This window comes from Flavobacterium sp. (genome assembly GCF_034111225.1).
Lineage (GTDB): Bacteria > Bacteroidota > Bacteroidia > Flavobacteriales > Flavobacteriaceae > Flavobacterium.
The window spans coordinates 114,224-156,545 of record NZ_JAWUXR010000008.1 but is presented as its reverse complement, the minus strand read 5'-3'; the positions used below and the strand labels follow the sequence as shown (position 1 = coordinate 156,545).

At 30.0% G+C, this 42,322-nt stretch carries 48 protein-coding genes, 1 tRNA gene and 1 other RNA gene (1 of these 50 only partly in view); 30 read left to right on the top strand and 20 right to left on the bottom strand.

Annotation, left to right across the window (positions count from 1 at the left end; genetic code table 11):
- Positions 1 to 205: CAP domain-containing protein (locus UXY25_RS04670; protein ID WP_414601366.1), on the top strand; the 205-nt coding region annotated here is incomplete at its 5' end.
- 60 nt (positions 206 to 265) lie between these two features.
- Here UXY25_RS04670 and UXY25_RS04665 read toward each other — a convergent pair.
- The 3 genes from UXY25_RS04665 to UXY25_RS04655 all read right to left on the bottom strand — a co-directional run bounded on the left by UXY25_RS04665 (position 266) and on the right by UXY25_RS04655 (position 2,397).
- The gene (locus UXY25_RS04665; RefSeq protein ID WP_320814841.1) at positions 266 to 772 is read right to left on the bottom strand and encodes a DNA polymerase III subunit gamma/tau; all 507 of its coding nucleotides are present in this window, start codon (positions 770 to 772) and stop codon (positions 266 to 268) included.
- Between the two features lie 128 nt (positions 773 to 900).
- A complete protein-coding gene (gene dnaX / locus UXY25_RS04660; RefSeq protein ID WP_320814840.1) occupies positions 901 to 1,986 on the bottom strand; it encodes a DNA polymerase III subunit gamma/tau in 1,086 nt (361 codons plus the stop codon).
- Between the two features lie 102 nt (positions 1,987 to 2,088).
- Entirely contained in the window at positions 2,089 to 2,397 is a 309-nt protein-coding gene (locus UXY25_RS04655; RefSeq protein WP_320814839.1) for a hypothetical protein, read from the bottom strand.
- A 109-nt stretch (positions 2,398 to 2,506) separates the two neighbouring features.
- Between UXY25_RS04655 and rnpB the strand changes: the two genes are divergently transcribed.
- Both rnpB and UXY25_RS04645 read left to right on the top strand, forming a co-directional pair.
- Positions 2,507 to 2,834, top strand: an RNA gene (gene rnpB / locus UXY25_RS04650) — RNase P RNA component class A.
- 18 nt (positions 2,835 to 2,852) lie between these two features.
- Positions 2,853 to 3,521 (top strand): FAD-binding oxidoreductase, encoded by a 669-nt coding sequence (locus UXY25_RS04645; protein ID WP_320814838.1) that lies wholly within the window; start codon positions 2,853 to 2,855, stop codon positions 3,519 to 3,521.
- On the opposite strand, the gene rsmD is transcribed toward UXY25_RS04645, so the two are convergent.
- The 3 genes from rsmD to UXY25_RS04630 are packed head-to-tail and all read right to left on the bottom strand — an operon-like array spanning position 3,522 to position 5,636.
- The gene (gene rsmD / locus UXY25_RS04640) at positions 3,522 to 4,082 is read right to left on the bottom strand and encodes a 16S rRNA (guanine(966)-N(2))-methyltransferase RsmD (RefSeq protein ID WP_320814837.1); all 561 of its coding nucleotides are present in this window, start codon (positions 4,080 to 4,082) and stop codon (positions 3,522 to 3,524) included.
- Complete coding sequence (locus tag UXY25_RS04635; RefSeq protein WP_320814836.1) at positions 4,079 to 4,891, bottom strand: DUF3822 family protein; 813 nt, start codon at positions 4,889 to 4,891, stop codon at positions 4,079 to 4,081. The genes rsmD and UXY25_RS04635 overlap by 4 nt, the downstream gene beginning before the upstream one ends.
- On the bottom strand, positions 4,875 to 5,636 hold the full coding sequence (locus UXY25_RS04630; RefSeq protein WP_320814835.1) for a hypothetical protein: 762 nt from the start codon (positions 5,634 to 5,636) through the stop codon (positions 4,875 to 4,877). The genes UXY25_RS04635 and UXY25_RS04630 overlap by 17 nt, the downstream gene beginning before the upstream one ends.
- 123 nt (positions 5,637 to 5,759) lie before the next feature.
- Between UXY25_RS04630 and UXY25_RS04625 the strand changes: the two genes are divergently transcribed.
- The 3 genes from UXY25_RS04625 to UXY25_RS04615 are packed head-to-tail and all read left to right on the top strand — an operon-like array spanning position 5,760 to position 8,410.
- The gene (locus UXY25_RS04625) at positions 5,760 to 7,181 is read left to right on the top strand and encodes an ATP-dependent DNA helicase (RefSeq protein WP_320814834.1); all 1,422 of its coding nucleotides are present in this window, start codon (positions 5,760 to 5,762) and stop codon (positions 7,179 to 7,181) included.
- Positions 7,182 to 7,227: 46 nt separating this feature from the next.
- The gene (kdsB, locus tag UXY25_RS04620; RefSeq protein WP_320814833.1) at positions 7,228 to 7,953 is read left to right on the top strand and encodes a 3-deoxy-manno-octulosonate cytidylyltransferase; all 726 of its coding nucleotides are present in this window, start codon (positions 7,228 to 7,230) and stop codon (positions 7,951 to 7,953) included.
- Positions 7,954 to 7,957: 4 nt separating this feature from the next.
- Entirely contained in the window at positions 7,958 to 8,410 is a 453-nt protein-coding gene (locus tag UXY25_RS04615; RefSeq protein WP_320814832.1) for a hypothetical protein, read from the top strand.
- On the opposite strand, the gene UXY25_RS04610 is transcribed toward UXY25_RS04615, so the two are convergent.
- Positions 8,403 to 9,068: a fused MFS/spermidine synthase gene (locus UXY25_RS04610; RefSeq protein ID WP_320814831.1), complete on the bottom strand. Its 666-nt coding sequence runs from the start codon at positions 9,066 to 9,068 to the stop codon at positions 8,403 to 8,405. The two genes, UXY25_RS04615 and UXY25_RS04610, sit on opposite strands and share 8 nt — an antisense overlap.
- Positions 9,069 to 9,123: 55 nt before the next feature.
- Here UXY25_RS04610 and UXY25_RS04605 point away from each other — a divergent pair, with 55 nt between their 5' ends.
- Positions 9,124 to 9,681 carry a 1-acyl-sn-glycerol-3-phosphate acyltransferase gene (locus UXY25_RS04605; RefSeq protein ID WP_320814830.1) on the top strand — a complete coding sequence of 186 codons (558 nt, stop codon included), beginning with the start codon at positions 9,124 to 9,126 and terminating at the stop codon, positions 9,679 to 9,681.
- Here UXY25_RS04605 and UXY25_RS04600 read toward each other — a convergent pair whose 3' ends face one another.
- The gene (locus tag UXY25_RS04600; RefSeq protein ID WP_320814829.1) at positions 9,682 to 10,161 is read right to left on the bottom strand and encodes a helix-turn-helix transcriptional regulator; all 480 of its coding nucleotides are present in this window, start codon (positions 10,159 to 10,161) and stop codon (positions 9,682 to 9,684) included.
- Between the two features lie 302 nt (positions 10,162 to 10,463).
- Here UXY25_RS04600 and UXY25_RS04595 point away from each other — a divergent pair, with 302 nt between their 5' ends.
- From UXY25_RS04595 to UXY25_RS04585, 3 genes are read left to right on the top strand one after another with little or no spacing between them, the layout of a single operon-like run.
- A complete protein-coding gene (locus tag UXY25_RS04595; RefSeq protein ID WP_320814828.1) occupies positions 10,464 to 11,615 on the top strand; it encodes a M14 metallopeptidase family protein in 1,152 nt (383 codons plus the stop codon).
- Positions 11,616 to 11,666: 51 nt separating this feature from the next.
- Complete coding sequence (locus UXY25_RS04590; RefSeq protein WP_320814827.1) at positions 11,667 to 12,146, top strand: Lrp/AsnC family transcriptional regulator; 480 nt, start codon at positions 11,667 to 11,669, stop codon at positions 12,144 to 12,146.
- A 46-nt stretch (positions 12,147 to 12,192) separates the two neighbouring features.
- Complete coding sequence (locus tag UXY25_RS04585; RefSeq protein WP_320814826.1) at positions 12,193 to 12,705, top strand: DinB family protein; 513 nt, start codon at positions 12,193 to 12,195, stop codon at positions 12,703 to 12,705.
- A 33-nt stretch (positions 12,706 to 12,738) separates the two neighbouring features.
- Here UXY25_RS04585 and UXY25_RS04580 read toward each other — a convergent pair whose 3' ends face one another.
- The 4 genes from UXY25_RS04580 to aroB all read right to left on the bottom strand — a co-directional run bounded on the left by UXY25_RS04580 (position 12,739) and on the right by aroB (position 16,920).
- A complete protein-coding gene (locus UXY25_RS04580; protein ID WP_320814825.1) occupies positions 12,739 to 13,053 on the bottom strand; it encodes a hypothetical protein in 315 nt (104 codons plus the stop codon).
- Between the two features lie 86 nt (positions 13,054 to 13,139).
- Complete coding sequence (locus UXY25_RS04575) at positions 13,140 to 14,114, bottom strand: deoxyhypusine synthase family protein (protein WP_320814824.1); 975 nt, start codon at positions 14,112 to 14,114, stop codon at positions 13,140 to 13,142.
- Positions 14,115 to 14,159: 45 nt separating this feature from the next.
- Positions 14,160 to 15,560, bottom strand: a complete 1,401-nt coding sequence (locus tag UXY25_RS04570; protein ID WP_320814823.1) for an arginine decarboxylase — start codon at positions 15,558 to 15,560, stop codon at positions 14,160 to 14,162.
- Positions 15,561 to 15,852: 292 nt separating this feature from the next.
- The gene (gene aroB / locus UXY25_RS04565) at positions 15,853 to 16,920 is read right to left on the bottom strand and encodes a 3-dehydroquinate synthase (protein ID WP_320814822.1); all 1,068 of its coding nucleotides are present in this window, start codon (positions 16,918 to 16,920) and stop codon (positions 15,853 to 15,855) included.
- Between the two features lie 95 nt (positions 16,921 to 17,015).
- Between aroB and UXY25_RS04560 the strand changes: the two genes are divergently transcribed.
- Positions 17,016 to 18,182 (top strand): proline dehydrogenase family protein, encoded by a 1,167-nt coding sequence (locus UXY25_RS04560; protein ID WP_320814821.1) that lies wholly within the window; start codon positions 17,016 to 17,018, stop codon positions 18,180 to 18,182.
- A 28-nt stretch (positions 18,183 to 18,210) separates the two neighbouring features.
- Here the strand turns inward: UXY25_RS04560 and UXY25_RS04555 are convergent, their stop codons facing one another.
- The 7 genes from UXY25_RS04555 to UXY25_RS04525 all read right to left on the bottom strand — a co-directional run bounded on the left by UXY25_RS04555 (position 18,211) and on the right by UXY25_RS04525 (position 22,786).
- Positions 18,211 to 18,402 (bottom strand): hypothetical protein, encoded by a 192-nt coding sequence (locus UXY25_RS04555; RefSeq protein ID WP_320814820.1) that lies wholly within the window; start codon positions 18,400 to 18,402, stop codon positions 18,211 to 18,213.
- Positions 18,403 to 18,407: 5 nt separating this feature from the next.
- The gene (locus UXY25_RS04550; protein WP_320814819.1) at positions 18,408 to 18,773 is read right to left on the bottom strand and encodes a DUF2200 domain-containing protein; all 366 of its coding nucleotides are present in this window, start codon (positions 18,771 to 18,773) and stop codon (positions 18,408 to 18,410) included.
- A gap of 153 nt (positions 18,774 to 18,926) precedes the next feature.
- A tRNA-Val gene (locus UXY25_RS04545) sits at positions 18,927 to 19,001 on the bottom strand.
- Positions 19,002 to 19,084: 83 nt separating this feature from the next.
- Positions 19,085 to 19,471, bottom strand: coding sequence for a DUF4258 domain-containing protein (locus UXY25_RS04540; protein ID WP_320814818.1), 387 nt, complete (start codon positions 19,469 to 19,471; stop codon positions 19,085 to 19,087).
- Between the two features lie 55 nt (positions 19,472 to 19,526).
- Positions 19,527 to 20,723, bottom strand: a complete 1,197-nt coding sequence (locus UXY25_RS04535) for an alanine dehydrogenase (RefSeq protein ID WP_320814817.1) — start codon at positions 20,721 to 20,723, stop codon at positions 19,527 to 19,529.
- Positions 20,724 to 20,811: 88 nt separating this feature from the next.
- A complete protein-coding gene (tsaE, locus tag UXY25_RS04530) occupies positions 20,812 to 21,225 on the bottom strand; it encodes a tRNA (adenosine(37)-N6)-threonylcarbamoyltransferase complex ATPase subunit type 1 TsaE (RefSeq protein ID WP_320814816.1) in 414 nt (137 codons plus the stop codon).
- A 7-nt stretch (positions 21,226 to 21,232) separates the two neighbouring features.
- Positions 21,233 to 22,786, bottom strand: a complete 1,554-nt coding sequence (locus tag UXY25_RS04525) for a PglZ domain-containing protein (protein WP_320814815.1) — start codon at positions 22,784 to 22,786, stop codon at positions 21,233 to 21,235.
- 153 nt (positions 22,787 to 22,939) lie between these two features.
- Between UXY25_RS04525 and UXY25_RS04520 the strand changes: the two genes are divergently transcribed.
- The 8 genes from UXY25_RS04520 to sucD all read left to right on the top strand — a co-directional run bounded on the left by UXY25_RS04520 (position 22,940) and on the right by sucD (position 30,296).
- Complete coding sequence (locus UXY25_RS04520) at positions 22,940 to 24,175, top strand: HD domain-containing protein (protein WP_320814814.1); 1,236 nt, start codon at positions 22,940 to 22,942, stop codon at positions 24,173 to 24,175.
- A 31-nt stretch (positions 24,176 to 24,206) separates the two neighbouring features.
- Positions 24,207 to 25,223 carry a UDP-3-O-(3-hydroxymyristoyl)glucosamine N-acyltransferase gene (lpxD, locus tag UXY25_RS04515; protein ID WP_320814813.1) on the top strand — a complete coding sequence of 339 codons (1,017 nt, stop codon included), beginning with the start codon at positions 24,207 to 24,209 and terminating at the stop codon, positions 25,221 to 25,223.
- A 6-nt stretch (positions 25,224 to 25,229) separates the two neighbouring features.
- Positions 25,230 to 26,618, top strand: a complete 1,389-nt coding sequence (locus tag UXY25_RS04510; RefSeq protein WP_320814812.1) for a bifunctional UDP-3-O-[3-hydroxymyristoyl] N-acetylglucosamine deacetylase/3-hydroxyacyl-ACP dehydratase — start codon at positions 25,230 to 25,232, stop codon at positions 26,616 to 26,618.
- Positions 26,619 to 26,621: 3 nt separating this feature from the next.
- Complete coding sequence (lpxA, locus tag UXY25_RS04505; RefSeq protein WP_320814811.1) at positions 26,622 to 27,407, top strand: acyl-ACP--UDP-N-acetylglucosamine O-acyltransferase; 786 nt, start codon at positions 26,622 to 26,624, stop codon at positions 27,405 to 27,407.
- Between the two features lie 33 nt (positions 27,408 to 27,440).
- The gene (efp, locus tag UXY25_RS04500) at positions 27,441 to 28,007 is read left to right on the top strand and encodes an elongation factor P (protein WP_320814810.1); all 567 of its coding nucleotides are present in this window, start codon (positions 27,441 to 27,443) and stop codon (positions 28,005 to 28,007) included.
- A gap of 37 nt (positions 28,008 to 28,044) precedes the next feature.
- Positions 28,045 to 28,974, top strand: a complete 930-nt coding sequence (locus UXY25_RS04495; RefSeq protein WP_320814809.1) for a UDP-3-O-(3-hydroxymyristoyl)glucosamine N-acyltransferase — start codon at positions 28,045 to 28,047, stop codon at positions 28,972 to 28,974.
- 1 nt (position 28,975) lies between these two features.
- On the top strand, positions 28,976 to 29,338 hold the full coding sequence (locus UXY25_RS04490; RefSeq protein ID WP_320814808.1) for a nuclear transport factor 2 family protein: 363 nt from the start codon (positions 28,976 to 28,978) through the stop codon (positions 29,336 to 29,338).
- Positions 29,339 to 29,423: 85 nt separating this feature from the next.
- Positions 29,424 to 30,296 (top strand): succinate--CoA ligase subunit alpha, encoded by an 873-nt coding sequence (gene sucD, locus UXY25_RS04485; RefSeq protein ID WP_320814807.1) that lies wholly within the window; start codon positions 29,424 to 29,426, stop codon positions 30,294 to 30,296.
- 74 nt (positions 30,297 to 30,370) lie between these two features.
- On the opposite strand, the gene UXY25_RS04480 is transcribed toward sucD, so the two are convergent.
- Positions 30,371 to 31,555 carry a cytochrome-c peroxidase gene (locus UXY25_RS04480; protein ID WP_320814806.1) on the bottom strand — a complete coding sequence of 395 codons (1,185 nt, stop codon included), beginning with the start codon at positions 31,553 to 31,555 and terminating at the stop codon, positions 30,371 to 30,373.
- 138 nt (positions 31,556 to 31,693) lie between these two features.
- Here UXY25_RS04480 and fabG point away from each other — a divergent pair, with 138 nt between their 5' ends.
- From fabG to hisF, 11 genes are all read left to right on the top strand, one after another.
- Positions 31,694 to 32,440 (top strand): 3-oxoacyl-[acyl-carrier-protein] reductase, encoded by a 747-nt coding sequence (gene fabG / locus UXY25_RS04475; RefSeq protein ID WP_320814805.1) that lies wholly within the window; start codon positions 31,694 to 31,696, stop codon positions 32,438 to 32,440.
- A gap of 4 nt (positions 32,441 to 32,444) precedes the next feature.
- Positions 32,445 to 34,472: a hypothetical protein gene (locus UXY25_RS04470; RefSeq protein ID WP_320814804.1), complete on the top strand. Its 2,028-nt coding sequence runs from the start codon at positions 32,445 to 32,447 to the stop codon at positions 34,470 to 34,472.
- Positions 34,473 to 34,537: 65 nt separating this feature from the next.
- Positions 34,538 to 34,765, top strand: coding sequence for a CDGSH iron-sulfur domain-containing protein (locus UXY25_RS04465; RefSeq protein WP_320814803.1), 228 nt, complete (start codon positions 34,538 to 34,540; stop codon positions 34,763 to 34,765).
- A gap of 114 nt (positions 34,766 to 34,879) precedes the next feature.
- Positions 34,880 to 35,587, top strand: coding sequence for a VIT family protein (locus tag UXY25_RS04460; RefSeq protein ID WP_320814802.1), 708 nt, complete (start codon positions 34,880 to 34,882; stop codon positions 35,585 to 35,587).
- A 256-nt stretch (positions 35,588 to 35,843) separates the two neighbouring features.
- On the top strand, positions 35,844 to 36,701 hold the full coding sequence (hisG, locus tag UXY25_RS04455; protein ID WP_320814801.1) for an ATP phosphoribosyltransferase: 858 nt from the start codon (positions 35,844 to 35,846) through the stop codon (positions 36,699 to 36,701).
- A 28-nt stretch (positions 36,702 to 36,729) separates the two neighbouring features.
- A complete protein-coding gene (hisD, locus tag UXY25_RS04450; RefSeq protein ID WP_320814800.1) occupies positions 36,730 to 38,016 on the top strand; it encodes a histidinol dehydrogenase in 1,287 nt (428 codons plus the stop codon).
- Between the two features lie 21 nt (positions 38,017 to 38,037).
- Positions 38,038 to 39,069, top strand: a complete 1,032-nt coding sequence (gene hisC, locus UXY25_RS04445) for a histidinol-phosphate transaminase (RefSeq protein ID WP_320814799.1) — start codon at positions 38,038 to 38,040, stop codon at positions 39,067 to 39,069.
- A gap of 1 nt (position 39,070) precedes the next feature.
- Positions 39,071 to 40,210: a bifunctional histidinol-phosphatase/imidazoleglycerol-phosphate dehydratase HisB gene (hisB, locus tag UXY25_RS04440; protein WP_320814798.1), complete on the top strand. Its 1,140-nt coding sequence runs from the start codon at positions 39,071 to 39,073 to the stop codon at positions 40,208 to 40,210.
- Positions 40,210 to 40,791, top strand: coding sequence for an imidazole glycerol phosphate synthase subunit HisH (gene hisH, locus UXY25_RS04435; protein ID WP_320814797.1), 582 nt, complete (start codon positions 40,210 to 40,212; stop codon positions 40,789 to 40,791). Before hisB ends, hisH begins: the two co-directional genes overlap by 1 nt.
- A 56-nt stretch (positions 40,792 to 40,847) precedes the next feature.
- Complete coding sequence (hisA, locus tag UXY25_RS04430) at positions 40,848 to 41,573, top strand: 1-(5-phosphoribosyl)-5-[(5-phosphoribosylamino)methylideneamino]imidazole-4-carboxamide isomerase (protein ID WP_320814796.1); 726 nt, start codon at positions 40,848 to 40,850, stop codon at positions 41,571 to 41,573.
- Positions 41,574 to 41,575: 2 nt separating this feature from the next.
- Positions 41,576 to 42,322: the 5' portion of an imidazole glycerol phosphate synthase subunit HisF gene (hisF, locus tag UXY25_RS04425; RefSeq protein ID WP_320814795.1), read on the top strand. Its footprint extends 9 nt past the window's final position; 747 of the gene's 756 nt are visible here — the first part of the coding sequence; it begins with the start codon at positions 41,576 to 41,578; the stop codon falls past the right edge of the window.

The following is a 42,322-nucleotide window of genomic DNA, read 5'->3' as shown; positions in this document are numbered from 1 at the left end:
AAATTTACAACAAGTATTAGGAGCTTATAGAGTTGGAGAAAACGTTGCTTTTGGTTTTTCATCACCTCAGGCTGCAATGAATGCTTGGATCGCTAGTGCTGGTCATAAAGCAAATTTAGAAGGAGATTATACACATTATGGGATTTCAATTAGAATTGATAATGACGGAAGAAAATATTATACTAATATGTTCATAAAGAAATAGTATATTTTATAGTTGGTTGTAAAATAAAAGAGCACTGCTAAAACAGTGCTCTTTTATTTTTTATACATCTAAATCAAATGTGCGTCTTAATAATTCCATAGCTGGATTAATACCTTTTAGTTTTTCATACTTATCATCAGGAGTAAAGGCGTATTTTGTTTCTACAACTTCATTTACTATTACATCAATTGTAATGTCATGATTGTGTAGTTTTCCTCTTAAATAGCCTAAAAGCTCATTATTTCCTGTTTCAAACTCTTCTCTTGTGCTTTCGTTTGGTAATTCTATAAATATTTTTGGGCCATCAAGTGTGGGAGTGCTCATTAACATATAGGTAGCCATTAACCTTTTGTTTTGATCAGCTAAACGTTTGGCAAACTTATTCCATAATAATAGCATATCTGTTTCGGTGAAAGATTCAGTAGGCAATTCTCCTTCATGTTTAGAATGAATAAGTTGTTTTGCTTCTAGTTCTTTCTTCGCTTTAATACTTGATAAAGATAATGCAGATATTTTTGTTTCGGATTGTGGTTTGTTTTCAGTTTTCACTAAAGGTTTCTCAATCAAAGGCTGAATAACTTCTTCAATTTTAATAGCTTCAACAACAGGTTTTATGTGAGTTTCTTCAGTTTTTACAATTTTAGGAATTTGCTCAACAATAGAATAAGAAGCATTCCTAAAATGTGTTGCAGGAATTATATAGGATTTAACTTTTTTTTTTCTCCATCAAAGTTGATAGAGGCAATTTGCATTAAACATAGTTCAACTAATAAGCGTTGATTTTGACTTTGTTTAAATTTCAAATCACAATTATTAGCTAATTCAATTCCTTCTAGTAAAAAAGATTGTGATGTTTTTAAAGATTGTTGTTGGTAAAGTATTTTTGCTTGTTCTCCTGATTCTAAAAGAATTAATGTTGCAGGATTTTGGCAAACCAATAAATCTCTGAAATGCGAAGCTAAACCAGCAATAAAATGATGACCATCAAAACCTTTCGCTAAAATATCGTTATATGAAATAAGCAGTTCAGGAATTTTATTCTCTAATAATAAATCCGTTATTTTAATGTAATATTCAAAATCTAAAACGTTTAAATTTTCAGTAACAGCTTGTCTGGTTAGGTTGTTTCCACAATACGAAACAACTCTATCAAAAATAGATAAAGCATCACGCATTGCACCATCAGCCTTTTGAGCAATAATATGCAACGCATCATCTTCGTAAGTTACACCTTGTTCTTTAGCAATTTCAGACAAATGTTCTTTAGCATCATTAACTGTAATTCTCTTGAAATCAAATATTTGACATCTAGAAAGAATTGTAGGTATAATTTTATGCTTTTCTGTAGTTGCTAAAATAAAAATAGCATGCTTTGGTGGTTCTTCTAAAGTTTTAAGAAATGCATTAAATGCAGCTTGAGATAGCATATGTACCTCGTCAATAATATATACTTTATATTTTCCTGTTTGCGGAGGTATTCTTACTTGATCAATAATACTTCGAATATCATCTACACCATTATTTGATGCTGCATCCAATTCGAAAACATTAAAAGAAAAATCTTCTAATGGATCATCGTATCCTTCTTGGTTAATTTTACGAGCAAGAATACGCGCACAAGTTGTTTTACCTACACCTCTTGGCCCAGTAAACAATAAAGCTTGTGCTAAGTGATTGGTTTCAATAGCATTTAATAATGTATTGGTTATAGCACGCTGACCCACAACATCTTTAAATGTTTGCGGACGGTATTTTCTTGCTGATACTATAAATTGTTCCATTATTTTTATTGTTCCACAAATATAGATTTAATTTAAAGATTGTAAAATTCTATAATGGAAAGATTACTAAAAGTTATCCACAAATTTCATGTTATTTTTCAATCACATATAAGGATTATTTGAATTTTTAATACTTAATTTTGAAATTGCATCAGCGTTTTCATCTTTAGAATTTGCTGATGATCCTGTTACGAAAACACCTTTCAATCCAAATTTATTTTCAATTCCATATACAGTTGATCTATCACCAGCACTTGAGTTACCTTCATATTGATATAGTTTACTTATAATATAATTTTCTGGATGTAAAATAATATCTTCTGGATTTAGGTTAAAATCATAAGTAAATCCATCTTCTTTTAATTCATTTAAAGCTTCAGATGTTGATCCGTATTTATATATTTTAGACATAATCAAGTAGGTGTGTTGTTGATTTATAAAGTTACGAAATTATAGTAGTAAATAAGTATATAAAATGTTAAACAAAACCTTATTAATTATATAAAAATTGTAATTTTGCGACGCAGACCGCCTTATCGTCGTTCCGATTAATCGGAAGGGAGGAAAGTCCGGACACCAAAGAGTAGCATAATGGGTAACGCCCATCCGCTGAGAGGTGAGGACAAGTGCAACAGAAAGTATGTACAGGTAATGCTGTAGTGAAACCAGGTAAACTCTATGCGGTGAAATGTCAAGTATATCAGCAGTTTTTAGTTCGCTAAAATAAGGGCGACTCGTTCGATGCTGAAGGGTAGGCAGCTTGAGTTTTACAGTAATGTAAAATCTAGATAAATGATAAGGGTTACGCTTGCGTAATACAGAATCCGGCTTATAGGTCTGCTTTTTTTAATTTTTAAATCTTTTTTATGAGTAATCATATAGTTAAAGTAATAGAATCTAACTTCATTAACTATGATGTAAAGCGGTTTGTAGTTGAAAAACCCGAAGGCTTTGATTTTATTCCTGGACAGGCTGTAAATATTTCAATTAATGATCCTGAATGGAAAAATGAATTACGACCATTTACTTTTACAAATCAAAAAGAGACAAAAAACCTCGAGTTTATTGTAAAAATATACAGTGAACATAAAGGTGTTACAAATAAATTAGCTGGAATAAATACAGGAGCTGAATTAATTTTACACGATGTTTTTGGAGCAATTCACTTTGAAAAACCAGGAATTTTTATAGCTGCAGGAACAGGTATTACTCCGTTTTTAGCTATTTTCAGAGACTTGTATAAGAAAAACAAATTAAGAGGCAATAAATTGATTTTTGTAAATAAAACATCGCTAGATATTATTGCATACGGAGAATTAAACAGAATGTTTAAAGAAGACATTATGCATGTTTTAACTAGAGAAGGAGTAGTTGGTTTTAAAGGAAAACGAATTGATAGAAATTTTCTTATTGAAAACATTACCGATTTTAGTCAACACTTCTACGTTTGTGGTCCATCTAATTTTGTTGAGGATGTTTTAAGAATTCTTAAAGACTTAGGAGCTAGCTCTGATAGTTTAGTTTTTGAAAGTTAACTATTCTGTTTCCTCGTCCTTAGTTTCAAATTCAAAAAATGAAAAAGTAGTTCCGCCATAATTTTTTGCATATGAAAAATTAGGCATTTTTTCTAGCTTAGTTTCTTTTGAATGCTCAATAATTAACATTCCTTCTTCATCTAATAAATTGTTTTCAAATACTAAAGTAGAAATGTTTTCAAATTGTTGTTGGGTTAATCCATAAGGTGGATCAGCAAAAATAATATCAAAAGAACTTTTGCAACGTTCTAAAAATAGAAAAGCATCACTTTTTATAGCTGTAATATCAAAATCAAATTCAGCAGCTGTTTTTTTGATATAAGCTACACATCCATAATCAGCATCTACACAAGTAATAGGAGCACTTCCTCTTGATGCAAATTCATAACTTATATTTCCAGTTCCAGCAAATATTTCAAGAATTTTTAATTCGCTAAAATTAAAATGATTGTTCAAAATATTAAACAATGCTTCTTTTGCCATGTCTGTTGTAGGGCGGACAGGTAATTTTTTTGGAGCCGTTAAACGTCTGCCTTTATATTTTCCAGATATTATTCTCATGAGTGAAAAAGGATAAAATGATTTCTAATTTCTTCTTCTGTTTTACCAAATGTAGAAGGTAAAATAAAGGAATCAAATAAACTGCAATTTCTAATGTATTTGTAAGCTATTGTAAAATAGTCAGAATCTTTAGAAATTGTTCCTAATATTTTTACGAAAATAGATTCTGGGTTAAGTTGAAGTTGTTCGAAAGTAAATAAAATATAATAAATAAAATCTTCAGGAGTGCTGTACTCAAATGAATTGAAAAAGATTAATTTATTTCCTTTTACAACTATAATTTCAAAGTAATTTGATTGAAAATGAACGTACACCTCTTTTTCTTGAGAAGCATTGTTTACTTTTAAAAGTCTTTCTACTAAAACAGAGTTTTTATGTTTATAATTAAACGTACTATATTGATCTAATAAAAAATTATTGACATTTACATAGGGAACGTATACATTGTTCATTTCATTATTTGGCAATGAATCAAAGTTGAAAAAGTCTGTTTCAAAAACTTTAACATTGTATTGTAAATAGCTTCCTAAGTACTTTACATCAAATAATGAAAGAGGTACAAATGTGTTTAAGTTATTGTCATGTAAAACTACAACTTCATCATACGTTTGAGAAAGAATTGGATAATCAACAAATACTTTCCATAATGCTTCTTCAATAATACTATTCTTTGGAAAAACAACAGAATGTACTGATTGTATAGTATTTGAAAGAAGGTCAAAGACACAAAAAGAAAGTCCACTCAAAGAAACTTGAATGGACAACTTTTTATAATTCTTTTGTGTAATATCGTTATTCGTTACTACCATATTTTTTAGGCCAGTTTCCAGTTACTGAAGCTTCTTCTAAAGAACCTAAAATAATTTGGTTACCGTTAATTTTATCAATTCCTTCTACTTTATTTTCACTAGCAACTAAATCTTGATCTAAGTCAGATAATAAAAGATTTTTATCAATAATACATTGAAAAGTAGAAACTTTAATTTCGTTTCTAAAAATACTAGAAGTTTTTAAAGAAATTGGAACTACTAAGTCACCAACTTTAATTTCTTTCATACTTTTATAACGATCAGTATTTTTAAATAATGAGTCTTTAACTGAAACAGTACCTAAAGTATCAATTTTAACAACATCTTTAAAGAAACCACCTTCACCAGTTCCGTCTACAATCATACCAAATGCTTTGTTTTTGGCAGCATCAATAACGATTGTATCTTTACGAGAAACAATTGAGAATTTTTCATTATCAATAAAACGAATTAATTCTTCAAAAGAATCAGCATATTTACCATATACAGTTTTATAACCAGATTGAGCTTTTTTAATGTCAAGCATTTTTCTAACTGCCATTTCATAACGATCAGCCTTAGCTTTATCAAATTCAATTGGTTTCATAACTGAAGAGTAGATTAAATACCCTAAGAATAATGAAACGATCCATAATACAACAGAAACAATAGTTCTTCCCTTTGGAGAGACGAATTTATCAATCAATTTTACTAATCCGAAGATTAATCCAATCAAAACGACTAAATAAATAGCAAGTTCTAACATAAATATTATATATTTTTTAGTTTAATAGGTACGCAAATCTACAATTTTTTTTTCTTCTTAAAAGAAATTCTTCTAAAAATCATCTGTATATTTGAAAAAATCTATAAGCCTAAACACTACAAAATGACTTCTGCATTGTTTTACAAAACGTTACGTGAAAAATTTCCCTTTAATCCAACATTAAAACAGGATATATTTTTTCAAAAAATAGCAGAATTTGTCATTAGTAATAACAAAGACGAAATATTTGTTCTCAAAGGTTATGCCGGAACGGGTAAAACCACAATAATTTCTACTTTAGTTAATTATCTTCAAAAAGCAGATAAAAAATACGTGCTTTTGGCTCCAACAGGTCGTGCAGCAAAAGTAATTAGTAATTATTCTCAAAAACCAGCATTTACTATACACAAACGTATTTATTTTCCAAAGAAAAGTAAGTCTGGAGGCGTTTCTTTTACCTTACAACCTAATAAGTTTAAAAATACCATTTTTATTGTTGATGAATCTTCAATGATTTCTGACTCCTATCAGGAAACCAAATTATATGAAAACGGTTCGCTTTTAGATGATTTAATGTTTTATGTAGATGCAGGTCAAAATTGTAAAATTATATTCATTGGAGATACGGCTCAATTACCGCCAATAAACATGGATGTGAGTCCGGCTTTAAATAACGAAACATTATCGCTTCATTTTGATAAAGAAGTATACGGGATTGAACTAGACGAAGTAATGCGTCAAGAAGAATTTTCGGGCATTCTGTATAATGCAACAGAACTTAGAGAACTTTTAAAATCTCATTTTTATGACGCTTTTCAGTTTTCATTAAAAGACTTCAAAGATATTGTCCGTTTACAAGACGGTTACGATATTCAAGACGCTATTTATGATTCGTTTGATAAAAACGGACCAGAAGAAACAGCATTCATTGTTAGATCTAATAAACGTGCAAATCAATACAATCATCAAATTCGAACTACCATTTTATCTAGAGAATCGGAATTGTCTGCGGGCGATTTATTAATGGTTGTGAAGAATAATTATTTTTGGTTAAAAGATTCATCAGAAGCTAGTTTTATTGCCAATGGGGACATTATTGAAATTTTGGAGATTTTTAAAATTAGGGAATTATATGGTTTTAGATTTGCTTCTGTAAAAATTAAAATGATTGATTATCCCAATCAAATTCCGTTTGAAGTAGAACTTTTATTAGATACCATTACAAGCGAATCACCTTCATTAACGTATGACGAATCAAATACTCTGTATAATGAAGTAATGAAAGATTATGAAGGTGAAAGTCAGTATAAAAAGTTCTTAAACGTAAAGAACAACCCTCAATTTAATGCGTTGCAAGTAAAGTTTTCTTATGCTATGACTTGTCATAAATCACAAGGAGGGCAATGGCACACTGTTTTTGTTGAGCAACCTTATTTACCGAACGGAATTGATAGAGATTATATACGTTGGTTGTACACAGCCATTACAAGAGCAAAAGAAAAATTATACTTAATAGGATTTAAAGATGAATATTTTGAACAATAAAAAATAAAAACAATTTATCTTAGCATTTTAAAATATACAAAGTCACATGAAAATCATCGCCGTTATTCCTGCTCGTTATGCTTCTACACGTTTTCCTGCCAAACTAATGCAAGATTTAGGTGGAAAATCTGTAATTGTAAGAACGTATGAAGCAGCCATAAATACACAATTGTTTGATGATGTTTTTGTGGTTACCGATTCTGTAATTATATATGACGAAATTATTGCCCATAACGGAAAAGCAATAATGAGCATAAAAGAACATGAAAGCGGAAGCGATAGAATAGCAGAAGCAGTTGAAAATATTACCGTTGATGTTGTAGTAAATGTACAAGGCGATGAACCTTTTATCGATAAAAAACCATTAGAAGAGTTAATTGAAGTTTTTAAAAACGATACTGATAAAAAAGTAGACTTAGCTTCATTAATGTTTCAAATAACTGATAAAGAAGAAATTAACAGTCCAAATAATGTGAAAGTAATTGTAGACCAACAAAATTTTGCCTTGTATTTTTCACGTTCGGTAATTCCTTTTCCAAGAGAAGAAAATGTGGGTGTTCGTTACATGAAACACATTGGAATTTACGCTTTTAGAAAACAAGCCTTATTGGATTTTTACAGTTTACCCATGCTTTCTTTAGAAGCTTCCGAAAAATTAGAGCAGCTTCGTTATTTAGAATACGGAAAACGCATTAAAATGGTTGAAACGGCTCATGGAAGTATAGGAATTGACACTCCAGAAGATTTAGAAAAAGCAAGGAAAATGGTTTAAGTTTATGAAAAAAGAAATATTATTAGTTGCATTTGGATTATCTGCTTGGTTAGCTATTTCTGGTTTTGCATATTCCGTTGAAATTTTGTTTGAAAATCTATTTATTCTAACAAATTTTGATAATAAATTTAAGTTTTGGTTTTCCGATATACTTTTCAATATTTCAAATATTTTACCTTTTTATTTCTTCCTAAAATTAATTAAACCAAATTTTGATTATTTAAAATGGATAAAGTTTTTTATTATTCTTTATATCATCACTCAAATATTTCAATATTTATTCACTTTCTTTGTTGGAGCATACATTGCAGAAAATTATTTTGAAAGTTGGGTAAATCAAACCGATTTTTATATGAAATATAGTTTCGGAATGATTTTAAAGCCAATAATTACTTATATTAGATTAATAATTATAGGTTTTCTTTTTTATTGGTTTTATAAAAAACAATCTAACTAATTTTCTCCACCAAAATCAACTCATTGAAAACTTCAATATTTTTAAATTCTTTAATTATATAATTTGAGGTTTCAAAAGAAGCAATGAACCGATTATTTTTATTAATTCCTTTTTCATCTAAGTTCATTGTATTGAATAAAATAAAACCTTTTAAATTGAGTAATTCTTTAACATTAGAGATAAATTGTTTTTCAAATAAAAAGTCAGGCATAGTTGCATCTTGAAAAATATCAATGATGATCAAATCAAAATTCTCAGTTGTACTTTTAACGAATTCATTTGCATCTGCTATAATAGGAGTATAGTTCGTTATTTCATTCAATTTAAAATATTGGTTGGCAATAGCAGTAATTTCTTTATCAAGTTCAACTCCGGTTATTTCTCCTTTAAACTGAAATTCATCTACAAGAGTTTTAATTACACTTCCGCCGGCAACACCAAGAACTAAAATAGTATTCATTTTGGCAATATTTTGTTTACCTATAGAATACAATCCGCTGCGCAATACTTTTTGGAGACTTCCGTATGAATAATTAGTGTTTTCAGAGTCTATTACAAGTTTACCGTTGTTCCAGGTAACTTCAATATTCTTACTTATTTGAGATTTTTTCTCGTGAATAGTAATAGGAAGGATATAACTTAACCACTTTTTAAGCATTGTATTTTTTCTATTTGTAAATATAATTCTATTTTTACACCAAATCAAAAACAGAATGAAAAAACACATATATACATTTATCTTTTGTAAAGTACTGGGTTGGAAGATAATTGGTAACATTGATAAAGATATTCCCAAGTGTGTAATTATTGCAGTTCCACACACAAGTTGGTGGGATTTCTTTTTAGGAATTTTCTCTAGATCAATTTTAGGATTAGAAATAAACTATGTTGCTAAAAAAGAATTATTTGCTTTTCCATTTGGCGCTTTTTTTAAGTGGACAGGAGGAACACCTTTAAATCGACAAAAGAAAGAAAATAAAGTAGATGCTATTGCTAAAATATTTGAACAAAAAGAAGTGTTTAGATTAGCTATTGCTCCTGAAGGTACTCGTAAAAAAGTACTAGAGTGGAAAACAGGCTTTTATTATATAGCATTAAAAGCAAATGTGCCAATTGTTCCAGTAGCTTTTGATTATGGTAAAAAAGAAGTTACGTATCATAAACCTTTTTATCCTACCGGAGATATAGAAAAAGATTTACGAATATTAGAAGCTAACTTTAAAGGTGTAATTGGTAAAAATTCAGAAAATAGTTATATCCCTCAAAAATAATTATTCAGGCTGATATTCTTTAAAGCTTCCATTTTTATAAAAAACAACAATTCGTTCAATATTGGACGAATTTTTTGTTTGCGGGAAATTCTGCGTATTTGAAAATTTTTCTTCTAAATTATTTTTTACGGCAGTATTTTCACTTTCTACATTTTGTGAAAATAAATCTGAATTTGATTCAATCTTTTTTTCAACCACATTTTCAATTTTTGAAATTGGAGTAGAAGAATTATTTTCAATAATTTTATTTTCAGATTTTGGAAAAGTTCCTTTTCCATTTAAAATCCAATACAAATCTACTTCAGGAAATTCATCTATAATTTTTAGAATAAAATCCAAACTAGGTTTGTTTCTTCCAGAGAGTAGGTGAGACAAACTTGAACGCTGAACACTAATCTTGTCTGCAAACCCAGAGGCCGATAAACCATAGTATTCTAGTATCTCTTCAAGTCGTTTAATAAAATCTTCTGTGTTTACCATTGTAAATTGCGATTGTATGAAATAAGGTTTACAAATGTAAATATAAGTTTTTAAATAAACAATAAAACATTTAAAAATGAATAAAAAACATAATCTATAACTTTAAATAAAGACCATTAAATAACTGATAAGTAATATGTTATAATTTAATTATAATTTAAGTTACACTTATGGTGTATTATATACAGTAAACCTCACAATTAACGAGTAAAAATGTTTACAAAAGTAAATACAATTGTAAATTTACGTGTTTACAATTGTAAATAGATAGTTGTTTACATTTGTAACATAATAAAAAGAGGATGTTTTTACAATTAGCAAACAAGTATTTAAACCCAAATTTATCGGGAAGATATATTACAAATTCACATATTGAACCCGAATTAAAATCATTAAAAAATGACTTTAAAATTATAACAGAAGGAAAGTCAGTTCAAGATAGAAATGTATATAGTGTTCAAGTTGGAACAGGAAATACGAAAGTTTTAATTTGGTCTCAAATGCACGGAAATGAATCAACAACAACAAAAGGATTGTTTGATTTCTTTAATTTCTTAAATTCTGAAGATGAATTAGCTTTAAAAATTAAAGAAAAATACACTTTATTATGTATTCCTATCTTAAATCCTGATGGAGCTTTTGTTAATACTAGGGTTAACGCCAATGATATAGATCTTAATAGAGATGCTTTTGACGTTACACAGCCAGAAAGTAAGCTTTTAAGAGCATTATATATTAAGTTTAATCCTGACTATTGTTATAATTTACACGATCAACGAACTATATTTGGTACAGAAGGCAGTAAATTACCTGCTACAATGTCTTTTTTAGCGCCCTCTTATAATGTAGAGTGTGATTTTAATGAAACTCGCTTTAAAGCTATTAAAATCATTAATAGAATTAATAAAGAGCTGCAATCTGTTATACCAAATCAAATTGGAAGGTTTGATGATGCTTTTAATATCAATTGTGTTGGAGATTACTTTACATCACAAGGAACTCCAACGGTGTTATTTGAAGCTGGGCATTATGCAAATGATTATCAAAGAGATGAAGTTCGAAAATTCGTATTTATTTCATTAATTTCTTCGTTTTTAGATGTCGAAAAGAGTAGTGGGTTTGATAACGAAATCAATGAATATTTGAATATTTCTCAAAACTCTAAGTGTTTCTTCGATTTTATTTACAGAAACGTTAGAATTATTGAGAATTCTGAGGAAAAAATAATTAACTTTGCAGCTCAATTTAAAGAAGAATTAGTAGGAGACAATGTTGATTTCGTAGCTGAAATAATACAAATTGATAGTTTAGAATATTCTTTTGGTCATATTGAATATGATTGTAAAGGAATGATTTTTAGTTCTTCTTATGGTAATTTGCCAAAAATTCAAGAAAAAGCTAATTTTTATCTAAATAATTTGTTAAAATATAGTAATGGATTATTAATTCTTTAATAAATTTGCATTTTTTAAATCAGAATTTTAAATATTTTTATTTTATACTTTATGAGTAAGTTTCGATTAGATGAAGTGGATCATCAAATTTTAGACATGTTAATTGATAACACAAGGGTTCCTTTTACGGATATTGCAAAAAAATTGCTTATTTCTGCAGGAACTGTACATGTTAGGGTGAAGAAGATGGAAGAAGCTGGAATTATCCAAGGTTCTTCATTAACGTTAGATTATGAAAAGTTAGGCTATTCTTTTATAGCTTATGTTGGAGTTTTCTTGCACAATACCTCTCAAACAAAATTTGTTTTAGAAAGAATTGAGCAAATACCTTATGTAACAGTAGCGCATATTACTACTGGAAAGTTTAATATCTTTTGTAAAATTAGAGCAAGAGATACTAAACATGCTAAAGAGGTTATTTTTATGATTGATGATATTGAAGGAGTTTACAGAACTGAAACGATGATATCACTTGAAGAAAGCATCAACGATAAGAAAAGGTTAATGCATACCATTTTTAAAGAAATGTAATGTCAAAATCCCGGTTTTTCCGGGATTTTTTATTATATTTATAATTATGATAGAGTTTAATAAAAATGAGTTTGCTCCGTTTTACGCAAACTATGTTGAGAAAGCAAATAATAGTTTGTCAATTATTGATGGATTAATTCAGCAATCAATAATTGTTGTTGAATTTTTTAAATCAATACCTGACAGTAAACTGAATTATAGATATTCAGAAGGTAAGTGGACTATAAAGGATATACTACTGCATTTAATTGATGCAGAAAGAATATTTGCTTATAGAGCCCTGAGAATTGCTAGAAATGATAAAACAGCATTGTCTGGGTTTGAAGAAAATGATTACGTAATAGAAGCTTTAGCAGGTAATAGAAGCATGTCTAGTTTACTTGAGGAATATAAAATGGTAAGAAATTCTACTATTTGTCTTTTTAAAAGCTTTTCAATAGATCAATTGAAAAGGATAGGAGAGGCTTCAAATTGCTCTGTTTCTGTGAGAGCAATAGGTGTTATTATTCAAGGACATGAAAAGCATCATCTAGAAATTATTAAGGAAAGATATTTATAAAAAAAAGCTCCAATTTAAATTGGAGCTTTTTTTTTAATCTTCTTCGTTTTCAGACTCATCAGCGATATCTATATCGTTTACATTTAAAGAGTCTAAAGTTTCGTCGCTGCTGTCATCGATATCTTCATCGTCTTCATCATAGTTTTCTATTCTGTCAGCTAATTTAGTACTTACTTTTACTAAAAATATAGTATCTTCTGTACGTACTTCAACAGCCTCAACTGTTTCGTTCTTAATGTTCTTGAATCGTATGATGTCTGAATCTTCATATCCATCAGGAAACTTCTCAACTAGCAAGGTTAAGATTTCATTTGTTAATTTTGCGTAATCAACAATAACTCTTTTCATTGGGTAAAATTTAATCTTTATATTTTATCAAAAGTAATATCCTTATTGAAATAATCAAATTAAAATTTAATTTTTTTTCAATTATTTTACCATCCTAAAACATGAGCGAAAATCAATGGCACAACGATTGTGGCATCAGATTCTACTATGAATTTAGGTGTTGTAATGTCTAATTTACCCCAAGTGATTTTTTCATTTGGAACCGCACCTGAATAAGAACCGTAACTTGTTGTAGAGTCCGAAACTTGACAAAAATAGCTCCAAAAAGGAATATCGTGCATTTCCATATCTTGGTAAAGCATTGGTACAACGCAAATTGGAAAATCTCCTGCAATTCCACCACCAATTTGGAAGAAACCGATTCCTTTACCGGCACAGTTCTTAGGATACCAATCTGATAACCACATCATGTATTCAATACCGCTTTTTGTTGTAGAAGCTTTTAATTCTCCTTTTATGCAGTAAGAAGCGAAAATATTCCCCATAGTACTGTCTTCCCAACCTGGAACAATAATAGGTAAGTTTTTTTCAGCAGCTGCAACCATCCAAGAATCTTTGGGGTCAATTTCATAGTACTGCTCTAAAACACCAGAGTTAATCATTTGGTACATAAACTCATGTGGAAAATATCTTTCTCCAGATTTGTCAGCTTTATTCCAAATTTCAAATAAATGCGATTGTAATCTTCTAAATGCTTCTTCTTCTGGAATACAAGTATCTGTTACACGATTATAATGATTTTCTAGTAAATCCCATTCTTCTTGAGGTGTTAAGTCTCTATAATTTGGAATTCTTTTGTATGAATTATGAGCAACTAAGTTCATAATATCTTCTTCTAAATTAGCACCAGTACATGAAATGGCGTGTACTTTATCTTGACGAATCATTTCTGCTAATGATTTCCCTAATTCTGCTGTACTCATTGCTCCCGCAAGAGTAATCATCATTTTTCCGTTGTCTAATAAATGTTCTTCATATCCTTTTGCTGCATCAACTAAAGCTGCTGCATTAAAATGTAAATAATGATTTTCTATAAATTGACTAATTGGGCCTTTGCTCATTTTTTATTCTATTTAGTTGAAAAATAAATTTTCAGTATTTGTAAATTATTTCTTTTTGTAACCTAAAATTCCCATGATATCTTCTGCTTTTTGTTCTTCAGAGAAAATCTCTGTTCCCAAAATACCATTTTCATCCCTATCGATTAAGATATGCTTTGGCTGTGGAATTAAACAATGATGTAATCCTCCAAAACCTCCAATAGTTTCTTGATATGCTCCAGTATTAAAGAAACCAATATATAAAGGTTTTTCTTTATTATATTTAGGCAAATAAACAGCATTCATGTTTTGTTCAGAGTTATAATAATCATCACTGTCACAAGTCATTCCTCCTAGTAAAACTCTTTCGTAGGTGTCGTTCCATCTATTGATTGCCAACATTACAAAACGTTTGTTGATTGCCCAAGTATCAGGAAGGGTAGTTATGAAAGAAGAGTCAATCATGTTCCATTTCTCTCTATCGTTTTGTTGTTTTTGATACAATACTTGATAAATAGCCCCACCGCTTTCTCCAACTGTAAACGAACCAAATTCTGTAAAAATATTTGGAACAGGAACTTCAGCATCGTCACAGGCTATTTTAATTTGATTGATAATTTCGTCAATCATATATTGGTAATCATATTCAAATGCTAATGAGTTTTTGATAGGAAAACCTCCACCAATATTTAAACTGTCTAATGTTGAACATTCCTTCTTTAAAGCAATATATACTTTTAAACATTTTAATAATTCGTTCCAGTAATATGCAGTATCACGAATACCTGTATTAATAAAGAAGTGAAGCATTTTTAGCTCTACTTGCTTGTTTTCTTGTATTTGCTTTCTGTAAAATGGAACAATATTTTTGTAGCCAATTCCTAAACGAGAAGTATAAAACTCAAATTTAGGCTCTTCTTCAGCTGCAATTCTAATTCCTATTTTGAATTTTCCGTCAATTTTCTCTTGTAATAAGTCTAATTCCTCATAATTGTCAATAATTGGAATAGTATTTCTATGTCCATTATTAACAATACGAGCGATATTATCTACATAAGCATCTCTTTTAAATCCGTTACAAATTACAAAAGTGTTTTTATTGATTTTTCCCTCTTCTAAAAGACTTTCAACGATATTGATATCAACTGCTGATGAAGTTTCAATATGGATGTTGTTTTTAAAAGCCTCGTTCATAATAAATTGAAAATGAGAACTTTTAGTGCAATAACAATAATGATATTTACCTTCGTACTTGTGCTTTTCCATGGCTTTTCTAAACCATCCTTTTGCTTTGTTAATATTGTTTGATATTTGTGGTAAATAAGTAAACTTTAATGGTGTGCCATATTGTTCCACTAATTTCATTAAATCAATTTTATGAAATTCAAGATTATCTTTGTTTAAAGTAAATTCTTCTTGAGGAAAATAAAAAGTCTGATTTATTAAGTCGTAATATTTTGTGTTCATTTGTTGTATGATGTTTTGAATTTAATTAATTGTTTTTACTTGCTAAACAATTAATTTTCAAAGTCTTATGTTTGAAAAAATTATTAAAAGCTTTTCGTTGAATGCTTTTGACTGTTCAAATAAATCATATATAAAAATACTTTCATTTGTAGAACAACTATTATTTTGAATAGAGTAGATGTTTTCCTGAAATGAAAAGCTTGTCGATAAATATTGAAGTACATGTAGTTTTTTCATTACTGCAAATTTAAAAAATATTATTATCGATTGTGATGATTTAAGCTATTTTTTTTTAGTTTTTATAATCTTCAAATGAATTTATAATTAATTCATTTTCAGACGTTTGGTTTATTTTAATCTTTCCAATTCCATTTAAAAGTGCAAATTGAATTGTACCAAACTCATTTTTCTTGTCGAAAATTAATAATTCTATTATTTTTTTAATGTCAATATCATTAAATTCAACTTTTTCGTAAAGTGAATTAATCAACTCTTTAATCTCTAAATATTCGTTTTCTGAAATAAGATTCTTCTCTTTAGAAATATAACTTTCTAAAATCATTCCTATAGCAATTGCTTCACCATGAAGTAATGATTTTTTGGTTGGATGTTCCAATAAATAACTTTCAATGGCATGCCCTAAAGTATGACCAAAATTCAATGATTTTCTAATTCCATTTTCGGTTAAATCTTCGGAAACAATTGTGTTTTTTATTTGAATTGATTCATGAATTAAGTCATTCAAATCATCTGTATTTAAATCATTTAGGTTTTTAAATTTATTCCAATATTTTTTATCATAAATCAAACCGTGTTTTAGCATTTCTGCTAATCCAGATCGCATCTCTCTTGCAGATAAAGTACTTAAAAAATGAGTGTCAATTATAACTGCTTTTGGCTCTTTTATTATACCAATTTGGTTTTTTAAATTACCTAAATCTACACCATTTTTACCGCCAATTGAAGCATCAACCATTGCTAAAAGCGTAGTAGGAACATTTATAAAATCAATTCCTCTTTTAAAGGTACAAGCTACAAAGCCACCAATATCAGTAATTACACCACCACCTAAATTGATTATAATACTTTTTCTATCACCTTCTAATTCGGTTAAACTATTCCAAATTCCTAAACAAGTTTCAATGTTTTTATGAGATTCTCCAGCTTCTAATTCAATAATTTCAATAGTTACTTCGGTAGCAAAATGAGCTAAAAAGTAAGGAAGACATTGATCTGAAGTGTTTTCATCTACAATAATAAATATTTTTGAATACAATTGAGGTGTAATTATTTCGGTTAGAAATTCATAACCTGAATTATCAAATACTATTTTATAATTGTGTGCTTGAATAGTTTGCATTGTTTTTGATTTCAATTTCCTGCAAAATAAGGTATTTTTTATTTAAAAATTGAGTAGACTGCTGTATATTTGCACAACAATTTAGCTAATATCTCATGGAGAAAATCTTTAATAATACAGAAGTAGCTTTTTCGCTTAAAAGCGATACAGAATTAGAAAGAGCCTATTTTTTATTCAAATTAATTGAAAGTCAGCCACTTGTAAGAATAGGAACAGCTGTTACTAATTTTGCTTTGAAAGCTCATTTACCAGTTGAAGGATTAATTCGTTCTACAGTTTTTGATCATTTTTGTGGCGGAATAAACGAACACGATTGTCTTTCGGTTGTTGATAAAATGTTTACCAAAGGCGTTTCATCTGTATTGGATTATTCTGTAGAAGGAAAAGAAGAAGAAGCACAATTTGATGCTGCTTTAGAAATGATTTTAAAAACAGTAGATTTTGCTAAAGAACGCATGGCAATTCCTTTTGCGGTCTTTAAGCCTACAGGTTTTGGTAGAATTTCTTTATATGAAAAAGTGGGTTCTGGTACTGAATTAAGTGATAAAGAAAAAGAAGAATGGAGTAGAGTAGCTGCGCGTTTTGACAAAGTGTGTAAAATTGCACACGATAAAGATGTTGCTTTATTGATTGATGCTGAAGAAAGCTGGATGCAAGATGCTGCAGATGATTTAGTTGAAGAAATGATGTGTAAGTACAATAAAGAAAGAGCTATTGTGTTCAATACTTTACAAATGTACCGCTGGGACAGGTTAGATTACTTGAAAAAAATACATGAAAAGGCAAATAAAGACGGTTTTTTCGTAGGAATGAAAATTGTGCGTGGTGCTTACTTGGAAAAAGAAAACACTAGAGCAGAAGATAAAGGTTATAAATCGCCAATATGCGCAACTAAACAAGCTACTGATGAAAATTATGATGCAGCAATTGTTTATATGGTTGATAATATTGACAAAATGTACATTTTTGCAGGAACACATAATGAAAACAGTTCATACCAATTAATGCAATTGTGTGAAGAAAAAGGAATTGCTAAAAACGATAATAGAATCTTTTTTGGTCAATTATATGGAATGAGCGATAACATCAGTTATAATTTAGCAATACAAAGTTATAATGTAGCTAAATATTTGCCCTTTGGGCCAGTTAGAGACGTTATGCCGTACTTAATTCGTAGAGCAGAGGAAAACACTTCTGTAGCCGGGCAAACAAGTCGTGAACTTGATTTAATTAAGAAAGAGCGAAGTAGAAGAAAGTTATAAAATAAAAAATCCTCAATTGAGGATTTTTTTATGAGTTTAAGTTTTTAAAAAGTTCTTCATACTCTTCAAACCTATGCTCTCGTATAGGTCTTGTTTTAGGTTCTGTAGAAAAATGCAGCAACAAACAAGGTGCAATATTTTTGTATATGTCTAAATATTCATAATGTAACATTTCGTTATTTTGAATGCGTTGCTTAATTTTGTTGTGATAAGGGTACATATGTTTTATTCATTTCTCAATATTTTTTCCATCTTCCTATCTTTTGCTAATTCATCTACCAACTTATCCAAATACCTAACTTGTCTTGTCAATAAATTTTCAATTTCTTCAATTCTATAACCACAAATTACGCCTTTGATGAGTGGAGCATTAGTGTTCAGATTTGCTCTTTGAAAAAAAGTTTCAAAATTCACTTTCTCATCAATTAGTTCTTGTATTTTTTTATCAGTATAACCAGTAAGCCACTCTATTACTTGATGTAATTCTTGCTTAGTTCTGCCTTTCTTCTCAACTTTTGTAATATAATGTGGATAAACAGAAGCAAACGTCATTTTCGCTACTCGTTCATTATGTTCGTCTGTTGCTTTCATTTTATCTAAAATTAAATTTGAAATGTAAAACTGTTGCACAATATTACTAGTAAATTTATTAATTTGCTAATACCAAATATATAGAAAAAGGTGTTTTTAAAACATACAAACAAAAAAAATCCTGCATTTCTGTAGGATTTTTTAGAATTGGAGTGGGCGATGAGGGGTTCGAACCCCCGACCCCCTCGGTGTAAACGAGGTGCTCTGAACCAGCTGAGCTAATCGCCCCAATAAATTGCTTTACTATTACCGTATTGCGAGTGCAAATATACACTCATTATTTATATTTACAAGTGTTTTAAATAAAAAAATCACTTTTTTTCTATCGATTCTAAAGTTGCCTTAGTAGTACTATTTGCTACTGTTAGGATAATTGCTTCATTTTGAGAAGTTTTACCTTCTATTACATAAATTTTGCCGTTTTTTGAAGGTATATTACTTATATCAAAATCGATATCACCATGTATCATACTCATTTTTACATCTTCAATAGTTACCCAACCTTCATTTAAAGTTTTTTTGGCAGCATCTGAATAGTTAAACGACTTACTTCTCATGTCTTTTAAGGCTCTACAATTAGGCAAGTAGCAAAACTGAACTCCTTTAGCATCAGCTTTTGCTCCTAAAAAATATACTACGAAAAAAACACCTAACATTAATCCGAAAAGGTAATAGGCTAATCTAAACTGGAATTTCATTTGAAAAATATTTCTGCAAATTTAGCATTTTATTGGACTTGTACTTATTTTTCCTTTAAAAAACTAATAAATTAATATCTCTATGCTCAATATTGAACCAATCGCCAATGGCTTTATTTGTTAACAACCCGTGATAGAAATATATTCCGTTTTTTAAACCTCTATTGCAACGAATTGCGCTTTCAATTCCACCATCTTCAGCAATATGTAATAAAAAGGGAGAAATGATATTACTAATAGACATCGAAGCGGTTTTAGAATATCGAGAAGGGATATTTGGTACGCAATAATGAATTACACCGTTTTTTATAAAAGTTGGTTTTTCGTGCGTTGTTATTTCAGAAGACTCAAAGCAACCTCCGGTATCAATACTAACATCTACAATTACAGCTCCTTTTTTCATGTTTTCAACCATTGTTTCAGATACTATAATTGGAGTTCTGTTTTTTCCACGCATTGCCCCAATTGCAACATCACAACGACGTAAAGCTTTTAATAGTCCTTTTTCTTGAATGGTTGAAGTAAAAATTCTTTGATTTAAAGCGTTTTGTAATCGTCTTAATTTGGTAATTGAATTGTCAAACACTTTTACATTAGCACCTAAACCAATTGCAGTTCGAGCAGCAAATTCAGCAACTGTACCTGCTCCTAAAATAACAACTTCGGTTGGTGGAACGCCAGTAATGTTTCCAAATAACAAGCCTTTACCAATGTTTTGGTTAATCATTAATTCAGCGGCAATGTGTATTGAAGCAATCCCAGCAATTTCTGATAATGATTTTACTGCTGGATATGAGCCATCTTCGTCTTTTATGAATTCAAAAGCTAAAGCTGTAATTCTTTTTAAAGCCAAAGCTTCAAAATAAGTTTTCTTTTGTGTTTTTAATTGAATTGCTGAAATTACTATGGTTTGAGGATTCATCATTTCAATTTCAACAAGAGTAGGAGGTTCTACTTTTAAAATCATTGGGCAACCAAAAACTTTATTAGTATCGTTTGTTACTTCTGCTCCAGCTTCGCTGTAATCTTTATCAGAATAACTAGAACTTTCTCCTGCGCCAGCTTCAATCATAACTCTATGTCCGTGATGAACTAATGAACTAACTGCATCTGGAGTTAAGCAAATACGTCGTTCTTGATAAGAAGTTTCCTTTGGTACTCCAATAAATAATTCACTTTTATGTCTTGCAATTTCTAGTTTTTCTTCTTGTGGAAGTAATTGCATTTTTGAAAAAGGACTGTACGTTGACATAGTTGGTTTTTAGTTATGTTTAGCCAATTTAGGAAATAATCTTACAATTTCCAAGTGCTTATATAATAACAGATTAAATATCTTTTTATTAATTAATAAGTGTTAATTCTCTTTTATCATTTTCTAGAATTTTCATATGAATTGCCGCATGGTCAATAGGTATTAAGTTTGGTGTTTTTTCAGGCCATTCTATTAAACACCAATTTCCAGAATAAAAATATTCATCTAAACCCATATCATAAGCTTCTTCTTCACTATTTAAACGATATAAATCAAAGTGATAGACTGTTTCGCCACTTGAAGTTTCATATTCGTTTACCAATGAGAATGTAGGGCTACTTGAATTATCATTAACACCCAATTGTTTTACAATCTCTTTAATAAAGGTTGTTTTGCCAACACCCATCTCAGCATGAAAGGTAATAACTTTTTTTAACCCATTTGTATTAAGCAATTGTTTAACAACGCTTTGAATTTCATCTAAAGAAAAATCTATTTGCATTTGCTTTTTATTTTGGTTCTAAAACTAAAAAAGGAACAATCATTTCTTCTAAAGAAATTCCACCGTGTTGATAGGTATTTCTATAGTAACTAACGTAATGGTTATAATTATTTACATAAGCCAAGAAGTGGTCGTTTTTTGCAAAAATAAATGAACTGCTCATATTTAATGTAGGTAATCCAATTTTTTTCGGGTCTTTAACTGCATAAACATCCTTATTTTCATAAGTCAAACTTCTACCTGTTTTATAACGCAAGTTTAAACTTGTGTTTTTATCTCCAATTACCTTAGATGGACTCTTGCAATTAATTGTACCATGATCGGTAGTTAAAATTAGCTTGAAACCCATTTTCTGTGCTTGCTGAATCATGTCAAGTAGTGGTGAGTTTTTAAACCAACTTACTGTTAATGAACGATACGCTTTATCATCTGAAGCCAATTCTTTAACTACTTCCATTTCAGTTTTAGCATGAGAAAGCATGTCTACGAAATTGTATACAATTGTAGTTAAGTCGTTGTCTTTAAGTCCTTTAAAGTTTTCAGCAAGTTTTTTACCGTCTCTGAAATTAGTGATTTTATAATATTCTTGTTTAATGTCTAAGCCTAATCGCTTTAATTGTTCAGTTAAAAATTCTCCTTCATATAAGTTTTTCCCACCTTCATCTGTGTCGTTTTTCCAATATTGTGGAAATTTCTTTTCCATTTCTAAAGGTGTTAAGCCTGAGAATATAGCATTACGAGCATATTGAGTTGCAGTAGGTAACATGGCATAGTAACTACTTTCTTTTTCAACCTTATAATGATTGTTTACAATACTTTCAAAAGCTTTCCATTGATCATATCTAAGATTATCAATAACTACAAATAAAATAGGTTTATCTTTTTTACGAATTTCAGGAGCAACTAATTCTCCAAATAATTTATGAGAAAGAACCGGTTTATCTTCATTGTCATCGAACCAATCTTCGTAATTTTTTTCAATAAACTTTCCAAATTGGTTGTTAGCTTCAGCTTTCTGACTTTCTAATATTTCAACCATGCTTTGGTCTTCAATATTTTCAAGCTCCATTTCCCAATAAATAAGTCTCTTGTACAAATCAGCCCAATCTTCAAAAGAATTTACCATAGCCATATCCATCGCAATTTTTCTAAATTCTTTTTGGTAGTCTAAAGTTGTTTTTTCAGAAACTAAACGTGAATGGTCTAAATTCTTTTTTAAACTTAAAAGTATTTGATTAGGATTTACAGGTTTTATTAAGTAATCAGCTATCTTAGAACCAATTGCTTCTTCCATGATATATTCTTCTTCACTTTTTGTAATCATTATTACAGGAGTCGAAGATTTCTTTTCTTTCAATTCAGACAAAGTTTCAAGTCCGCTTAAACCAGGCATATTTTCATCTAAAAAAACAACATCATAATTGTTCTCTCCAAATAGTTCAATGGCATCTTGTCCGTTATTACAAGTGGTTACGTCGTAATTTTTCTTTTCAAGAAATAATATATGTGGCTTTAATAAGTCGATTTCATCATCAACCCAAAGTATTTTTATTTTATTCATTTTGTGCTAATTTGTCTGCAAGTTAATACTTCTACAACGATGAATGTATTAAAATTAGTATAAAATTTATCTATAAACTTAAAATAATGATATTTGATAGTTCGTGAGAAATCTGTTAAATTTAATTACATTTGTTAATCAAAATATAAACTTGTGAGCCAAACCAATAAACTCAAAATTTTTAACGATCCTATATATGGCTTTATAACCATTCCAAGTACATTAATTTACGATTTAATTCAGCATCCATATTTTCAGAGATTAAGAAGGATTTCTCAAATGGGAATGACTTATTTAGTTTATCCTGGCGCACATCATACACGTTTTCATCATGCCATAGGTTGCATGCATATTATGCAAAAAGCCGTGCAAACATTACGCTTTAAAGGAGTTGATATTTCTGATGAGGAAGAAAATGCTCTTTATGTGGCTATCCTCTTGCACGATATTGGTCACGGTCCATATAGTCATGCAATGGAGAAAAGTATTGTTGAAGAAGTACATCATGAAGAATTATCTTTATTGTTCATGAAAGAATTAAATATTGAATTTAAAGGTCAATTAGATTTAGCTATTCAAGTCTTTAAAGGTGATTATCATCGAAAATTTATGTTGCAGCTGGTTTCAAGTCAATTGGATATGGATAGAATGGATTATTTACGACGTGATAGTTTCTATAGTGGAGTTGCAGAAGGAAATATCAACAGTGAACGATTGATTCAAATGATGAACGTTCAAGATGATTATTTGGTTATTGAAGAAAAAGGGATTTATTCGGTAGAAAAATTTTTAGTAGCACGAAGATTAATGTATTGGCAAGCATATTTACATAAAACAGGTGTTGTTGCTGAATTAATTTTGACAAAAATTTTAAAAAGAGCAAAAGAATTAACTCAAAAAGGAATTAATTTGAATTGCAGTCAGCCATTAAAATTCTTCTTAAACAATAAAATTTCACTTAATGATTTTAATAAATCAATACTTGAGAAATTTGCTTTATTAGATGATTATGATATTATGGGAGCAATAAAAGAATGGCAATTTAATGATGATTTTGTATTAGGTTCTTTGTGTAAAATGATATTAAATAGAGATCTACTAAAGATTCAAATGGTTAATGATAAACCAAACAAAGAGAGTTTATTAGCTTATAAGAATATTTACATGAATATGTATAATTTGTCTGAAAAAGAAGTAGCTTATTTTGTGTTTAAAGGAAAGATAAAAAATCAAGCTTATAGTAAGGTTGATGAACCTATAAGAATACTTAAAAAAGATAAAACAGTTGAAGATGTTGTGGAAGCATCAGACCAATTAAATTTAAAAGCATTGTCTAAACCTGTAACCAAATATTTTATATGTTTTCCAAAAGTAGTTTTGGAAGCCTAAGTATTTAATTAAATTTTATATTTTTGTCACGATGAAATTCACAGCAGAGCAAATAGCAGGTATATTAGAAGGTGAGGTAATAGGTAATCCTAATGCTGAAGTTTATAAATTAGCTAAAATTGAAGAAGGCATAGAAGGCTCACTTACTTTTTTGGCAAATCAAAAATATATTAATTACATATATTCTACAAAAGCAACTATAACTATTGTTAATAATACTTTTGTACCAGAGCAAGAAATAACTACAACTTTAATTAAAGTTGATGATGCTTATAAAGCTTTTTCCAAATTACTAGAATACTATAATCAGGTAAAGTTGATGAAATCAGGAATTGAAGAACCTTCAATGATTTCTGAAAATGTTACTTATGGTGAAGGCTTATATTTAGGAGCTTTTTGTTACATTGGTAAAAATGTAACAATTGGCAATAATGTAAAAATATATCCTAATAGTTATATTGGAGACAATGTTACTGTTGGAAACGATTGTATTTTCTTTGCGGGTGTTAGAATTTATTCAGAAACGGTAATTGGTAACAATTGCACTATTCATTCAGGAACTATAATAGGTTCTGATGGATTTGGATTTGCGCCATTAGAAGATGGTACGTTCAAAAAAATACCTCAAATAGGCAATGTTATTATAGGTAATGATGTTGAAATAGGAGCAAACACGACTATAGATAGAGCAACATTAGGTTCTACATTTATACGAAATGGAGTTAAGTTAGACAATCATATACAAGTAGCTCATAATGTAGATATTGACGAAAATACTGTAATTGCAGCTCAAACAGGAATCGCAGGTTCTACCAAAATAGGTAAAAACTGTATGATTGGTGGACAAGTAGGTATTGCAGGTCATTTAACAATTGGTAACGGAGTTAAAATTCAGGCTCAGTCTGGTATTGGTAAAAATTTAGCAGATAATGAAGTAGTTCAAGGTTCTCCAGCATTAAATTATGGAGATTTTGCTAAATCATATGTACATTTTAAAAATTTACCGAATATAGTTTCAGAAATTAACGAATTAAAAAAAAACAAATAAATTATTATGGTTAAGCAAACAACCATCGCAAGTGAAATAACTCTTACAGGAGTAGGTTTACACACAGGACAAAATGTTACAATGACATTTAAACCTGCACCAGTTAATAATGGTTTTACATTTATTAGAGTTGATATTGAAGGTCGACCAATAATAGAAGCTGACGCTAACTATGTAGTAAATACACAAAGAGGAACTAACCTTGAAAAAGGTGGCGTTAATATTCAAACTTCTGAGCATGTTTTAGCTGCTTTTGTAGGTTGTGATGTTGACAATGTAATTATAGAATTAAATGCTTCTGAACCTCCAATTATGGATGGTTCATCAAAGTATTTTGTTGAAGCTATTGAAAAAGCAGGGATTGAAGAGCAATGTGCTGAAAGAAATGTATATGTTGTTAAAGAAGTTATATCATTTAAAGATGAAGAAACTGGAAGTGAAATAACTATTATACCAAGTGATAAATATAGTGTAACAGCTATGGTTGATTTTGGAACTAAAATTTTAGGCACTCAAAATGCAACAATGAACTCAATTTCAGAATTTAAAACTGAAATAGCAGACTGTAGAACTTTTAGTTTTTTACATGAATTAGAGAGTTTGTTAGAGCATGGTTTAATTAAAGGTGGTGATTTAAATAATGCTATTGTTTATGTAGATAAAGAAATTTCTGCTGAAACAATGGAAAATTTAAAGAAAGCTTTTAATAAAGATAAAATTACTGTTAAAGAAAATGGTATTTTAGACAACCTTACTTTACATTTTCCAAATGAGGCTGCACGTCATAAATTACTTGATGTTATAGGTGATCTAGCTTTAGCGGGTGTTAGAATACAAGGTAAAGTAATCGCTAATAAACCAGGTCATTCTATTAATACTCAATTTGCGAAAAAACTTTCAAAAATTATTAAAACAGAACAAAGAAATCAAATACCTAAATACGATTTAAATAAAGAGCCTTTTATGGACATAACAAAAATTATGTCTATGCTTCCTCACCGTCCACCTTTTTTATTGGTTGATAAAATCTTAGAAATGTCAGACAGTCATGTAGTGGGTCTAAAAAATGTTACTATGAACGAAGATTTCTTCGTAGGACATTTCCCAGGTGCTCCAGTAATGCCAGGTGTATTGATTGTTGAAGCAATGGCTCAAACAGGAGGTATTTTAATTTTAAGTTCTGTTCCAGATCCAGAAAATTATTTAACATTTTTCATGAAAATTGACAATGTTAAATTCAAACAAAAAGTATTACCTGGAGATACTCTTGTATTTAAATGTGATTTAATAACACCTATTAGACGTGGAATATGTCATATGCAAGCTTATGCTTATGCAAATGATAAATTAGTTGCACAAGCCGAATTAATGGCGCAAATAGCAAAAAAACAATAAATTATGAATCAACCTTTAGCGTATGTACATCCAGGAGCTAAAATTGCCCGAAATGTAGTTATAGATCCATTTACAACCATTCATAATAATGTAGAAATTGGAGAAGGAACTTGGATAGGTTCTAATGTAACCATTATGGAAGGAGCAAGAATTGGAAAGAATTGTAATATTTTTCCAGGTGCTGTAATTGCAGCTGTTCCTCAAGATTTAAAATTTGGTGGTGAAGATTCATTAGCAATAATAGGTGATAACACAACTGTAAGAGAATGTGTTACTATTAATAGAGGAACATCAGCTTCAGGAAAAACTGTAATTGGACAAAATTGTTTAATTATGGCAACTGCTCATATTGCACATGATTGTCATATTGGTAATAACGCAATTATTGTAAATGGAGTAGCTTTAGCAGGACACGTTACTGTTGGAGACTTTGCTATTATTGGAGGACTAGCTGCTATTCATCAATTTATTAGTATTGGTGACCATGCAATGGTTTCTGGAGGATCTTTAGTACGTAAAGATGTTCCGCCATTTACAAAGGCTGCAAAAGAACCTTTATCTTATGTAGGGATTAACTCTGTAGGATTAAGAAGAAGAGGTTTTTCAGTTGAAAAAATTAGAGAAATTCAAGATATTTACCGAATTTTATATCAAAAAAATTACAATACTTCACAAGCAGTTAGTATTATTGAAGCTGAAATGGAAGCAACTAACGAAAGAGATGAAATTTTAGATTTCATTAAAAACTCTTCAAGAGGAGTTATGAAAGGCTATTCAGGAATTGGTTAGTCTTAAAATAATAATAAAATTAAAACGAAAATAATGGCAAGTACTTCAGATATTAGAAACGGATTATGTATTAAGTATAATCACGATATATATAAAATTATTGAATTTTTACACGTTAAACCAGGTAAAGGCCCAGCGTTTGTTCGTACAAAATTAAAATCAGTCAGTAATGGAAAAGTTTTAGATAATACTTTTTCTGCAGGACACAAAATAGATGTTGTTCGTGTTGAAACACAAACATATCAATTTTTATATGCAGAAGGTGAAACATTTCACTTTATGAATGTTGATAATTATGAGCAAATTACTTTGCAAAAAAGTGTTTTAGATGCTCCTGATTTATTAAAAGAAGGAACCAACGTAATGTTGCAAATTAATACAGAAACAGATTTGCCTTTATCGGTAGACATGCCAGCATCAATAGTTTTAGAAGTTACTTATACAGAGCCAGGTGTAAAAGGTAATACCGCTACAAATGCTAACAAACCGGCTACCGTTGAAACAGGTGCAACTGTAAATGTTCCTTTGTTTATTAATGAAGGAGATAAAATTAAAATTGATACTGCTTCTGGGAATTATATGGAGCGTGTTAAAGAATAGTTTAATTAAAACTATCTTTAATTTATAACATTTATATATGAAATTCTCCTCAAAACAAACTCTTAAAGAGATCGCAAATCTAATCAATGCTAACTATGTTGGTAATGATGATTTTCCGGTAGAAGGCATGAATGAAATTCATGTTGTTACGCCAGGAGATATTGTTTTTGTAGATCACCCAAAGTATTACGACAAAGCACTACAATCTGCAGCAACTATTATTTTAATTAATAAAGAAGTAGAATGCCCAAAGGGGAAAGCTTTACTTATTTCAGATGATCCGTTTAGAGATTTCAATACATTAACCAAGCACTTTAGACCTTTTCAACCTTCAAATGCTGCAATTTCAGCATCATCTAAAGTAGGAGAGGGAACAATAATTCAACCCAATTGCTTTATTGGGAATAATGTAAGAATAGGTTCAAATTGTATTATTCATCCTAATGTAACCATTTATGATAATACAATAATTGGAAATAATGTAGTCATACACGCAGGCACAATTCTTGGTGCAGATGCTTTTTATTATAAAAAACGTCCAGATGGTTTTGACCAACTTTTATCAAACGGAAGAGTGGTTATTGAAAACAATGTTGGGATAGGGGCTTTATGTACTATTGACAAAGGAGTTACTGGAGACACAACTATTGGTGAAGGAACTAAAATTGACAACCAAGTACATGTTGGTCATGATACGATTATTGGTAAAAAGTGTTTAATTGCTGCACAAACAGGAATTGCTGGTTGTGTTATTATTGAAAATGAAGTTACTATTTGGGGACAAGTAGGTACAACAAGTGGTATCACTATTGGTGAAAAAGCAATAATTTTAGGTCAAACTGGAGTAACAAAATCTATAGAAGGAGGAAAAACCTATTTTGGAACACCTATTGAAGAATCTAGAGAAAAATTAAAACAGTTAGTCAATATAAAACGAATTCCAGAAATTCTAGATAAATTAAAGTAAAATGACAAAAAAAGAACTGCTTAGGGACTTTTATATTTCAGACGGTATTAGGAATGTCAATGCGTTAAATGAAATTTTGCATGATAATGTCATTCTTCATTGGGATAGCTCTGAAGGTACATTAATTCTAGAAAAAGAAGAAATTTTAAACTTAGCCAAAGAATTAAATCAAAATTATGCCAAATCAGTAATTGATATTACTCATATCATTGCAGAAGGTGAACTAGTTACTTTAAGATATAATCATAAAGTAGCCGCTATAGAAAACCCAACTGAATTTATGCATATTGCTAAAATGATTATTATTTGGGAATTTAAAGGAGATAAATTAATAAAAGGTTATCAAATTAGCCAACCAGCATAAAATAAAAGTAAAAAAGGTATCGTTTTTTTTATCAAAAAACTTACTTTTGCATCACAAATAAAAATATAATTATAATAATCATATCATGAGTGTTTTAGTAAATAAAGATTCAAAAATAATTGTTCAAGGATTTACAGGTAGCGAAGGAACTTTCCACGCTTCTCAAATGATTGAATACGGAACAAATGTTGTAGGTGGAGTTACTCCAGGTAAAGGTGGTCAAACACATTTAGACCGACCTGTTTTTAATACTGTTAAAGATGCAGTAGACCAAGCAGGAGCTGATACATCTATCCTTTTTGTACCGCCAGCTTTTGCTGCAGATGCAATTATGGAAGCTGCAGATGCAGGTATTAAAGTTATCATTTGTATTACAGAAGGTATTCCTGTTGCAGATATGATTACAGCAAATAATTATATTAAAGGTAAAGACTGTCGTTTAATAGGTCCTAACTGTCCAGGAGTTATTACTCCAGGTGAAGCTAAAGTTGGTATTATGCCAGGTTTTGTTTTCAAAAAAGGTACAGTAGGTATTGTTTCTAAATCTGGAACATTAACTTATGAAGCTGCTGACCAAGTTGCAAAACAAGGATTAGGAGTTACTACAGCAATCGGTATTGGTGGAGATCCAATTATTGGAACTACTACTAAAGAAGCTGTAGAATTATTAATGAATGACCCAGAAACAGAAATCATTGTAATGATAGGAGAAATTGGTGGTCAATTAGAAGCAGATGCTGCTAAATGGGTTAAAGCTGATGGAAACAGAAAACCAGTTGTTGGTTTTATTGCAGGTGAAACTGCTCCAGCAGGTCGTACAATGGGTCACGCAGGTGCAATTGTAGGTGGATCTGATGATACAGCTGAAGCGAAAAAGAGAATTATGAGAGAATGTGGAATACACGTTGTCGATTCTCCAGCTGAAATTGGTAAAAAAGTAAAAGAAGTTTTAGGATAATTATTCTAATATTTTCTATAAAAAAATCCCTTTTAAAAATATTAAAAGGGATTTTTTCTTTTTTATAAAATTGCTTAATGAAATGGGTTAGACCATTTAGGGTTAGTGTAAACATCATTTCCGGCAAGTGTAACAAGAAAAGATTGAAGTGCACTAATTTCAGTACCTGTCATATTTAATTTTTGACCAATTCCATTTGGTTTTAATCTTGGGTCAAGGTTTGTGTTTCCAGGTGCAATATTTATTGTATTATAATGGCCAATAGCTGCTTGTAAAGTACTAATGTTACCAGTATGCATAAGAGCAGAATTTAAAGTTCCATCTTGTTTGGTTATATTTCTTAAAGACGGAGCTCTAGTATTTGTAATATCTAAAGCTATTGGGTTATTTATTATACCTATAATTGAATTATTTAAACTATTTGGATCAATATCAAACTCTGGAGCAGCATGACATCCGGCGCATCCAACACCTCCACCTGTTCTAGAACTATTAGCGTCAAATTGCGGAGGAGCAAGGAATAAATTTTTTCCTAAATTCTCTTGAGCTGTAAAGTTTGGAAAATTCTGGTTATCGTTATTAACTAAAGCTCTTCCAGTATCATATTTTGAATCGAAAGACTGAATACTTCTTATAAATTGAGCTAAAGCCAATTGAATTTTAGATTCTGTAATTTCCTCAGAACCATAAACAAAATCAAATAACTCTTTATAATATCCAATACCGCTTAAACGAGTAATTAAATCATTAAAACTTAAATCACCATTTTCTCCACTGAAACCCATTTCCCCATGATCTTTTATAGGCATTGTTGTTTGAATTTCTAAACTAGCAGCTCTTTCATCCCAAAAAAACTTACTTTCACTAGAGAATCTAGAATTTACTAATCGCATTGAATGCCTTCCTGTTAATTCATTTGCGCCAGAACTTGCTATATCTGTATCAGTAAAAGCAATTGATTGTTTGTGACAGGTTGCACAAGATGTAGTATTATTTGAAGATAAATTAGTGTCATAAAACAATACTCTTCCTAAAGTAGCTCCTTTATCTGTAATTGGATTTAAAGTACTATTGTCTTTAGTTATGTATCCTGGTATTGTTTGATTCGCATAATTATCTAAATTATTTAAATCAATACTGCTTCCAAATGTGCCTTCTACGTTAGGATAACTTTTAATAGGTGAATAGTCATCTTCATTTTTATTGCAAGAACTAAGACTAAAAGCACAAATGAAGGCAAAAAACATGTTCTTTTTCATATAAATGATTTTTGGTCAACACTAATAAGACTCTTGTTATTAAAAAAGGTTTAAACTGAAACATACTTTTTTTTAAAGATTAAAATATTCCTATATTTGAACTTTAATTGAAACAAACTAAACGTATATAAAATTATTATGAAACTATTAGAAGGTAAAGTTGCCATTATAACAGGTGCAAGTAGAGGTATTGGTAGAGGTATTGCTGAAGTTTTTGCTCAACAAGGTGCTAATGTTGCATTTACATATAGTTCGTCTGTAGAATCAGCAACAGCTTTAGAAAATGAATTAAACGCTTTAGGTATTAAAGCAAAAGGATATAAATCAAACGCTGCTGATTTTAACGAATCACAAAAGTTAGTTGATGATGTAATAGCTGAATTTGGAACTATTGACATTTTAATTAATAATGCGGGTGTTACTAAAGACAACTTGTTAATGCGTATGAGCGAAGAAGATTTTGATGCGGTTATCGAAATTAACTTGAAGTCGGTATTTAACATGACTAAAGCAGTACAAAAAACAATGTTAAAAAACCGTAAAGGTTCTATCATTAACATGAGTAGTGTGGTAGGGGTGAAAGGCAACGCTGGTCAAGCTAATTATGCTGCATCAAAAGCAGGTATGATTGGTTTTACTAAATCTATCGCATTAGAATTAGGTTCAAGAAATATCCGTTCAAATGCAATTGCTCCTGGTTTTATTGAAACAGAAATGACAGCAAAATTAAACGAAGACACTGTAAAAGGTTGGAGAGAAGCTATTCCTTTAAAAAGAGGTGGTACACCAGAAGACATTGCCAATGTTTGTGTATTCTTAGCTTCAGATTTGAGTGCTTATGTTACCGGACAAGTTATTAATGTTGACGGTGGAATGTTAACTTAATAGGATGACAAATACAACAATTTTCCTCATAATACTTTCAGTAGTAATCGCAGGATTATTGTCGTTTTATCAATATATATATAAAGTCAAAAACAGGTCTAAAGTGACTTTGTTTTTGGCTTTTTTACGTTTCATTTCCATTTTTACAATTCTTCTATTGCTTATAAACCCTATAATTAGTAGAAAAATAAACGAAATAGAAAAAATTCCTTTACTTATTATTGTTGACAATTCAAGTTCTATAGATGAATTAGAGAATGCCAATAAAGTTACCGAATTGCACAATGCTATTCTTAAAGATAAAGGACTTAATGAAAAATTTTCGGTTCAATCTTATACATTTGATGAAGGATTAAAATCTTCTGAAAGTCCTGATTTTAAAGGAAAACAAACGCGTATCGATAATATTGCTAAAGATTTAAAGCAATTGTATCGCAATAAAAAATATCCGGTTGTTTTACTTACCGATGGAAATCAAACGCATGGAAATGATTATGTGTATGCATTTCCTGAAAACATTTCGGTTAACCCAATGATAATTGGCGATACAACAACTGTTATTGATTTAAAAGTGTCGCAAATTAACGTGAATAAATACGCATTTTTAAAAAATAAATTTCCAATTGAAGTCTTTTTACAATATAACGGAAACCAAGAAGTTGAAAGTATGTTTTCAATTATGCAAGGAAATCAGGTTGTGTATAAAGAAAAAGTACGTTTTGCCAAAGATAAAAGATCCATTACAGTTGATGTTTTATTGCCTGCTACAAGAGTAGGAATCCAAAAATATACGGCTATAATTTTGCCATTATCTACAGAAAAGAATAAAACCAATAATTCTAAATTCTTTGCGGTTGAAATTTTAGACCAACGCAGTGAAATTGCTTTAATTACCGATATTATTCATCCAGATATTAGTGCTTTAAAAAGAAGTATTGAAGTTAATGAACAACGTAAAGTAAAAGTTCTTAAAGTAAACGAAGTCAAAGAATTAGATAAATATAATTTATTTGTCATTTATCAGCCAAATTCTAAATTTTTAACTGCTTTTAATCACATTGAAAAAAGCAAATCAAATTGTTTTATCATTACTGGAAAGCATACCGATTTTAATTTTTTAAACGGTATGCAAGATGATTTTGACTTTAAAAGCACTAATCAAAGCGAAAATTATTCGGCAACTTTTAACGGTTCATTTACCAACTTTTCTCAAGAAAATATAGGTTTCGATAATTTTTCACCTTTAGAAAATAAGTTCGTTTCAGTTGTTCCAAAAAATAAAATCGAAACATTGCTTTTTGCACGTATTCGTAACGTTACTTTAGAAACGCCGTTATTGTCTTTTACCGAAGTAAACAAACAACGTTTTGCGTATTTATTTGGAGAAAACCTTTGGAAATGGCGCAGTGAAACATATTTAGCCAAGAACGATTTTAAAGATTTCGATTTGTTTATAGATAAAACCATTCAGTATTTGGTTTCAAACGATACTAAAAAAAGTTTGGTGATAAGCCATGGAAATTTCTACAATACAGGTGAAAGCATTAGTATTAAAGCACAATACTTTAATAAAAACTACGAATTTGATGAAGATGCGCGTTTGGAAATCAATTTGGTAAATACTGCTACCAAAAAAGCATTGAAATACAATTTCAGCAAGACTAATAATGGTTTTGAAGTTGTTTTTAACGATTTAATTGCCGGAAACTACACTTTCTTGGTAAAAGAAACAAGAAGCAACACAACATACACGGGAGGCTTTGAAGTATTGGATTTCAACAGCGAGAAACAATTTGTAAACCCAAATAAAGACCAACTGGTTCAATTGGCTAATAATACGAATGGTATTGCGTATTACCCAGACCAAATAAAAACTTTAATTGATGCTTTAGCAAATGACGATCAATACAAACCTATTGCTAAAGAAATTACTCAAAAATCACCGCTAATTGATCTTAAATGGCTTTTGGTTTTACTGGCTATTTCACTTGCAACTGAATGGTTTATAAGGAAATATAACGGATTGGTTTAGAAGGCTTCTTTTGTCATTTCGAAAAAGATAACTATAAAATATAATTAAGATAAATAAAGAACATTATGAGTAAAACAAAATTAACAATCAACAATAACGGATCTATTAAGATAGAAGGAGATTTCGAAATAACAGATTCAAGTGGTAATGTTTACGGACTAGAAGGAAGAACTGCTTTAGGTATTTGTCGTTGTGGTTTATCTTCTAATAAGCCTTTTTGTGATGGCTCACACCGTAGCAATTTTGAACATGAATCGAAGGCATTTGATTTACCACCAATGAAAACGAAATAAAAAATACCTTTTCTTTGTTTACACCATAAAAAGAAAAACTTAATAATTATGTTGCTTCTTAATTGATTATCTTTAAAATTACTCCAACAATTAATCTTTAATAACACTTTGTTTATGCAAGAAACAAATGACAATTATTTAGACAATCATTACATACACAAAAGTAATTGGTTAAGAGCAGCTGTTTTAGGTGCTAATGACGGAATTTTATCTACTTCAAGTATTGCAATTGGTGTAGCTGCCGCAAGTGAATTTAGAGAGCCTGTAATTTTAGCAACTTTAGCAGGTTTAGTTGCAGGAGCTTTGTCAATGGCAGCTGGAGAATACGTTTCGGTTAGCTCACAAACTGATGTTGAAAAATCAGATATTGAAAGAGAACGAATTGAATTAGAGGAAATGCCTGAACTAGAATTACAACGTTTAGCTGAAATCTATGAAGAAAGAGGTTTAAAAAAAGAAACGGCTTTGCTTGTTGCTAAAGAATTAACCGCTCACGATGCACTAGGAGCACATGTTAGAGATGAACTTGGAATTAATGAAATAAGTCAAGCAAATCCGCTACAAGCAGCTTTAGCCTCTGGAGCAGCATTTACAGTTGGAGGAATTTTACCTTTTTTGGTAACTTTATTGCTCCCAATAGAAAATATGGAATATTACCTCTATGGTTTAGCAATTTTATTTTTGGCTTTTTTAGGTGCTTTAGCTGCACAAACAGGTGGTTCAAGTATTTTAAAAGCCGTTTTAAGAGTAACATTTTGGGGTACAATTGCAATGGCCTTAACAGCATTAGTTGGACACTTTTTTGGAGTACAATTAGCTTAAACAAAACATAAAATTTAAAAAATATTTGTTTTACAAAAAAATATGTCTTTATATTTGCAGTGTTAAAAAATAACAATTACAAAAAAATGTTTACAAATCAATTACATCATCATCATCATTTAAACCAAGCTCAAGCTAGGCAATGATGTTTTTGTGTAATAACCCAAAATAATTATAAACCCGTTTGAGTATATCAAACGGGTTTTTTCTTTACATGAAATAAGCTTTAGATATACTCAATAATTTTCAAAACAAAATGAGTATTTTAAAAATCGCAATTCAAAAATCAGGACGACTTTACGAAGAAAGTCTTCAACTCTTAAAAGATTCAGGTATTTCTGTCTATAACGGAAACGACCAATTAAAAGTAACAGCTTCAAACTTTCCTTTAGAAGTGTATTTCCTTAGAAATTCAGATATTCCACAATATCTAATCGATGGAGTAGTAGATATTGCTATTGTTGGCGATAATCTATTGGTTGAAAAAGGTCAAGGCATACAAGTTGCTGAAAAATTAGGCTTTTCAAAATGTAAAGTTTCTGTTGCAGTTCCTAAAGCTTTTAATTATAAATCGCTAAACGATTTAAATGGATTACGCGTTGCAACATCTTATCCAAATACTGTTGTGGATTTCTTTTCTTCAAAAGGAATTTCGGTTGATATTCACCAAATTTCAGGTTCTGTTGAAATTGCTCCAAACATAGGCTTATCAGATGCAATTGTAGATATTGTTTCAAGCGGAAGTACTTTATTTAAAAACGGTTTAAAAGAAGTAGAAGTTATTTTAAAAAGTGAAGCTGTTTTAGCGGTTTCGCCACAAATTTCATCAGAAGCTAAAGCTATTTTAGCCAAACTGCAATTTAGAATTCAATCGGTTTTACGTTCAAAAAAATCAAAATACATTTTAATGAATGTTCCAAATGACAAAATTGATAAAATCAGTACTATTTTACCTGTTTTAAAGAGTCCAACGGTTATGCCATTGGCAGAACAAGGTTGGAGTAGTGTTCATTCTGTTATTGATGAAGATACATTTTGGGATGTAATTGATCAACTAAAAGAAGCCGGTGCAGAAGGAATTTTGGTTTGCCCAATAGAAAAAATGGTTTTATAAAAGAAAAACAAAGAGAAAAGACTAAAAAATGAACAAAATATACAACCCACAACCAGAAAATTGGTCTGAAATTTTAAAAAGACCAACACAGACTTTTACGGATGTTGAAGAAACAGTAAAACAAATTTTTAAAGAAGTTGAACAAAAAGGTGATATAGCAATTTCAAAATATACTTCTTTCTTTGACGGTGTTTCTTTAGATGAAATTTTAGTTTCAGAAAATGAAATAGAGAATGCTAAAAATCAAGTTTCTAATGAGTTGAAAAATGCCATTCAATTAGCTAAATCTAATATTGAACAATTTCACAGTGCACAAAAAACAAATAAAATTGAAATTGAAACAACTGAAGGTGTTTCTTGTTGGCAAGAAAAACGTCCAATTCAAAAAGTTGGTTTATACATTCCTGGCGGAACAGCTCCTTTATTTTCAACAGTTCTAATGTTAGCTATTCCTGCTAAAATTGCTGGATGTAAAGAGATTATTTTGTGTTCGCCACCTGATAAAAACGGAAATATAAATCCTGCAATTTTATATACGGCTAATTTATGTGGTGTTAATAAAATTTACAAAGTTGGTGGTATTCAGGCAATTGCAGGAATGACTTATGGAACAGAAACAATTCCTCAAGTTTTTAAAATATTTGGACCTGGAAATCAGTTTGTAACTATTGCAAAACAATACGCTTCACAAAATGGCGTTGCTATTGATATGCCAGCCGGACCAAGTGAATTATTGGTTTATGCTGATGAAAGTGCAGTTCCAAGTTTCGTTGCTTCCGATTTATTAAGTCAAGCTGAACACGGAAAAGACAGTCAGGTTATTTTAGTTACCACTTCAAAAAATATTTTAGATGATGTGGAAGAAGAGATTTATAAACAACTAAAAAAGTTACCAAGACAAGAAATTGCTCAAGTAGCAATTAATAATTCAAAATTAATCTTTGTTGATAATGAGGTAACCGCATTGGATTTAATCAATGAATATGCTCCAGAACACTTTATTGTTTGCTCTAAAAATGAAGCTTTTTTCATAGATGGAATCGAAAATGCAGGATCAGTATTTATTGGAAATTTTACACCTGAAAGTGCTGGAGATTATGCTTCAGGAACCAATCACACCTTACCAACTAACGGTTATTCAAAAAGTTATAGTGGTGTAAATTTAGATAGCTTTTTAAAGTCAATGACTTTCCAGAAAATTTCAGAGAAAGGAATTCAAAATATAGGGAATGCTATTGAACTTATGGCTGAAGCGGAAGGTCTACAAGCACATAAAAATGCCGTTGCCCTAAGATTAAATCAATTATCAAAATAACTTTCTTTTAAAATTATAAAAATGAATTTAGATATCTTAATAAGAGAAAACATAAAAAACATGAAGGCTTACTCTTCAGCAAGAGATGAGTTTGAAAACTTCACACAAAACATGATATATTTAGACGCTAATGAAAACCCATTTTCTAATGGTTTTAATCGTTATCCAGATCCACAACAAAAAGATTTAAAATCTGAAATAGCTGCTATAAAAGATGTATATGCTGAAAATATATTGATTGGAAATGGAAGTGATGAAGTATTAGATTTGGTTTTTAGAGCGTTTTGTGAACCTAATAAAGATAACATCATTACTTTACCGCCAACTTATGGAATGTATGATGTATTAGCAAATATTAACGCAATTGAAAATAGAGAAATATTATTAAATGATGATTTTCAGCCTAATGTTGATGCTATTTTAAATGCTGTAGATAATAATACAAAAATCATTTTTTTATGCTCACCAAATAATCCAACAGGAAATTCTTTTTCTGATGAATCAATCCTAAAATTATTAAAAAGCTTTAATGGATTAATTATAGTTGATGAAGCATATATAGATTTCTCTAAAAATAAAAGTTGGTTAAGTGAATTGAATGATTTTCCAAATTTAATTATCATTCAAACCTTATCTAAAGCTTTTGCAATGGCAGGATTACGAGTTGGTATTTTATATGCATCAAAGCTTATTTTAGCAGTTTTAAATAAGATAAAGCCTCCTTATAACGTTAATACAGCAACTCAAGAAAATGCTATACGAAAGCTGTTGCAAGCCACTTTAAAACCACAATTGAAAAAAATTCTAATTGAAAGAAAGAAGTTGAAAAATGCTTTATTGAATTTTTCTTTTATAGAAAAAATATATCCTACGGATGCGAATTTTATATTAATTAAGGTAGATGATGCAAACAAGCGTTATCAACAATTTTTAGATAACGGAATCGTTGTAAGAAACAGAAGTAATCTACCTTTATGCGAAAATTGTTTAAGAATTACAATTGGAACTAAAGAAGAAAACTTAAATTTAATTGAAACTTTAAAAACGTTTTAAAATGGCTAAAAAAGTATTATTTATAGATAGAGATGGAACAATCGTTTTAGAACCTGAAAATTATCAATTGGATTGCTTGTCTAAATTAGAATTTTATCCAAATGCATTTCAATATTTAGCTAAAATTGCTAAAGAATTAGATTTTGAATTAGCAATGGTTACAAATCAAGATGGTTTAGGAACAGTAAGTTTTCCAGAAGATACATTTTGGCCAACACAAAATTTTATTGTAAAATCTTTTGAAAATGAAGGAGTCATTTTTAATGAAGTTTTTATTGATAAGAGTTTTCCAAAAGACAATGCGCCAACTCGTAAGCCACGAACAGGAATGTTAACGAAATACATCAATAATCCTGAATACGATTTGGAAAATTCATTTGTATTAGGCGATAGAATTACTGATGTAGAATTGGCTAAAAATTTAGGATCGAAAGCTATATTTATTAAAAATGAAGATAATTTAGGAGGAACAGAAATACAATCTTCCATAGAAGGTTTAAGCGAAACCATTGCTTTAACTACTACTTCTTGGAAAACAATTTATGAGTTTCTAAGATTAGAAGCGCGTTCGGCTTCCATTATTCGTAAAACAAATGAAACAGATATAGCTATAACTATAAATTTAGATGGAACTGGAAAAAGTAAAATCGATACAGGAATTGCATTTTTTGACCATATGTTAGATCAAATTGCACGTCACGGTCAAATGGATATAGACATTCAAGTTACTGGTGATTTAGAAGTAGACGAACACCATACAATTGAAGATACTGCTATTGCTTTAGGAGAAGTTTTTGCTAAAGCTTTAGGAAACAAATTAGGAATAGAAAGATACGGTTTTTGTTTACCAATGGACGACTGTTTAGCGCAAGTAGCAATTGATTTTGGGGGAAGAAATTGGTTAGTTTGGGAAGCCGAATTTAAACGAGAAATGATTGGTCAAATGCCAACGGAAATGTTTTTCCACTTCTTTAAATCTTTTACAGATGGTGCAAAAGCCAACTTAAACATTAAAGCAGAAGGAACTAACGAACACCACAAAATTGAAGCTATATTTAAATCTTTTGCTAAGGCCATAAAAGCTGCAGTGAAACGAGATACTGAGAAAATGATTTTGCCATCAACAAAAGGAATGTTATAATGAAAATTGCCATAATAGATTACGGAGCCGGTAATATTCAAAGCATTCAATTTGCTTTAGAACGATTAGGTTTTGAGGGGATTTTGACAAATGATGTAGCTTTTATTCAATCGGCAGATAAGGTTATTTTTCCTGGCGTAGGTGAGGCGAGTAGTGCCATGAAAAAACTTATTGAATCTGGTTTAGATAAACTAATTCCAACATTGAAGCAACCTGTTTTAGGAATTTGTTTAGGAATGCAATTGATGTGTAAAAGTTCGGAAGAAGGAAATACTGAAGGATTGGGAATATTTAATGTGGATATTATAAAGTTTTCAAATGAAGTAAAAGTGCCACAAATGGGTTGGAATACTATTTATGATTTAAAATCTTCTTTATTTAAAGGAATAAATGAAAACGAATACATGTATTTGGTACACAGTTATTATGCTCCAAAATGTTTAGAAATGATTGCTACAACTTCTTACGAATTAGAATACACATCAGCATTGCAGAAAGACAATTTCTATGGAGTACAATTTCATCCAGAAAAAAGTGGTGTTATTGGAGAAAGAATATTAGAGAATTTTTTAAAACTATAAATTAACATTAAGCGAGGACTTGAAATTTGTTCATGCTATTGAAATTCACATTGAAAATGAGAATCATACCAGCCATAGATATAATAGAAGGTAAATGTGTTCGCTTATCAAAAGGCGATTACAGCACCAAAAAAATATACAACGAAAATCCATTAGAAGTAGCTAAATCTTTCGAAGATAGTGGAATTGAGTATTTGCATTTAGTTGATTTAGATGGTGCAAAATCGAGTCGTATCATCAATCACAAGGTTTTGGAACTAATTGCTTCAAAAACCAACTTAAAAATTGATTTTGGGGGAGGTTTAAAAACCGATGAAGATTTGAGAATTGCTTTTGAATGTGGTGCGAATCAAATAACTGGCGGAAGTATTGCTGTTAAAAATCCTGATGTATTTAAAAATTGGATTACTGCGTTTGGAACAAATAAAATTATTTTAGGCGCTGATGCTAACAATAGAAAAATTGCTATTTCAGGTTGGTTAGAAGAAAGTAATGAAGAAGTTATTCCGTTTATTCAATCGTATCAGAAAGAAGGAATTTTGTATGTAATTTGTACGGATATTGCGAAAGATGGTATGCTTGAAGGTCCAAGTTTTGAACTGTATAAAGACATACTTACAAATTGTAATAATGTAAAATTAATTGCTTCAGGCGGAATTTCTACTTTTGATGAATTACCAAAATTAGCCGAATTGGGTTGCGAAGGAACAATCATTGGAAAGGCTATTTACGAAGGCCGAATTTCATTAAAACAATTAGAAAATTTCATTTTAAACCAATAGAAATGCTGACAAAAAGAATTATTCCTTGTTTGGATATAAAAAACGGAAGAACCGTAAAAGGTGTAAATTTTGTTGACTTAAAAGATGCTGGAGATCCAGTAGAATTAGCTAAAAAATACGCTGAAACAGGAGCAGATGAATTAGTTTTTCTAGATATTTCTGCTACTGAAGAACGCAGGAAAACATTGGTTGATTTGGTTCGAAAAGTAGCAAAAGCAATTAATATTCCGTTTACTGTTGGTGGTGGAATTTCATCTGTTGAAGATGTCGAAATTTTACTAAAAAACGGAGCAGATAAAGTTTCTATTAATTCCTCTGCTGTAAAACAACCTGAACTAATTAATGAATTAGCCGCTGCTTTTGGAAGCCAATGTGTTGTGGTAGCTATCGATGCGAAACAAATTGATGGCGAATGGATGGTGCATTTAGTTGGAGGAAAAGTTTCAACAGATATTAAGCTTTTCGATTGGGCAAAAGAAGTTGAAAAACGCGGAGCAGGCGAAATTTTGTTTACATCCATGAATAACGATGGAACTAAAAACGGATTTGCAAATAAAGCTTTGGCAACTTTATCAGAACTAGTTAATATTCCTATAATTGCTTCTGGTGGTGCAGGAAATATGAAACATTTTGCAGATACATTTACTCAAGGAAAAGCAGATGCAGCTTTAGCAGCAAGTGTTTTTCATTTTCAAGAAATTGAAATCCCAGAATTAAAAACTTATTTGGTTGAAAAGGGAATCTCTATA

Excerpts from the sequence above, each read along its gene's own strand:
- dnaX (WP_320814840.1), bottom strand. The coding sequence starts at position 1,986 with ATGGAACAATTTATAGTATCAGCAAGAAAATACCGTCCGCAAACATTT.
- UXY25_RS04655 (WP_320814839.1), bottom strand. The coding sequence starts at position 2,397 with ATGTCTAAAATATATAAATACGGATCAACATCTGAAGCTTTAAATGAA.
- UXY25_RS04645 (WP_320814838.1), top strand. The coding sequence starts at position 2,853 with ATGAGTAATCATATAGTTAAAGTAATAGAATCTAACTTCATTAACTAT.
- rsmD (WP_320814837.1), bottom strand. The coding sequence starts at position 4,082 with ATGAGAATAATATCTGGAAAATATAAAGGCAGACGTTTAACGGCTCCA.
- UXY25_RS04635 (WP_320814836.1), bottom strand. The coding sequence starts at position 4,891 with ATGGTAGTAACGAATAACGATATTACACAAAAGAATTATAAAAAGTTG.
- UXY25_RS04630 (WP_320814835.1), bottom strand. The coding sequence starts at position 5,636 with ATGTTAGAACTTGCTATTTATTTAGTCGTTTTGATTGGATTAATCTTC.
- UXY25_RS04625 (WP_320814834.1), top strand. The coding sequence starts at position 5,760 with ATGACTTCTGCATTGTTTTACAAAACGTTACGTGAAAAATTTCCCTTT.
- kdsB (WP_320814833.1), top strand. The coding sequence starts at position 7,228 with ATGAAAATCATCGCCGTTATTCCTGCTCGTTATGCTTCTACACGTTTT.
- UXY25_RS04615 (WP_320814832.1), top strand. The coding sequence starts at position 7,958 with ATGAAAAAAGAAATATTATTAGTTGCATTTGGATTATCTGCTTGGTTA.
- UXY25_RS04610 (WP_320814831.1), bottom strand. The coding sequence starts at position 9,068 with ATGCTTAAAAAGTGGTTAAGTTATATCCTTCCTATTACTATTCACGAG.
- UXY25_RS04605 (WP_320814830.1), top strand. The coding sequence starts at position 9,124 with ATGAAAAAACACATATATACATTTATCTTTTGTAAAGTACTGGGTTGG.
- UXY25_RS04600 (WP_320814829.1), bottom strand. The coding sequence starts at position 10,161 with ATGGTAAACACAGAAGATTTTATTAAACGACTTGAAGAGATACTAGAA.
- UXY25_RS04595 (WP_320814828.1), top strand. The coding sequence starts at position 10,464 with ATGTTTTTACAATTAGCAAACAAGTATTTAAACCCAAATTTATCGGGA.
- UXY25_RS04590 (WP_320814827.1), top strand. The coding sequence starts at position 11,667 with ATGAGTAAGTTTCGATTAGATGAAGTGGATCATCAAATTTTAGACATG.
- UXY25_RS04585 (WP_320814826.1), top strand. The coding sequence starts at position 12,193 with ATGATAGAGTTTAATAAAAATGAGTTTGCTCCGTTTTACGCAAACTAT.
- UXY25_RS04580 (WP_320814825.1), bottom strand. The coding sequence starts at position 13,053 with ATGAAAAGAGTTATTGTTGATTACGCAAAATTAACAAATGAAATCTTA.
- UXY25_RS04575 (WP_320814824.1), bottom strand. The coding sequence starts at position 14,114 with ATGAGCAAAGGCCCAATTAGTCAATTTATAGAAAATCATTATTTACAT.
- UXY25_RS04570 (WP_320814823.1), bottom strand. The coding sequence starts at position 15,560 with ATGAACACAAAATATTACGACTTAATAAATCAGACTTTTTATTTTCCT.
- aroB (WP_320814822.1), bottom strand. The coding sequence starts at position 16,920 with ATGCAAACTATTCAAGCACACAATTATAAAATAGTATTTGATAATTCA.
- UXY25_RS04560 (WP_320814821.1), top strand. The coding sequence starts at position 17,016 with ATGGAGAAAATCTTTAATAATACAGAAGTAGCTTTTTCGCTTAAAAGC.
- UXY25_RS04555 (WP_320814820.1), bottom strand. The coding sequence starts at position 18,402 with ATGTACCCTTATCACAACAAAATTAAGCAACGCATTCAAAATAACGAA.
- UXY25_RS04550 (WP_320814819.1), bottom strand. The coding sequence starts at position 18,773 with ATGAAAGCAACAGACGAACATAATGAACGAGTAGCGAAAATGACGTTT.
- UXY25_RS04540 (WP_320814818.1), bottom strand. The coding sequence starts at position 19,471 with ATGAAATTCCAGTTTAGATTAGCCTATTACCTTTTCGGATTAATGTTA.
- UXY25_RS04535 (WP_320814817.1), bottom strand. The coding sequence starts at position 20,723 with ATGTCAACGTACAGTCCTTTTTCAAAAATGCAATTACTTCCACAAGAA.
- tsaE (WP_320814816.1), bottom strand. The coding sequence starts at position 21,225 with ATGCAAATAGATTTTTCTTTAGATGAAATTCAAAGCGTTGTTAAACAA.
- UXY25_RS04525 (WP_320814815.1), bottom strand. The coding sequence starts at position 22,786 with ATGAATAAAATAAAAATACTTTGGGTTGATGATGAAATCGACTTATTA.
- lpxD (WP_320814813.1), top strand. The coding sequence starts at position 24,207 with ATGAAATTCACAGCAGAGCAAATAGCAGGTATATTAGAAGGTGAGGTA.
- UXY25_RS04510 (WP_320814812.1), top strand. The coding sequence starts at position 25,230 with ATGGTTAAGCAAACAACCATCGCAAGTGAAATAACTCTTACAGGAGTA.
- lpxA (WP_320814811.1), top strand. The coding sequence starts at position 26,622 with ATGAATCAACCTTTAGCGTATGTACATCCAGGAGCTAAAATTGCCCGA.
- efp (WP_320814810.1), top strand. The coding sequence starts at position 27,441 with ATGGCAAGTACTTCAGATATTAGAAACGGATTATGTATTAAGTATAAT.
- UXY25_RS04495 (WP_320814809.1), top strand. The coding sequence starts at position 28,045 with ATGAAATTCTCCTCAAAACAAACTCTTAAAGAGATCGCAAATCTAATC.
- UXY25_RS04490 (WP_320814808.1), top strand. The coding sequence starts at position 28,976 with ATGACAAAAAAAGAACTGCTTAGGGACTTTTATATTTCAGACGGTATT.
- sucD (WP_320814807.1), top strand. The coding sequence starts at position 29,424 with ATGAGTGTTTTAGTAAATAAAGATTCAAAAATAATTGTTCAAGGATTT.
- UXY25_RS04480 (WP_320814806.1), bottom strand. The coding sequence starts at position 31,555 with ATGAAAAAGAACATGTTTTTTGCCTTCATTTGTGCTTTTAGTCTTAGT.
- fabG (WP_320814805.1), top strand. The coding sequence starts at position 31,694 with ATGAAACTATTAGAAGGTAAAGTTGCCATTATAACAGGTGCAAGTAGA.
- UXY25_RS04470 (WP_320814804.1), top strand. The coding sequence starts at position 32,445 with ATGACAAATACAACAATTTTCCTCATAATACTTTCAGTAGTAATCGCA.
- UXY25_RS04465 (WP_320814803.1), top strand. The coding sequence starts at position 34,538 with ATGAGTAAAACAAAATTAACAATCAACAATAACGGATCTATTAAGATA.
- UXY25_RS04460 (WP_320814802.1), top strand. The coding sequence starts at position 34,880 with ATGCAAGAAACAAATGACAATTATTTAGACAATCATTACATACACAAA.
- hisG (WP_320814801.1), top strand. The coding sequence starts at position 35,844 with ATGAGTATTTTAAAAATCGCAATTCAAAAATCAGGACGACTTTACGAA.
- hisD (WP_320814800.1), top strand. The coding sequence starts at position 36,730 with ATGAACAAAATATACAACCCACAACCAGAAAATTGGTCTGAAATTTTA.
- hisC (WP_320814799.1), top strand. The coding sequence starts at position 38,038 with ATGAATTTAGATATCTTAATAAGAGAAAACATAAAAAACATGAAGGCT.
- hisB (WP_320814798.1), top strand. The coding sequence starts at position 39,071 with ATGGCTAAAAAAGTATTATTTATAGATAGAGATGGAACAATCGTTTTA.
- hisH (WP_320814797.1), top strand. The coding sequence starts at position 40,210 with ATGAAAATTGCCATAATAGATTACGGAGCCGGTAATATTCAAAGCATT.
- hisA (WP_320814796.1), top strand. The coding sequence starts at position 40,848 with ATGAGAATCATACCAGCCATAGATATAATAGAAGGTAAATGTGTTCGC.